We start from the raw sequence: 57,671 nt of genomic DNA, 5'->3' as shown, positions 1-57,671 counted from the left end.
TGAGAAGGAGGGTGACGGAAGATACCTCATCTTCCGCAAACGCTCCAAGCGTTACACCCTCCCCTTTTTCTGTCCCATCACTACATAATAAGACACTGCCAAAAGCACCGCTGCCCCCGTCCATGCAAGAATTTCCGCATAAAAAATCCCTTCCTGTCCCAAAAAATGCGGAAAAACCATAGCTGCCGTAACGCGCATCAGAAATTCCGCTAATCCTGAGAGCATGGGAATCACTGTATTTCCAAGTCCCTGCAGCCCAGAGCGGTAAACATACAATGCATAAAGTACAACCAGAAAATAACTCATAACATTCAGGTAATGGCGGGCGATTTGAAGTACCTGCTCTGTCTCCTTGGGACTTCCCGATATAAACAGAGAAAGAATCGACCTTCCAAAAACCAGCATAAGCAGAGAAATCGTAAGGGCTGTCACCGATGAAATAACAATTCCGCTTCGGATCCCCTTCCTGATCCGCTCATAATCTCCCGCTCCATAATTCTGGGCCACATAAGTTGTAATTGCATAGCCAAAGGAAGTAGCCGCCACCTCAAGAAGCCCGTATAACTTATTGGTAGCTGTAAATCCTGCCACAAAAAGAAAGCCGAATCCGTTCACCACCGACTGCACTACCATCCCGCCAATGCTAATGATTGTGTTTTGGAACATAACTGGCACACCCAAAAGCAATAAGCGCTTTAACATATCTCCTTCCGGCACAATATGCTTCCGGCCAATCTGCACACAGGCAAGTGACCTCATAGCCAAAAGACATGCAAAAAGCGCACATCCCTGGGCAAATAAAGTAGCCCCGGCCGCTCCGGCAATACCCCAATGGAACTCCATCACAAACAAAAGATCCAAACCAATATTTACCAGCGCCGCAACTACCATAGCCACCAAGGGCGTTTTGCTGTCTCCAAGCGCTCTTAAAAGCGCGGAGGCAAAATTATAAAGCAGGGTAATCGGAATCCCGGCCCACAAGATTCTTAAATACAGCTCCGATCCTGCAAAAATATTATCCGGCGTCTTTAAAAGCCTAAGGGCCGGCGCAATCATTAACTGCCCGCAAAAAACCATCAGACATACGGCTCCTGCTGAAAGCACCAGCGCATTTCCAATGGTCTTTTTTAAATCTTCAAATTTTCCGGCTCCATAATACTGGGAAAATAAAATCGAAAAGCCCTGGGTAAGGCCTGTTGCCAGTCCAAAAAATAACCAGCTAAGCCACTCAGCGGCCCCTAAGGAAGCGAGGGCCTCCACTCCCACCCCCTGTCCCACAATGATGGTATCTACCAGCGTATACATCTGCTGGAAAAGATTCCCCACCATCAATGGCAATGCAAAGAAAATAAGGAGCTTTGCCGGATTCCCCTCTGTAAAGTTTTTTGTTTTTTCCATAATTTATCTGAATTTTACCGCAGTGCCATATGCCATTACCTCTGCCGCTCCCTGCATAACAGCCGCAGATGCATAACGGACATTCACCACCGCATCGGCTCCCATCCTCTCCGCTTCTTCTACCATACGCTTCGTTGCAAGCGCCCTGGCATCGTTCATCATTTCCGTGTAGGCCTTTAATTCTCCTCCCACTAAAGTCTTAAATCCCTGGGTAATATCATGCCCCACATTTTTAGACTGAATTGTGCTGCCTTTTACAAGCCCAATCATCTCCAACTCTTTCCCACTGATATAATCAGTATTTACTAAGATCATCTTCCTCTCCTCCTTCGATCTCCTTAATTCTGCTTGCCAGAACACCCACCATCACAGCTCCTGAAAATAGCGGTACCGCCACCATCAAAGCCTTTACCTGTAAAGGAATACCTCTTATGACTATAAAAAGTACCGCCATTCCAATATAATATAGCAGTATAATGATTGTAATAATAATTGGCGCTATCATCTTTTTTCCATGTTTCATAGCTACTTCCTCATACCACCGCTCTGGGATGCATAAATTGGGGTGAAAATGCCCTATTCCTTTCTCCGGTCCATCACCTTATGTCTCCTGCTCATAGTATACCAGAAACTAAACTTGCTATCAATCCCATTTCATTGAAATCCCGAAAATTTTGGTAAACAGGTTACTTTTCACACGTTAGCCAATAAACAGCTTGGAAAAAACAAATATTCCAAAAGGAACCCTTGGAAAATCGTCACGCATTTATGCGTGTGTGCTTAGGTGAGGTCCTTTCGAATCTAGCGTCTGCTACGTTTTTACAGAGCGAAAGCGTGGTGACGCCTAAATATTTGTTTTTTCCAAGCGTCCTCTGGCCAACGTGTGAAAAGTAACGTAAACAGTTCGGCCTTCGGCTTCACTGTCACCAAATCTGCCCTTCCAGATCGCCTGCGGTGGAGCAGATTTCTAACGTGCCCCGGCGCAGTAAAAGCCTTTTCTTATACTCTTAATCATAGCATATCCAATCAAACCACACCAAAATAAGAAAGAAATTATCTCCGCTCCTCTCCAATACCAGGGTTCTGCAAAGAATGTTTTTATCGTGCCATGAAAGCCTGCCGGGAGCGCTATCCTTACCCGATTGTTTGTACCTGCAGATACCGGCAGGTCCTTTCCTTCACTTTGGGCCCGGTATCCTTTATAGTAGAGTATGGGCAAGTCCACATATGCATTATTTTTTGAATTATTTTCAACGGAAATGCAAATAGAAGTCCCCTTTCTCGCCTCCAGCGCCACATTAACAAACTCCGTATCAGATACTTGAATATCTGTTGTCATTGCCTGCCAGTCTGTTCCCCGAGGCAGATATGCTCCGTCATAAATGGCTCTTACCGTTAAATCACGAACATTATATTCATATTCAAATGGTATCATCAGGTTATTATACTGGAATAGATAGTCGGCGCCCTGATAGCAAAAAAGCATACAGATCACAGCACCTGCCACAATAGCGGTTTTTCCGGCAAACATTTCTTTTGCTTTCGTCATCAATATCACATACAGCAGCGTGATAAAGGTTGACGCCGCTCCTAAAAAACGCCAGGCAAATTCAAACTTTTTCAGACCGGCATACAAAAAAGGACAAAATTCTTCCAGCCACATATAGGGGAATAGATTGGTTGACATCCAAAGAGAAAGGATCGTCATAGCCAGCAGCTTAGGCAACAGACCATTTTCTTTTTTCTCTTTTGAGTGATTGACAATCAGGTAACAGATGGCCGCCAAAATGGCAAGCCCCGACATGGGCCCCACTGACATTGGCATATCCTGATACATTCCATATAAATCTTCCTTAACGTCCGCCACCGCATTAAAGACATTGGAAAAAAGCTGAGATAAAAAAGCCGAATTGTAATAAACAGGCATATTTCCTCTGTAGTCGTCTACAGCTAATGTCATGTTGCTATATGCATCCAAAAAAGGCACCGCAAAAAACAGGTTGGAAATAAGACAGCCGGCTGCCGCCCTCCCAAGGGCCATAAGTGTTTTTTTCCGCAGCGTACGCTTTAGGGAAATTACCATAAATATCCCCACAAATAAAATCGTCATAAGCGTCCCAAGCAGGTGCGATTGTATCATACCGGTCGCCCCAATTACAAGATAAATCCAGCTCTTTTTATTTTCCTTATCATCCCCGTAGTAAACGGCCCAAAGTCCCAACACAACCAACGGCAGAAAAGCCAGTGCCGTATAAGCGCCCAATGCCGCCCTTGTAAAAAGCGCTACCAATCTGTGTAAAAAAGATGCATAAATTACAGTTCCAAACAGACCAATATATTTATCTTTTGCTATCGTTTTGAAGCAAAGATATCCGTTTCCGATTGTTATTACATTGATTGCAAATACATAAGCTTTATAAGCCGTTCCCAGAGGAAATCCCAGCAAATATAAAAGAGCAGGAAAATAAAGAAAGATATCCCCATAAAAGATTCCGGTTGCATAACCATAGCCATTAAACCATTTCGGTTGTATTTTTACCGGAAAGCACCCATTCCTTAAGCCTTCCGCAATGGAATAAAGCCGATAATAATGAAATCTCAAATCATATCCTTTCGGAAGATAATTCATGAGCATAGGCAGTTCTACTATAAATAAAAGCGCTGCCAGCCCAATCACAATCAGACCATTTTTTTGCAGCCATATCCCTGCCACCTGTCTGCGATACAAATAGAAATACAATATTACGTCTACGATTCCAAACACCAGCAAAAGGCGTATCAAATCTGCAGCCGCTGAGCGTCCGTTCAGATAGGTAATTGTAACCTGATCAATCTGAACCGGGTCGAAAAAATCATTATCCATTATATTTTTAATGATGACTCTCGTATTATCTTTAAAAGAATAAACAAAATACTCAATATTTGTGTCATTGTTGGTTAACAAGACCGATTCAGAGCGTATCCAGGGATGCGTCCCATCATATACTGCCTTGGAGCGGCACCCCACCGAGCTGCCAGATGAGGTAATTGCGTGGTACTGTACCGTAACAGCATATACGCCGCGTCTTAAAGTAATATCAGGGGTGATAATCCTCCTGTTTTTACCCTGATCTATATTTTCTATTCTGTTACACCCCCTCCGTAAGTCAAGCCCGCTTTCAGTCTCCTGGGCAAACGAAAGCATATCCCCAGTATACTGGATTCTGTCATCCTCACTGCTTTTCATTCTTTCCATCCCTAAAAGGAGCAATAAAAACACCTGCAGAATCAAAATACCTTTCCAAACATATTTTTTTTTCATTTTCATCCTCATTTCTGCCAATCCCCACAGTTCAGAGCATCAGCACATTATTAGAAAGCATCCTGTTCAGGGCAGTTTACTTTGTATAACCTGCTCTTTTTATGGTTGCCCTGAATAGGACACTTCCCTTAAGGATTATACCACAACGCCTCCCTCCTACAAGGTTCATTCTAAATAATTGGGTTCATTTGCCAATCAGTTATCTACAAATTATTCCTATCCGTCCTTCTTTTTTGACTTTACTCATGCAAAGAAACTGTCCTTGCCTGCGCTCCTTCTATTCTTTCCGCTATATATTCGGGATCCATCTTCATTTTATACTCCGCAAGAGTCGTCTCCCGATAAGACCGGAAATAATTTCCCTCACAGGAAAAGTCGATTCGGTATCCGCTTTCATCATCCTTAATAAAATAGTACGCCAGATTATTCCTCCTGACCTTTCCATCTTCCACTACATAATAGCAATAAATCTCCTTATATGTATCATGGATTCCCAATTTTTCCAAAATACCTTCAGCTCCCCTGTAATTCTCCTCTATCTGCTTTGTAGCCTTAGCTTCCTCTACTCCTTCTTTATCCAAATCGGCTGCATAACTGCTATCCACCTCTACCAGACTGCCGTCTAATGCAGAGACAAAAAAGTAATAATAGCACTGGCTCCTAACACTGTAATTTACACAGTACCGCCCTGTGCCTTCCCCGCTGTCACCCAAATATGCATTCTGCTCCATTCCGTCAATCGGCACCCCATACAAGGTGTCCATCCACTGCTCTGCAATCTCTATTGCCTGCTGCTGGCTGATTCCTCCTTCTGCCCGCAAAAGTGCCTCCTGCTCTTTTTGCTCCTGCTCCCGTTGCTCTATAATCGCCTTTGTTTCAGGATTCTGTGTTAAGGCATAATCCCTCTTATAGTTAAAATCAATCACCTCCAAAAGCTCCTCATCCGTCAGCTCACGGTCGGGGAAGTAGAAACAGCTCGTCTCCTCCACATAGCAAAACATGTTTTCCTCCACCTGCTCCTGGCTATCTAAACGGAGAATTTCTCCCTCAGGGAAGGTACCATTTTGATAATCCCGATATAACTGCCCCATCCGCTCTTTCTCATTCTCAGAATAATCTCTTGAAAAACTGTCTGCCTGAACCTCCTGTGTATCTAACATTTCCGCAAGCGATTCTACCTCCTCCTTTGGCATATCCTCCATCCGCTGCCGTACAAAATATTGGATTGCCGCCTGCGTAGGTATACCAATTATCACAACCGTCAACAGCAGGGCTGCCGCTAATGTACCTGCTTTTTTAAACGAATTTCTTTTTCTTGGTCTGCGAAGATTGTTTATAATATCCTCCTGCATTTTATCCTGTATATGAATCTGTTCCATTGCTTTTATCAAATCCTTATGTTCCATTCTTACACCTCCTGATATAGAATTCGCAGCTGTTCCCTTCCCCTTTGTAACCTTTTCTTAACTGCATACTGCGTAATTCCTACAATCTCTGCTATTTCTTTTATCTGATATCCTTCTACATAGTGAAGGTAAATGACGGTCCTCTGCTTCAGCGGCAGCTCTAAAAGCTCTGTCAGCGTTTCCCTATACTCGGGTGCTACAAGATATGCCGACAGCTTTTCTATCCTTCCTGCAGATTCTGTAGAACCTATGGCTTCTATGGAGCCTATGGCCTCTATGGATACTTTCGGATGCCGTATTCTAAACCGCAGCATATCCTTGCAGATGTTGGTTGCCACATGAATTAACCATGCCTTTTTATGTTCCTCACTCTCAAACCTGGGCCTTTTTTCCATCAGCCTGCAAAAGGTCTCCTGAATTGCATCCTGTACATCCTGCTCATTGCAAAGCATAACAATGCAAATCTTATAAAGCATATTGCTATACTTCCTTACAATTTCTTCTATCTCCATTTCTCCTCCTTTCCGAAGCATTTCCAAATCTGACTTTCTCTCGTTGCCCATGGGAATTATAATTTCTTCTGTCCCTGCTTCCTTTACATCAAATACGCAAAAAATATTCTAAAGGTGACATTTGTATAAAAAATTTTAAAAAAATTAGGAAGATATACCTCAAACCACACTTTGCATAATGTCCTTATGATAAAGAAAAAGCCGGCAGCCTTATGGATATCACAGCTTGCCGACCCTTTTTTTACGCCTTTTCCTCCTCTGTCATCGTCTCTGCCGGATGGCGTCCCGGCAGCCCCATTTTCCTCCTGATCTCATACAATTTCTTTACATTTTCCGGACTGATTTCCTTAGGATTTCCAAGCTGCCTTGCCTTATAAAGCAGCTCTGCGTAAAATTCAACGGATTCCATCTTCATATAGGCCGCCAGAAGGTCTCCTGACCAGGTAAGAGCTCCGTGGTTTTCTAAAAGCACAGCATCAAAATGCTCCAAATAAGGCTCCACCGCATCCGGTATTTCCATAGTAGAAGGGGTTCCATAGGGTGCAATCGGCACATATCCAAGCGAAAGAACCGCCTCCGGCATAATTGGCTGTGTCAGGGGGATGCCCACAATTGCAAAGCTGGTGGCAAAGATAGGGTGCGCATGTACAACAGCCCCCACATCAGGCCTTTTTTCATAAATACGCATGTGCATTTTCATTTCAGAAGATGGCCTGAACCCTTCATTTGCCTGGAGCACATTCCCCTTTGCATCCACTTTACAGATATAGTCGGGGGTCATAAATCCTTTTGACACACCTGTTGGCGTGCACAAAAATTCATTGTCATTTAACTTAACAGAAATATTTCCATCGTTTGCTGCAACCATGTTGCGGTTATAAATTCTTTTGCCGATGTCACAAATTTGTTCTTTGATTTCGTATTCGCTCTGCATTCTTTTTTCTCCTATCCATCATTTGCTATTTGCTGTCCTTACAGACTTTTATCACCTTTTATAAAAATAAGGACGTAAGCTATGTATAATTAACTTGCGTCCATTGCCGCTATTTAACTGCTGTTACTTATTCACTTACAAGCGGCAGTTTTTGGTATCGTTTTCTTTCAATTTGCCGCCGTTCTATCGCGATCTATTTTAATACTTTTTCATCATCTGTTACGGCTTCTATGCGTTCTAATATAGACAGTTGATCAAACAAATGCCATTGTATTCCTTTTCATTTATCGGCATCCTATTTCACCTCCTGATTTAGAAAGAAAATTGTTTCCTGTTATGCCTATTGTAACACGTTTTTACTTTGTTTTCTATAGTATGTTAGATTACTTTGATTACCTGAAAAATACGAAAAGCCCAGAACACTTGACTTTACAAGGTTTCTGGGCTTCTTTTAAATAGCGAGAGGGGGATTTGAACCCTCGACACTACGGGTATGAACCGTATGCTCTAGCCAACTGAGCTATCTCGCCATAAATATAAACCGGATTTCCCGGAAAATGGGACCTATAGGGCTCGAACCTATGACCCTCTGCTTGTAAGGCAGATGCTCTCCCAGCTGAGCTAAGATCCCATTATGTAGGTCAGTTCCCTAACCTGCTTTGCTAGTATACTATTTTTTAGACATACTTGTCAAGACTTTTTCCAAAAAAATTCCATATCCAAAATTTTTCTATTCATATTAGGCTTGAAATCCTGCCAAAAAAGGCTGCCTTTTATGACAGCCTTTTCGTTTAAAATCAAAATAATTGATTATTTTGCCAATTCCACCCGGACTGTTTTAATCTCAAATACCCTGAACGGTAATTTCATCTTCCCGTCTGCAATGTCCACTTCTTCTAAGATGTTTTCCAGCATATCGCACAGGTAAGCTTTGCCCGCCTTAAATCCAAGACTTATCTCAGCATCCACGGCTGCCTTTTTTGCTTCATACAAACGCAAAATCACATCGCCGCTTCCATCCTCAGCAGGCTTCATTGTATCCAGAATAACGTTCTCACGGTCTATGCTGACTCCGCTAAAGGATTCCACAGCTCCTGGACTGACCTGCGGCTTCACATTAAGCTCATAGCCCTGGCGGACCACATCACTTTCCGCAAAGCTTCCTTCCCATGCTGTAAAAGCGTAGGTAAATGTATGCACACCATTATCCGCACGCATTTCCGGAGTTGACGCCGCACGAAGTAGAGTCAATTCAAGCGCATTTCCATTCATGCTGATGCCATATTTACAGTCATTAAGCACTGCTGCCCCGTGAGAGCCATCACAAAATGCACTGTAGCGATGGTTGCACACCTCAAAGCGGTCCTTATCATAGAGCTTGGAGCGATGGGCAGGACGCTCTACGTAGCCAAACTGCATCTCATTGATAGCATTTTCCGCATATACATTTACCGGGAAAGCGGTCTTTAACAAGCGGTGCAGCTCTTTCCAGTCAACCTCTGTCTCAAACACAAGCCGGTTACTGTCCGCTGCCAAGCGAATATACTGTACAAAGGAGGATTCACTGATCTTCCCACTTACCTTCAGCACAGCCTCTAGACCTTCGCCTGCTATCTCCACCTTCGCATCCCTCAGCGCTTCCACCTCCTGATCTATATAATTAGAGTCAATATCCCATGCATCAAACAGACGTGGAACATCCTTATATAAATGAAGGCTGTTTAAAGGAGCGGCTGCAAACTCTCTTCCGGATTCTTTTCGCACAAAAGAGATTACCTCACCTTTACCGTTAACCCTGGCCTTTACCTTACTGTTTTCCAGCACAAAATCTGCTCCATCTATTTTTACGGCTACCGCTTTTTCAGCTGCCTTTTCTTTAGACTCATTTCCGCTTAATGGCACCACAGAAACAGCGCCGCAGGAAGGAATGCGGACCAAAGCTTTTACCCCGTCTTCTGTCTGCTGTACCGGAAGATACTCCCCTTCTAAGGTCTGTGCACCTTCCTTAAAGCTTTCCGGCAGTTCCACCAGTGCTTCTCTTTCAAAGCTTAAAGAGTTCCACACCGTTACCGCACGCTCCTTCGTCTGGTCGGTTAACTTTTCAAAAGCCTTAGCCTTAAGCCCATCGGCCTTTTCCAAAATCTGTTCTTGCGCCTTTGCCGCTTCCTCATAAACACGCCCAATGCTGGAGCCTGGCAGAATATCATGGAATTGATGCAGCAGCACTTCTTTCCACAGCGCATCCGCCTCGGATAATTCATATTGGAGACCATGGCACAGTGCCAAGCTGCTCCACATTTCAAGCTCTCTCATAGCCAGCTCACATTGGCGATTATTCTTTTTCACAAGCGCCTGGGAGGTATAGGTGCCTCTGTGCGCGCTGAAATACAATTCTCCCACATAGGTATTGGCAGGACCGCCCTGCTTTTCCATATCCTCAAAAAATTCCATAGGGCCTGCCATCTTCATTTTTACGCTGCCCTCTAAATCTTCCTGGCGCTTTGCATATTCCACGTAATCCCTTGCAGGACCGCCGCCGCCATCTCCATAGCCGTAAGGCATCAGGAATGCATCCAGATCCTGCAGCTGCGTCCGCTCCTTCCAGACACGGTTCGCCTCTGTGGGGTCCGTACGATAAGTATAGCTAGTTGGAAGGAAGGAAACTACCTCAGAGCCATCCATCCCCTGCCAGGTAAAATAATGGTAAGGGAACTGATCTCCCTCATTGTATGACCAGAAAATCTTCTGTGTTACCAGATAATCCACTCCACAGCCTTTTAAAATCTGCGGCAGAGCTGCCGTATAGCCAAAAGTATCCGGCAGCCAAAGCACCTTGCTGTCCACATTAAATACTTCTTTGTAGTAACGTTTTCCATGTACCAGTTGACGGATAAGCGCCTCACCGCTTGCCATGTTGGTATCCGGTTCAACCCACATAGCGCCGTCCGCAATCCACTGTCCGCCTTTTACCGCTTCCTTGATTCTCTCAAAAAGCTCCGGATAATACTTTCTGCACATCTCATAGGAGGCCGGTTGACTCTGGATAAATTTATACTCCGGATATTCTTCTATCAACCGCAGCTGAGCGGCAAAGGTCCTCTCTGTCTTACGATGAGTTTCCTGCATAGGCCACAGCCACGCAAGATCTAAATGCGCGTTGCCGATTGCATAAAATACAGGTGCCGTAGAACCGTTTTTTGCTTCCATCACAGGGCGCAGTTCTTCCCGGGCTTTCAGGTAAGAAGCAATTCTCCCCTCCTTAGGCTGCTCGAAATCCACCGTCAGTGTAAACTGTTCCAATGCTTTGGCAATCTTTGCTGCCCGCAGGGATTTTTCATCCAAAGTGCCCAGCAGACGGTTTAAGGTATCCACATCCATATAAAGCTGGTAGGCTGCCTCATTCCAAATTCCAAAGGTAGATTTTCCAAGAGTTCTGCGAGCTCCTTCCGTAGCAGGGTCCATATATGCGCCGGGCAAAACCGGTCCTGTAGCGCAGCCGCCGGAAGCTGCATCCGGGAAATAATGCCCTGCATAGGTTTCCATCATTACCTCAAAGCATTCTCCTCCCTGGGCACAGGCGGTAAGCACATTATCCTCTATATAGTGATGTGGCTCCAGCACCCAGGACGCACGATAAGTACCAAAGGATTTTCCATTTACAAACAGGGTGGATTCTCCTTCGGGCTGCAAATCCATCACAATCCGCTGCCCTTTTGCTCTTTCCGGCAAACATACACTTCCCCTGAACCAGCAGTACTCCCAGATATTTCCCCATGTAAAGCCGGGGCTTACCGGTTCAAAAGCTTTGTTTTGCACTTCCTCCAAAAAAAGATGATCCATGGTCCGAAATGCTTCCCAGGAAATCTCTCCTAAGGGTTCATAAAAATCGTCCTTCAGGGTGCGGATCCAATGTTCCAGCCGCCCCTGCCATTCTGAATGCATCAGTTTCATTTTTTACTCCTTTCAACTTTTATTTTTATATGAAATCATAATTTTTATTTTGATGCGAAAAAATCTTCTTCCATCAACCGGTCAAGCAGTTCTGCAAAAAGTGTGTTTGCCCAGGCAAACCATGCTCTTGTATATTCTTCCGGTTTTGAGGGTTCAAAGGATTCATGCATATAATTGGTCCCCGCATGCGTCCTTGAAAGCATAGCCAGGCACGAAAGAATTTCCTCCCGACTGCCGGAGGTCAGCGCCTGCATCACAATACCAATATGCCACACATATCCTTCCGGCGTGTGCGGACTTCCCATTCCCTTGGCAAGGCTTCCCTCATAATAATATGGGTTGTCCATCGACAAAATAAATCTGCGGGTATTCTGGTAAAGCGCATCCTCCCTGTCACAGTACCCTAAATAAGGCATAGCCAACAGGCTAGGAGAGTTTGCGTCATCCATCAGCTTATAATTGCCAAAGCCGTCTGTCTCATAGGAATAGATTTTCCCGTATTTGGGATGCTCCACTATGGCATATTCCATAATACCGTCCTGAATTTCTTCCCCAAGCTGACTGCATCTGTCCGCAAGCGCTTTATCCTGATAACATTCCAGGCAAATTTCCTTCGCATATTCCATAGCCATCACCGCCATCATATTTGCCGGAACCAGATAGCCAAAGCTGCAGCTGTCATCGGAAGGGCGAAATCCCGACCAAGTCATACCCGTTACATTCACCGGGCGCCCTTTTCCCTTGCAGGGTAGCGTGTCTGTCTTAACACAATCATAACGCTGAAAACTGTAGTCTGACTTCCTGTGATCCTGCTCCACAGTAAAGGTGTCCACAATTGCAGTCACCATGGCGTGATAGGTTTGTGTAAAAATCCTGTTAATTCCTGTGGTTTTCCAATAAAGATATCCCAGATAAATCGGCGCGCACAGGGAATCTACTTCATATTTCCGCTCCCACACATGGTCGTTTAAAAGGGTATCATCCTTAGCACCTGCCCCGTTGGCGCTCTCATTAAAGGCATTGGCATAAGGATCAATGCATACCAGCTCTGCCTGCTTGGCAATAATGCCCTCTAAGATTTTCTGCAGCCCCAAATCCTCCTTTGCATACTTTACATAAGGTCGCACCTGTGCTGTGGAATCTCTTAACCACATGGCCGGAATATCCCCGGTGATGACAAAATAGGAACCATCCTCAAGTTCCTTTACCGTTGTCTCCATAGTGTTCAAAAAACACTGTGACACCAATGGCGCCAGCGCAGGATAATGGGCTTTATAGTAATCCTCCAATATTTGCGCTCTTTTTACCAGTATTTCGGGTACATTCATGTCTTACCTCCTTCTAACATCTTAAATTATAAGCAATTAGCAAATTACCGCTAAGTGATTTTATATATTACATATCATCTAATGATATATCAAACAATATTCCTTGCAATATGGCAAGACTTTATTTTTTTTCCGTACTTCTGACAATTTCATAGGGAACATAGTACTTCTTCGGAACTTCTTTTCCCTTCATTCTATCCCGCAGATATTTAACGGCCATGACACCAATCAAATATTCCCCCTGTACTACATGGCTGAACATGGGATTGGGGTCATAGCTTTCATCAATGCCATCAAAAAAAACAACCTCTTTCTCCTGCTCCAGCCCCATCCTGCAGAGAATTTTGTAAACAGTAATTCCCAGCGCTTCATCCACCGCAAAAAAACCAGTCACTTCAGGATGTTCCCTGATAAAATTCTCAATGCGGTTCCTATCATCGTATTCTCCTTCTTCATTCTCGTCCAGCCTGGGCAGTATGGAGCCTAAATTTCTCAGCCACATATCCTCGCCAGTCCTTAGGCCATGCTCTAAAAGGCTGTCCAAATAACCGGAAAAGCGCGCAGAAACAGAGGATGTCTGGGTAATCGGATGAGACAGGAAGCTGATATTCCTATGCCCTTTTTCAATCAAAAGGCTTATCAAGTCCTTAGCCGCCTGGAAATTATCGGTGGTCACGCAGGGAATCGGCAGTCCCGCCATCTCACGGTCTACCAGTACAATGGGGAAATTCTCCAAAGACAGTTTCAGTACATGCTCATTATAATGCTCTCCCTGCACACACATGAGAATAATTCCCTCTACGCCAAGGGCAATCAGTTCCTCAAAAGCCTTCGTCTCCTCCTCCATATTTCCATAGGTACATTTTAAAATCATATGAAAATTCTGTTTCCTGCATTCCCGTTCAATGCCGCCTACCACTTCACAGCCAAAGGCCGGGCCAAAGCTGTCAAAGACTACCCCTATCAGCCCTTTTCCGCCATAGTCCTTTCTCTCCGGCAATGGATTCACCGGTCTTTCATTCTCCAGCCTGGCAAAATCCAACACATAGGAACCCTTTCCGGGCTTTCGCGTGATTAAATTCCGGTCTGCCAGCATCTCCAGCGCTTTTTTGCTGGTGATGCGGCTTACATGATATTGTTCTGCAAGCTCTTTCTCGGAAGGGAGCCTGCTCCCCGGAGGAAATTTTTTTGTTTCAATGCCTTCTAAAAGGTCATTATAGATTTTCTGATATAATAGTTCTCTATCCATTCATCTCTTTCCGTTTAAATGATATATCAATTATATCATTCCATAAATGATATGTCAATTTATTTCTATAGATTAAATTTGAATACCTCTCAAACGCTCTAAACGCCGGTATAAAATGAAAGCAGCAAAGCCCCGTCTACCGCATCCTCCCGTCTGTGCGCAAAGCAAAGCCGTTCCGGATGCCACTGTACTCCCCAGACAGGAAGAAACCTGTGTCTTAGTCCCTCCACCACTCCATCTTCGGCAAACTGTACAAACTCTATTCCTTTTCCCGGACAGTCTACCCCCTGGTGATGCGCGCTGTTTACCACAAACTGCTCCCCATACAGTTTTTCCAAAAAGGAACCTTTTTTTGCAACAGACCTATGTATCTGGTCTTCCTTCACATATGCATGGTTTTCACTGGTTTTAAGATGCTGCACCATATCCCCGCCAAAGTAAATATTGATAAGCTGCATTCCCTTACATATCCCAAGAACCGGCTTACGGCTCAAAACAAAGGCCCTCAAAATAGCAAGCTGAAGTCTGTCTAACACCGGATCAAAAAAACCTGTTTCGCAGGGAAGCTGTCCGAAAAGCTTTGGGTCTATGTCCCCTCCTCCCGGCAAAATCAATCCATCGTAAGATATTATATCCGGCACATGCAGAGATGTCTCTGTGTGGACGCCCAATTCCTTCATTGCATTTTCATAATTTACCGTTTTATCCTTCTGTCCGGCAATCAACACTTTTTTCAAGTTTTTTCCCCTTAATGACACAATTACTTTAGTATATGTGCACCCGCAAAAAACTTGAATTTATAAGGACAGCGCGTCAAAAAAATCAGCTTTTTCCATCTCCTGGGATTTGTAGCGCATCAGATATCCTTTCATTTCCGGATAATTCTCCCCCATCTGCTGCAAAAGCACATCATAATTTTCTTCCGTAAGACAGCCTGATTTTGTGAAAACATCATAGTAAGCCTGCTCGTTGCCATGTTCCCCAAATACAACCTCCCAGGCTGCCTCCGAAGGGCATCCCTTAGTCTTTCCGGCAAGATAAGCAGAAAGTTCCCCGGCAAATTTTTCATCAAGGCCCACATGATTGATCAGCCTTAAAAAGCAAAGCCTTGCCTTTTCCCGCCGCCTTTCCGCCAAATAATATTCCACGTTTGCCACAATATCTTCCTCACCGCAGTAAACCATTTTGGTGAACCCATCCTCATCTGGCAGGGCAAGAAATTCCTTGAGCTTATCATCAAATCTTTTAAGCCACTGCTCATCTCCTGCCTGGGCAGGGGTAAAAAGATAATCGGCTTCTAACCTTACAGGCACAACGCCGAGAAGCCTTCCAACCTGTTCTTCCATAAGGCCATCAGCGCCAAGGCGGCAGATACGTGAAAGCTGATTACAATCCTTAAAAATATCCTTTCCTATCGTAAATTCCTCTCCCGGAACCCAAACGCTCTCTAAAGCGCTGCAATAGGCAAAAGCCCAATCGCCAATCTCCTTAAGCCCCTTTGGAAGCCATACTTCTTTTAATAATTTGCTGCTCAAAAACGCCTTCTTATGCAGCTTTGTCACAGACAAATCCTCTATTTTGTCCGGCAGCTTTACTTTGCTGTTATGTACCTGGCAGGATTTAACCGTAATTTCATCTCCGCACACCTGATAGCACAACTTGCCGCCTTCTATTTCCAGCTCCTTTTCCATATCAATCCCCATTTCTGTCACCAACACACGCAAATACCCACGCCTCCCGCAGGTCAGCTCATGGCATCAAAACTTCTCTCGCAGCTTCCTTTCTGCGCTTTTCATAAATCAAGCGCCGCAATCTCCTGCTGCAAACCACTTTGCCGCTCCGAAAGCATCATTTCCTTGTTATGTCTGTCATAAGCCGCGCATCCAAACTGACTGATAAAACGTGCACTGTCATTGTTCACCGTAAGCTCTGTTACCAAAATCAGCATTTCATTCCCCTCCGCAAAGGCTTCCTCCACAAAGGCAAACAAATTTGAAAGTCTCTCCCCTGTTCTTTTGGTCTTCTCCCTTAACCCCAAAGTCTCAGCATCAAAGGCCGTCTTAAGATACGCAAATTCTTTCTTTCCATCTGCTGCGCCTTCCAAAAAAAGCCGCTTTTTTTCTTCCTCCAAAAAGCGCAGAATACGTCTGTCCTTCCGTCTTTCCCTGTCAGACAAACTTCCCGCCATCCTGGCGGATTCCATTTGCTTTTTCCGTCCCTGTATCTGATTTTCCAGCATCTGCGTCACCGTGATTTGGCCTTCGCCTTTCCCGGCGGCGCCTTTCTCTACTGCCATCTTCACAGCCTTCAAATTTTTGAATAGTTCTACCAGATAATCACTAACCTCCATCACATCACGGATTTCACTAATTACCTTATCCGCCAGCATACCCAGAAGGGAGAGCCTCTCGTCAAAGGCTGCAATCCTGGCCCGCTCTGCACCCTGGGCCTTTACCGTGCCGTTTAAAATTTCCTCTGTCTGGTACTCCTTTTTATATTTATTGAACAAATCATAATAAGCAGTAAATTCCTTGACCACCCGCTCATTCCGAATATACTGTTCCACAAGGGTCTCATCCACCCTCATACCTTCTTCCTCATATAAGCTTATGATTTCCGACAAGTCCTCCCAGCCTCTGGCTGTCACATAGCTTCTGCCATTTACCGTGGTTTCAATCCTGTAAAAATACTCCTTTTTCAACTCCAAAAAGCTTACAATGGCCGCATGAAGCCCTTTATACTGTGCATATTCCCGCCACGCCTTATAATCCGCCTCCACCTCAAGCACTTTAAGACGATCCATTGTAACCACATCAAACTCCCGCACCGACTTGTTATATTCCGGCGGATTTCCGGCAGTGACAATCACCCATCCCTCCGGTACTCTGTGACGCCCGAACACCTTATACTGTAAAAACTGGAGCATGGAGGGAGCCAATGTTTCCGACACGCAGTTAATCTCGTCCAGGAAAAGAATCCCTTCCTTGATACCACTCCCCGCCATCACCTCATAGATAGATGCAATGATCTCGCTCATGGTATATTCCGATACATCAATTTCCATACCCTCGTATTCCTTGTGAGCGATAAAAGGAAGGCCTAAAGCTGACTGCCTGGTATGATGGGTCATGGAGTAAGAAACCAGCGCAATATTTAACTCCTGTGCAATCTGCTCCATGACGGCAGTCTTTCCGATTCCCGGCGCTCCAAGCAAAAAGATGGGCCTCTGGCGCACCACCGGTATTCTGTATTCTCCGAATTCATCCTTTTTAAGATATAACCGAACCGTATTTTCAATATAATCCTTTGCCTGCTTTATATTCATTCTAAACCTCCGTACTATCTTTCATACTTTTGCTTTTTGCAGCCCTTAAATGGAACCTGTTTGATTTTTCTCGCCTATCGCCTATCAAGCTATGAGAAAACGCTTTATATTTCTTCATCATCCAAAAGTACCTTTACCGCCCAGGGCGGCACCTCCGGCCCCATATCGCCATTATCTATAAATACAAACATTACATCATAAGGCGGCATTGCCTTAGGGTACACTCCATAGCCATCCGTAAAATACAAAAGCCCTTTTAAATTTTCAAACTCTCCTTCCTGCAAAAGCTCATTCACATAAGCAAAGACCGGCCTGAAATCCGTAGAGCCGAATCCGGTGAGCTTCTCATGCGAAAGAAAGTACTCCAAATCATCCCTGCTGGTAATTTTCGTATCCTTTTGCACCTCATGGTCACACTGGATAATGTGTACATTCATTTTACGGAAAAAATTATCTTCCCCGCAAAGCATCCCATAGGTTTTCCGAAGGAAAGCCTGCACCAGTATTCCCCGGCAGGAAGCGGAAGTATCTATGGCTATGACAAATTCCCTGACCTTTTTGTTGTCTTTATACTCCAGAGGCTCTACAAGAGGCATATTTCCATAGGTAGAAAGCCCATAGGTGTAATAAATATAGTCGAATTCCTCATCGTTGATACGCATATCCTCATTCATAACCATGAACTTTCGAAGCAGCTCCTTATAACTGTATTTATCTTTTACCGCCTCCAGCAGACTTTTTTCCATACTTTCAGATTTACTTTTTTTGGCGGAAAAGGATTTTAAATCGGCCCGAACCCTTTCGCTTAACTTTTTCCACTGTTGCTGTGTGATTACCAGATCCTGTGTCGGTTTCCAAAGTCTGTGGGAATCCATAAAAAAGAGGCGTGAAAGTTCTCCCCGCTCCCTATCGCTTACCTCAAAATTTTTCAAATATTTATAGACCTTTTCCGCAGTAAGGGCGCCAATATCCTCACGCAAAACGCGCAGCTTCCTTTTGGCTTCTTCATCCCGGAACAGTGACATACCCGGCATTTCCAGCTCCAAAATAGCCGCCTCCACAGCAATATCCGCAGCTAAACTCCAACTTTCCCCGTCCAGCTTATCGAACCGGAAGCTGTGATAAAATATCATGTGAAACAGAATATGCAAATACATGCGCAGCACAAACGCCGGTTCCTCCTTATACCTCTTTAAGAGAAAAACCGGATCATAATAAATCTTTGTGCCATTGCAGGCAAAGCAGCCGCTCTCCTTTTCCGGTTCCACCGCAAGCGCTGACAACGCCACATCCAAAAAACGCATATTAACTAAAATATTGTCTCTTGCAAAGCTCATGACCTTACCCGCAAGAGGCTTTGCCTTTTCATATAAATCACTCATATTTTACAACGAATCCACATCCAAAAAAACTCTTGAACCGGTTGCTCCTTTTTGTCTTTGATACTTTCCGTTATAAGGGTTTAAAGCATCCTCATCTAACTGGGCAAACACCAGCTGGCCAACTCTGCGCCCAGCCTGCAGCTCAATCGCATAACGGTTTGCATTATATAGCTCCAAGGTAATCTCCCCCTCAAACCCCGGGTCCACCCAGCCTGCATTCTGAATAAAAAGTCCCAGCCTGCCAAGAGAGCTTCTTCCCTCCACAAATGCAGTCATATTGTTGGGAAGTGCAAAATATTCCATAGTCGTAGCCAGCACAAACTGACCAGGCAGCAATAGATATTTATCCGTCTCAATTGTTCTATAATGAATTTCATTGTCCAGCGATATTATTCCCACCGCCATATCCTCTATAATACTAAAGGTAGTTCCCAGCCTGATATCCACACTGGCCGACTGAATCTGTCCTTCCTCAATCGGTGTAATTGTAAGACTTTTCTCCTTCAGCATCCTGAAAATTGTTTTATCTGATAAAATCATATCCTCTCTCCTATTCCTTCCCCCTTATGCAGATAACCGCAGCCTTCGTAAAGCTCTAAAATTCGGGTAAAATCTATCAGCAAAAGATTCCCACACTTTACCTATGCTTGACCATATATTCTATATTAATAAAAGATATACTACCGCCATTGAAACTACAATCTGTATGATTGCATAACGAAAAACCGTCTGGGTGTTAGACCACCCCAGGGTTTTGCGCACATGGTCGTGGAGCGGTGTCCTTATGTTTTTCAATATATAAATTTTAAAAACACGAATCAGCCCCACCTTCAAAAGTCCCAATCCGCCGTCCAATACAAACACAATCGCCGCCGGAATATAAAGCAACGGACTCCCGCTTTTAAGGGCCACAATACTGATAAAAACTCCCATGGCCCGACTCCCTGCATCTCCCATCAGCAGCCGGCTGGGCGCCGCATTATACCACAGATACCCCAGTATGCAGATAATAAACAGCAGAATCAAAAAGGTAAATTCATCATGATTCCCCTTTATATGGTCAATTAGATAAAAAGTTCCCAGCGTTACAATCGCCAGAGTGCCTGAGAGCCCATCCACACCGTCTGAACAGTTTGTCACATTGATGGAGCCCCATACCAACATAATTGTTAAAATCCCAAACAAAACCTCCGGCAGCTTCACACTGATTCCCAATGTCACAATCTCAATGGTACTGGTATTAAAATTCAAAAAAGTAAAGGCAAGGGTGATTGCCACTATCAAATCCAGCAGCCCTTTTTTCAGCTCTCCCCATGGATGCTCCGATGCATCATCCATGTAGCCGGTCAACATCTCCGCCACAGTCAAAATTAAATAAATCACAATTTCCAGATTAAGCGGAGCAAATAAAAGCGCCGAACCCACAAAAACTAAAATAAAAATGAGCCCTGCCCCTCTGGGCTTTCCAGCTGAAAGCCTGCCATCATGCGCAAACTCCCTCCCTGCATCCCTTGGCAGCAGATTAATACATTTTGCCGTAAAAAAACAGGTCCCTGCAAATGCCAAAAGCAATCCGATTGATGCGATTACAGGATAGTTTCCTAATAAAAAGTAGTGAAGCACTCTTCCTTCCTCCCTATATCCGTCAGACAACTCCCATTGATAAATAAGGAGTCTTCCGGTATCCTTATTTCAAATTTCTTAATATAAATTCCCTGTATCATTTTCTTACAGAATTTTTTCAAAGTATTCCCAAAGCTTCCTTCGCCAATTCATCTACCATGTCATTATATTTATCTCCGGAGTGCCCTGCCACCTTTTCGAACCGGATGTCCACCTGCTTACTTGCCATATTGTAAAATTCCTTGTAGGCGATGGTTCCTTCTTTGTTAGCTTTCCATTCCCCCAGAGGCCACCTGGCAATTCCTTCATAATCATAATAAATTGTAATCGCCCGGATCTTATGGTCCAAAGCATACTGCATAGCCGCCTGGGCGCCCTTTATTTCCCCTGCCACATTCCGCATGGATGCAAGAGCCTCATCCTTGAACTTGCTGCTGTACTTTTCTTCTTCCTCTCCTCTAAGCACTACCATCCCATAGGAAAATTCCTTTGTAGCCTTATGATAGCTCCCATCTACATAGATTTTAACACGGGCCTGTCCATCTAAGCTGCCCTCCGACTCAGTGCCAGCGCTTTCCTTCACATTTCCCATATAAGCAAGGGCATCTTCTTTTGTTTGAAAACTTTTATAAACCGCACCCGAATAGCCACTTACGCTGTTTTTGCATTCTTCCCATGTTCTGAATATCCCTGTTTTGGCTCCAACCCTCACTGCATAATATTTCCCCGCCATAAAAATCCCCCATTCTTGCCAGCAGCCTGCAAATTTGGGCATAAGCACAAATTTGCGACTGATAAAATCAGCCGTTGGGCTGATTTTTCAATCTAATCCCCCATGCTGTCAATCATACCATATCCTTCCACTCTTTCCCATAGAATTTTACAAAATAATTTTATCGGTTATTTTCAGCAAAATATGCGGTATATGCAATATAAAAGGAATTTCCGCGGTAACTGACGCTTTACAGTTTTCAATTTATTCGGTATAGTATAAATGTAAAAGGGGTTTACGGTGGCGGTCTTCATGGCTGCTGCCGTTTTCGGTTATGTCCTGCTTTTTCGTGGAAATCATTAAGTTTCTGTTTAAGCATATTCATTTATCTCATTGCTCGTGAAAACAAACAGGCTGCCATAAATGTACACTAGATACAAGATACTCTGATGCCTATGTAGTCTAAAAGCTGCATCTTGTATATAGCGGCCATTTTGTGACAGCCTGTTTTATTATAAATAAGCCAAAATTCCTTTCGTTAAAGTTACATTTTACCTTGCCAAACCTTTACCAGTTTTTTAAGACTTTAGCTGGAAACGGCTGGTCTGATCCTGTAAAAGCCGTACCTGCTCAAACAGTTCCGTACTCACCGTTGCCGATTCCTGGCTGCTTGCAGAGTTTGTCTCTACCACTGCCGAAATCTGTCCAAGCCCTTCTGTCACCTGTGAAATAGCGATAGCCTCCGCATGCACTGCGTCTGTAATTACACCAATTGATTCGTTGGACTCCTGTACCAATTCAAGCGTTTTTTGCAATGTTTCAGAAACCCTCTCTACAATCTGATTCCCTTTTTCGGCCGCACGCACTGCATTTCCAATTAATTCTCTGGTCGCCTGCGCCGCTTCATTGGAACGTGCCGCCAGATTACGTACCTCGCTGGAAACCACCGTAAAGCCTCTTCCTGCCTCGCCTGCCCTGGTTGCCTCCACCGCTGCATTCAGCGAGAGAATATTCGTCTTAAACGCTATATCCTCAATCGTAGAAATAATTCTTCCTATTTCTTTGGAGGAATCACTGATATCTGCCATAGCCGAAACCAACTGCTCCATCTCCCGACCGCTTAAGCTAACCTGCTCTCTGGTAAGCTGCGCACTTTCTTTCACGCTGGCTGCCATTTCAATATTCTGCTTTGCACTATTGGAAAGCTCATCTAAGGTAGCATACAACTCTTCCACAGCCGCAGCCTGGTCAATTGCTCCCTGGGCAAGCAGCTGGGCGCCGCCGGAAAGATGCTCCGCATGCCCAAATACGCTGTCCTCAGCCCGATTAATATTGGAAATCGCCTCCGAGAGAGAAGCCGTAAAACTTTCCATAGATTTCTCAATAGAGTAAAAATCTCCTATAAAAGGAACGGAACAAGCCACATTAAAGTCGCCGGTTGAGACCTGATACATCATGCGGTTTATTTCCTCCACATACTGACGTATCTGCTCCATAGATTCCTTAAGGGTTCTGGTCAAATCACCAATCTCATCATCTACGTCATAATCCAAATCCAGCTTTAGATGTCCTTCCTTTAAAGGAAGCGTCTTTTCCGTGAGCATAAGAATCGGTTTCACCACCTGCTTTAACACATACAGCACAAGACTGATAAGGCAAACCAGTGCTAAAGTAAGGCCCACAATTGATGTAGTGTGCATAAACACCAGTGTGACCTGCATACTTTTCTGGCTTTTCTCCCTAAGCACGCCTCCCCGTTCCACCACTTCGTCCAAAAGCCCTACCAAAACCCCAAGGTTGCTCTGAATCGTTTCCTGATAATAATTTTGCGCCTGCTCTTTATCCGTTTCAAGCAATTCCAATACATCGACAGCCGATTGATGAAGTTCCTCATGAAGGGGCTTAAGTTGTTCACGCAGATTTAGAATTTCTTCATCATCCGTTCCCTCCTCGCCATAAATCCATTGCCCAAGCACACAGCCCGTGGGATCCGTACTGCCGGTGAACTCCGTTCCTACATATAATGCATTACTCAAATTAGTCGCCCATTTGTAATGTGCCACTTCCGCTTTCTGGGCCCTGTCAAGCAAAGCATTTACTTGCGAGTTCAGCTTTTCCGAACGCTCAATACTAAGAATGTTTATCGTCATCACCACGCTAAACAGTAGCACAGAGGCAAACGCCGCCGCTACCCGAAACCCAACCATTTTGTTTACACTTTTTCTCATAAACATATTCCTTTCTTTTTTGTTTTCGTTACCTCTTACAGTATTCCTCAGCCCAATCTTTCGTGTTACAATTTAGCAATATTTCAAATTCAATGAAAGGGGCCGTAAACCAGACTTTCCTGTTCCGCCCATAATGCAATTTCGGCTTTACTTTCGCAGAAAATCACTATCACAGTTGTGGTTATCCTGCATAAAAGCAAAGCCGGAATGTTAACAAAAGTCTTTTATTTTTCATTTTTATCTGCAAATTAAAATCATAATACTGCACTTGAAAAAATTGTAGCATACACCAAATACCTTTGCAACTATAATTATCAACTTGAGTTTCCGCAGTTTTATCCAGAAGCCCCTGATTTTATGAGTATCGTGGTGAACAACTTTCAAAAAATGCCCAAAATATAAGGAATCTCATTCCCTTTTGATGTAAAATTAAGCTATCATACAAAAATCTTACTAAACAAAAAAAGAAAGGATTCCTTATGGCTTATTTTATATCAAATACTTACACTTTAAAACGAAAAATTTTAACTTTTACAAATAAGATTTCAAAACACCTTTCTAAACCGAAAAGAAATTTACCGCTGACATCACCTATGGCATTCTGGCTTCTGGAAGCTGCCTGCTGACGGATATTGCTGACCAGCTTCACGAACCTTCCAAAAAAATCAATGTCGTTGACCGCTTATCCAGACACCTTGATAAAGGAACCCCGGCGCTTGCCGCTGCTTCCTATCTCCAGCAGGTAAAAAAGATGGTGCCTGCTGAACCTGTGATTCACATTGATGACAGTGATGTTGTAAAACCTGACGGTTATAAATTCGAATCTCTGGGCATTGTCAGGAATGGTTCTGAAAGTACTGCCACAAAAAATGTTTATAAAAAGGGCTATCATGTTACAGAAGCCTGTGTCCTTACAGCCAGTAATCATCCTGTCAGCATCTTCTCCCACATCCATTCTTCACTGGAAAAAGACTATAAGTCTGCAAATACAATTACCTTCCATGCCATAGAACAGGGCGCTGCTCTTTTTGGTAAAGCAACTTTTGCCATGGACAGAGAATACGATGACAATAAGATGTTTCTGAAACTGGATGAACTTGACCAGGATTATGTCATTCGTCTGAGCGCCAAGCGTAAGCTGCTGTATCATAACAAATGGACAATGGCTACAGAGCTTCGCAACCGCAGAAAAGGCAAAGTCAAAACCAGTGTGTTTTACAAAGGGAAAGAACATGAAGCATATCTCTCCCATGTAAAAGTGCAGATTACTGCATCCAAAAAAGATATTTATCTGGTGCTTGCTTATGGCATTACCGGGCATCCGATGATGCTTGCCACCAACAAAGAAATCAAATCCAAAGATGATGTAATCCGGGTGGCAAGAACCTACTTCTCGCGCTGGAAAGTCGAAGAATATTTCCGCTGCAAAAAGCAGATGTTCCAGTTTGAAAAATTTCGTGTGCGCAAGCTTAAAGCAGTCAACGCACTTAACTTTTATATCTCCTTATGCATGGCGTTTCCTGCAGTGATTTCCATGGAATCAGAAACCAATGCCCTTAAGGTTTCCATCATAAAGACAGCCAATCCCGTAAAGGAAAAAGTTTTCTTCTGCTAATACCGGCTGGCAAAAGGCATCTACGGCATACTTTCCTATGCAAAAGAGGGCGTCAGACTCTGGTTTCGGACGAAACGTCCGAAGTACCGTTACCTCTGCCTTAAGCTGGTTGTTTGAATAGATAATAGAATATATCTCCCAGGGTCCGGTTCCGGCGGGGCTTATTAAAGTGCTTCTATTCACAGAACTGCCATTCCCCAAATCTTAAAAAATCGGCAGATTGGTGCTATGTAAAACTGTATTCTTTTTGGAGTTACATTTTGCGGAAACTCAAGTAATTATCAAAGATTCGCAGGTAATATTTTACACCTTTAAATCTGCTTCTCCAAAACCGGGTAGGTATGCAGTAAACGCCACAAAATATGCCCGCAACAACCTCATCCTGGTTTCTCATACACTGTCCTCATACAACATCTGAATTTCTTTGCAGACCTTTAAAATACGCTCTTTTACTTTTTGCGGTTTCATTATCTTGACTTTATTTCCAAAAGAAAGAACTACCCCGTACCAATATGTCTCATGCTCCGGCGCCGAAAAGCAAAACTCAAAATCTCCATTCTCAAATTCTCTTGTAACCTGTCCGTTCAAATATTCCCTGCACTTTGACTTCACAGCTTTTTTCCCATAAAGTTTAATCTCAACAATAGGACCACTATCCTCCTTCAGGTTTATATCTGCAAGGTCATGGTTCCTTCTGTTTTTTATGTCCGTTACTTCCAAACGCTCCATGCGGACTAATTTAAACATACAATAGTCCTGATACTTTTCATAATATCCTATCAGATACCAGCTATACCATTTGTATTGCAGCCGTACCGGCTCAACTTCCATTTCCTTTTCCTCATCGCGACTATTTGTGTAGAGAAAGCGAACAACATTCTTTTCCTTGATTGCCCCTTCCAATCGCAGTAACTCATCTTTTATCTTCCCATCCTCGCCCGCCACACTAAAGTCTATGGAAACAGCGCTTTCCTTTGCATGATTTAAACTTTTTATATTCAAGCTATTCATTTTAGCCAAAACCTGCTCTATTTCCTTGTTTGCATAAGCGCTTGCCATTCCTTTCAGTGCTGCTACAATCCAATCATATTCATACCTTGCAGCCGCCTGCTTTTCCAAAACAAAGCCTTCCATAATCTGATATCCGCCCTCCATTCCACAAAAAGATTGGATTGGAATACCTGCCTGGTCTAAGGATTCAAGATCCCGCATAATCGTTCTGGATGAAACTTCAAATTCTGCCGCAAGCTTCTGCGCAGATGTGCGTCCATGATTCAATAAATAAACAACTATCCCCATAAGCCGGTCAATTTTCATTTTTCTTATACCCCTGCATACCGCAAGCTTTGCTTGCAGTACTGCCATCTATGTGCAAGCACAAATTAACATCCAGCAACTATGATATAATTATGTCTCATTTTAATCAGAGAATCAATTCTCTTTCATTAAAATATTTGATAAAATCCTCGTATTTATTTGAAGACCTGACATGCATATGGTATAATTTTCAAGGAAAGTATCAGATTCAGAGCAGCAGCCAAAAGAACAACTTATACAAAAGATAAACTGCCCCTGAATTTGATTCTTTCCATAAATTTTATAAATGAAAGGACAAGGAGCATAACAACATGAAAAAATTCTTAGTAACAGCCTTAATGGTTACAGCCATACTTGGCACTTCTGTTACAGTCTCTGCCGCCCCTAAAACTATGTCTGATGGCACTATATTTGACGCTGAATACTATGCCGCAACTTATCCTGATGTGGCACAGGCCCTAGGCACGGATGAAGCTGCCCTTTATCAGCATTATGTTTCATTTGGCAAGGCAGAAGGAAGAAAGCCCTGCGCCGACAACTACGTAAGCCAGGACACAATAGATGCTGCTAACGCCAAGCATAACTATTACAAAAATCTCACAGCTGAACAGGCCGCTGCCGCTGATGCGGTCGCAAAACAAATTGCTGATTCCATTATGGCAAACAAGGCATACACAACAGATCTTCAGCGGGTCAATGCTGCTGCCGTAACCGTTGCAACACAATGCAGCCAGCTCCCCTATGGTTCTGATTCCGCCAAATGGTATCGTTCTCCTTACGGAGTATTCGTAGGCGGCGTTTATACCTGCGCAGGCTCTACAAGGGCACTAGGCAGAGTTCTTGATTACATGGGCTATTCATGGGAACACGTTAATGAAAACAAAAATTCACACCAATGGTGTATTGTTACAATGGATGGACAAAAAGGATTTGCTGATGGAATGGGCGGCTTCGCCGGATATGGAGATATGGTAAGTGGTATGACAATTAACGGAATGACCATTTACTTCCCTTCATAAATCATATTAATATATATCATAACCCGTTCTGATAAGTGAAGTGAAAAGCAATCAAAGTATAAAAAATACAATAAGAGGCAAAAAAAGTATTGACTTATCGCCTTACAAATGATATCATACCTTTTGTGGCGTGAGTCAAGCGGAAGTGTCGGAACTGGCAGACGAGCAAGACTAAGGATCTTGTGAGCATTGCGCTCGTGTGGGTTCAAGTCCCATCTTCCGCAGCTTAGTTAGAGGGCTGAAATCCTTGATTTTTCAAGGTTTTTGGCTCTTTTTATTTTTGAGAATGATACTATGTTTTGGTCACTTTGGTCACTTTTTGTATAATTTTGAGGGTCTAATGCATTTAATACCTTTTTATCTGTTTCTGCACTATTCTCAATATTATAGATATAATGCCTCAAAGTTGTAGATTCATCTGCATGACCTAACATATCCTTTACAATGCTGAGATTAACGCCATTATGTAACAAAGTTGATGCATATGTCTTCCTAATCTTGTGCATTGTTTTCACTGGAATTCCTATGTATTCACACCCTCTTTTTATTTGTGTGTCTACAGCATCCGGTGTAAGGCACCTGCCATCCTTCACAAACAGGAAGTCTTTATACTGATGACCGTATTCCTCGTTAATCGCCTCAATTCTTTTGATAATCCTTTTCGCCTGTTCAGTCAAAGGCAGCCATCTGTCACCATCTTCGGACTTTGTATAATCCACAACATGAAATCCCATACTTTTCATATTATTCAGGTCGCTTGTGTCAAATTCTTCTACAAGCTGCCTATGTATATGGATCCTATTATCAATGATATCCGATTTGCAGATTGCAAGGATTTCTCCTTTTCTTGTTCCCATCTCAAAATCAAGCATAACAGCCAAAGGAGCGGTATTAGATGGATTATTTTTCAACCTACGTTCCATTTCATTAATAAGCAGTTCTTTCTCATTAGCTTGAAAAACTTCCTTTTCACTTGGCTTTTTACTACTGCTGGCAAATTTTTTCTTATTGACTTTAATGCGGTATGGGTTTTTCTCTATGTATTCGGCATCAACAGCATATTCCAATGTCTGTTTTAAGATTCCGCACATATTATAAAATCCTTTCTTTTTCAGATTATGTTTCCCCAATACTGCATTGAAGAAATCATCAATATTAATTTTAGTAAGATTTTTTACCGGAATAGAAATAAATTCTTTTTCAGGTTCATAAAATCTTGTCCAATCTGCCATCATGCGCTTAATTGTGCCGCTATTGACCACATTTGTTTTATGACGCATAAATTCATAAAACATGCTTTCTATCGATAAATTCGGGGTTTCTTCTTTATCTATAGGATCACTTAAATTTGACAGGTAATAGTCACATATAATATCTTCTAAATCTCTTTTCCTTTTTCTCTTTATTTTCTTCCTGCCGTTTGCTTTTGACTGGTCAGGAAGATAACTATACCATACATCTTCTTTCTCATTGTGCCATATAGAATAGTTATGCCTTTTTAATGTCTCCTCTCTTTTCTTCATCTTGATTTGCTCTTGCACATATGCCAAATCAATCATATCGTTTTCTGCTATATATTTCAATAATTCATTTACATTATTTTCTTTTATAAAACTTCACACTCCAATTCATATAAAATCTATTTTAAAAAGGCACTGTTATAATCAAACCCATAACAGTACCTTAAAATCAAAAACCCATATTCAGTTTTTAAATTATTTATCTTATTCTATCTATACTAGTTAGAACATAGCCCACCTGGATAGGCAAACTATGTTCTTTGTGCTTTGTTTATAATGACTTTCACTTTAATTAATATATCCCATACTTCCTGGTCATCTCAAAATCATGCCAGCTTTTCTTGACTGCATCATCTGCTACTTTCTTCATGCCATTCAGGAAATGATTTGTGTCATTTACATCCCCGTTAACCGTAATCAAGCTGTCATAATGTACGCTCACACTATTATTCGTTGCGTTTGTTTTTGCTATTTCAGGTTGTCTTGTCAGAGAGCCAAGATTCCATAAGGATTGGTCTAAAGCCCCTGGATTGATTGCATCAATAGCTGTCTGCTGTATATCCGGCATGTCACTATTGCTTTTTATAAACTTAGGTTTCTCTCCTTTCTTCCAGCTGAAAACAATTTTTCCGTTTTCATCAAGCCCGCCGCCAACGCTTTCTGCGAATTTTATAAGGGCTTCTCTTTGTTCCTTAGTCCAAGCTGTACGGCCTTCCTTTTTGGCATATTCCTCTGGGTTTGTCTTTGCCCATTCATAAACATTATCTGTTTCATCTTTGGTAAGGATCTGGTCGCCTTCATTGCCGATTGCATAATTTCCGGACTGTAGTTTGGAGAGTGTAAGCTCCTGGCCTTCCTCATTGATGACCCTCAAACCGCCTTTTGCATTACGTGTGCCCTTTGCATAAGCGTATTTATGCCACTTGCCGTCTTTCTCTTTCTGCATTACTTCACGGATTTCGCCGCTATTCTGCCTTACAATCTTGAAATCAGCTGAATTAGAAGTGTTAGAAGTGTCAGAATGTTTTCCTGAATAGTTTCCATAGTTCCTGTTAACACTATCCTGAGCCGCACCCATAGCTGCCATAGCACTAGCCGCATTATTGGCAGCCGAAGCAACGCCGTTTAATCCATTGGCTATGCCGTCCAAAGCACTTTGAATACTGCTGATGTTGTAGCCGCCCTCAAGGGTATTTATCAGACTGTCATGAAGTGCCTGTGTCATGTAGTTCAAATTTTCTTCACTGTAATAAGATGATGCAAGCTCGCTTACAAGATTGTCTGCACGGGTGGCAAACATCCACGCAAGGGAATCTGCCGTCTCATTTGCCTTATACTGTAAAGCATACACTTCATTTTCGACACCCATTATATTACTGATGAATGCGCTTGCCCCTGCTGATAACACCTGCCCATAGCTGGCTATCGCATGTTCGCCATTCTGCCATGATGTGATAATGGCATCTGATATGGTGATCCCATGCTGTGTAGCAATATAAGCGATTTCCTGTCCTACAATATCGGCATTGGCCTTGACCGTTTCAAAGGATGCAGCGACAAGCCCCTCGCGTTCATCTAAAGATGCTTTCAATGCTTCTATTTCGGCATCACGCGCTTTTTTGTAATCCTCGTACTGCTTGTTTAAGGCGTTTTCCTGTTCTTCAATTGAATGCTCATATTGAGCATTTTCCAGGTCTTTCCTTGCTTCTGCAAGCTGTTCTTCTAACTGTTTGCGTTTTGCGACTGTAGCAGCTGTATTATCATTCTCCATTGCCGCTATCTGGCGTTCAAGGTCAGTGACGGATTTTGTCTTTTCAGCAATGGACTGCTGGTAATCGTGTAGATCTTTCGCTGCTTTCAAAGCATCAATCTGTGCGTCTATCAATTCCTTATAAACGGATATTTCCTTTTCAATCGCATCTATTTCTTCGTCAATACGTGTCTCATTAAGGTCAATGATGGCATCCTTTATCGCCTCGGAACTGTTTACAGCGTCCCACTGCCCTGACGATAATTCAGCAAGCTTGTCCACATATTCCGTAGCGGAATATTTACCGGCACTATAAGCAGCATTCAAATCATCAATAGCGGCATTGTACTGCTGTACCTGGTACTGCGCAAGCTCATACTGCTGGGTAAGGAGTCCTAATTGTGCAAGCCCTTCTTTTGACCAGTTAAAGTTGCCGTCTGTTACTTTGAAATCATCAAACAGCCCACGGAGATTGGATAATTCGGAATCAAGGTCTTTAAACTGCCCCTGTATCCTGTCAAATACATCCCAATGGAGCTGTAATAATTCATTGTCAAATTCTTCTATGGCTTTCTTGCAGTCAAGGATATTCCCTTCTACATCGGAGAGGGCATTGACCATAGAGAGCCATTCATCTGTTCCTTTCTGTACCCTTCCAGAACTAACGGCAGAGGTCATCTGCTCTACTAATTTTGTCTTTTCTTCTTCAAGAAGCGCAAGCTGTTTCTTTGACTGGTCAATCTGTGATGTAAAGAATGACTCGCCAATCAGTTCCCCAGCTTCTTTGAGTAACGCTATCTGTTTCTCTATCAGGCCTTTTCCGTCCTCATGAAGGTCAAACTGGTTAGTAAATTCCTCCATGATGTTGTTGAATTTCTCTAATTCCAACTGTCTGATAGCTGTCCGTAATTCTGCTAATTCCTGTTTACAGTCAGCTATCTTGTCAGCCCATTGCTCATAGTCCTTTATTGCTTCTACAACTTCCTCGTTACCATCACCAATAAATGTGGTAAGGTCAACTGCGCCGTCTTTTATTTTAGCGGCTATATCGGAAGGAAGTTTGGATAATGCTTCATTGGCTTTCTGGGTGTACATGTTGAGGGCATCGGAATAATTCTTGAACTTTTCTTCTGTAATGCCTAATTCTGCATCTATCAGTTTGTTCTTTGCAAATGAGCCTGTCACATTATCAAGGTTTGTTTTCAGGAGGGAGAGGGCATTGTCTAAAACTTTTACTCTGCGCTCAAAGAAGTCAAATAATTCCTCAAATTCATCTTTTGTTTCCTTTGTGGAACCTTTCTTTGCATCGTCAAGGGCACTGTTTATCTTATCCTTCTCTTTTTCAAGGTCTTTGATCTTATCAGCGTAGTTATGACCACCAATACCGCCATTGGCTGAATTTGCAGTATTATTGAAGGTCGCCTGTAGATTTTTTAATATATCTATCTGGGAGTTGATGTTGGAGATGGCATTTTCATATGAGGATATGTCAACTTCCAGACCGCTTTTGAATTCATCAAGGCTGAGTTTTCCGCTCAGATAATCATTGGTTACGGATGAAAACTTAGCCGGACTGCTTACCTTTTTGATACCGCCTTTGTTTGTGCCGCCCCTGCCCGGGTATATTGCGGACGGATCGCTGATCGTCTTTCCTGTTACAATCCCAAGCACTGCATTTGCCACATCGGTTGCTTTCTGGGCAAGTCCGCTTAGTGAATGCTGTGAAGCTACGGCGTTGACTGCCATACCGTCAGCCATGGAAGCAGTGGCAGTGTTCATATTTACAGCCATGTTGTCAGCAACTTCTGCATTGTAATTGCCAAGCTGTTCCGTATTCTGCGCCATGTTTTCTGCTGTATTTGCAAAGGACTGGCTTATCTGGTTATTCTTGGCGATCTCATTTTCAAGCTCCTGGTTCATTGCTTCCACACGGAGCCTTAATTCCTCCTCGGTGATCTGTCCTTTCGCTGTCCCAATCTGGTTAGCAATTTCAAGTTCTGCAATAGCGGTTTCTTTACGTGCTTCTAATTCTGCCTTATCAGCTTCAAGCTTTGTGATCTGTGCATTGATGATAGACTCATCGCCAGCAAGGATGCTCTTTACAACTTCCTCATTTAACTGGATCTGACCATTGCCAGCGTATACAGCATTGGTAAGAATTTCGGGGTACATCTTTGCAAGTTCAGCGGCAGCGGTAGTTGATATGGTAAGACCATCCGCAACGGCCTCCTGAACCTTTGCAAGGTTTTCAAACTGGTCTGTAACACTCTGGATTACATTTGCCGTATCACTCCATGTAGAACCGATAGAAGTAGCATATGCCTCCATGCCGGTATCTCCATAGGAGCTTAGGGACTGTAAGGAATTGATAAGAGCGTCTACCTGGGCACGTTCTTCCTCTGTATTAAGGGATTCTTTTAAGGCTTCGAGGCTTTGGATTAGTGATTCAGGTTGTTGTGCAATCAGAGTGCTTAACCCTTCTGACAGGTTCCCGAATCCATCTGCGGCTAAATCTATGTAGGGGATAAGAGCTGGAAATTGCTGCATGAGGTCAATGACTGCTGACTCATCTAAGGTGCCTTGGTTGAAGGAATCTAAAGCTGAGCGGAGAGTAGAGATAGCTGACTGGATATCATCTATGGATTCTTCGTATTCGGAGATGGTGAAGGTAACGGGGGTATCGTTCAGGCTTTCAATATCACCTTTTGTCTCCGCTATTCTCTTTTGAAGTTCATCAAAGCCAATCTCGTTATCCGGAGAAAACGAAAGTGCAATGCGCTTATCATCGTCTGAAAGCGATACTAAATCATCGCGTGAAATACCGCTGAACATCCCTTCTAACAGGTCATTGGTATTATCATATGTGCCGTTCATCTTCTGGATTTCTGTTACAATGTTAAAAGAATTCTGATAAAGCTGGTTCCAGTATTCAGCCATGGATTTAGCTTTTTCTAAGTCATTGTCTGTCAAAAGCCCACTATCAACTGCCTCTTGCGCTGTCTGATAATTCTTCAAATACTCGCCGCTATTAATTATTAGCTGTTCTTCAATGTACTGCTGTTCTTTTAGAAGTTCATTTCTCTTTTCGGTCAGCTTTGCAATATCGTTTTCAACCACAAACTTATCATGGCCAGCTAACGATCCGCTGTTAAGCCTATTCTGTAAAGAAGATAATTCTGCTTCAACTTCTGCCAGTGAGGATTTATCCGTTTCAAACCTTACAGAAAGATACTTATATCCCTCTTTGTTATAACGGTCATATTCGGATTGCTGTTTGACAATAAGGCTGTCCTTATCAAAGTAGTCAGAAAAACTTGTACCGATCTGGTTTTGATATAACCGTTTCTGTTCAACTTCGAGAATCTTTTGTTGTAACTCTAATTCCTTTTCAAGCTGTGAAATCTTTTGGTTGTCAAAATCAGACTTGTATTCAAGGTTATTCAGTTCTTCTATCTGGGATTTGAGGTCAGAAATCTTGGAATTGATATCATCTACCTTTTCTTTGGATTCCACGACTGTTTCATTAAATTTATCAAACGCATTGGCAAATCCCGTTATAATTGCTTGTACTGCAATACCGCCTAAGAATGTCAATGCAGTATTTAATAAAATAGTTTTCAGGCGTAAGTCTTCGGTGGACTGACCTGTTTCTTGGAGATATTGGCGATAGCCTTTTAGGGATGCAGGAGCATCTTTAGAGGTTGTCTGTAAGTATGCTTTAAATTGTGCATTATTTTTTACAAGACTACCACTAAAAGAGTCTAAATCAGCTTTACCACTGTGTAATTCCTTATTCCAATATTTTATTTCTTCACTAGCTTGTGAATAATGTTTCTTTAAATTCTTGATTTTGCTTATGTCTATGCCAAAGAGATTCCCCTCAAAATCAATCTTCTTAGTATCTTTGTCCCAAATCTTGGTTAGCCCATAATCCTTATTCATTGCTACCATGGAACTATTAACTGCGGTCAAGATGGTTGGAATTACACCAAATTTCTCAATCAATCCTTCGATTCCTTGGATCATCTTATCCCCGAAAGTAAGGCCACCTAATACAGCATCTTTGCTTACAATGGAATTGACTAGACTGTCCCAGGAATTCTGAATCTGATTGAGTTTCCCACTCCAATTGTTGGCAGACTTCATGGCTTCTTCCATTGCAGAACCAGAACCTTCGGAATAATCAACAAGCATTTTGTCAAACATTTCCATGTTCTGAAGCAAGGCAGCTAATTTTGCGGCCTGATGTTTGCCACCAATATTAGTCAGGATTTCGGCTCTTAAAGTGTCATTTTCGTCAAGTTGATTAAATGTAGCTGATAAATCCCATAATATCTCAATTGGATTACGTAGACGTTCTGTACCATTTACAAATTCTGTCATAGATGCATTTGCCTGATTCAGTGTACTTACTATTTTATCAGAAGTAATATTCTGCAAATTAATCAAAATAGATTTGATAGAGTTTCCGATTTCGCTACCGCCAGCCTTAGTTACTGCTTCCATAGTACCAATCATAGCTGATAAGTCTTCGATTGAAACACGATAACTGGAAGCTACTGTACCAGCTTCACTCATAGCAATAGCCATATCTTCAAGTCCTACGCTGTTCCTGTTTGTGATGCTGTTTTGTCCGTCAAGTACAGCATTTAACTTTTCCGCTTCACCGTTGTATTTATAGGCAGCGTTGGTTGCCAAAATATATTTATTTGCAACATCTGCTGTCATGTCTCCAGCAGCCTGTGCAAGTAAAGACTGTTCAGCCATTGCAGAACCTTTTTCACCATAGAAACCGGAGCGAGACATTTCCTGAATACCAAGTAAATAATCACTTGCAGTCTTACCATACTTGCTTGCCGCTTTGAATGAGGTATTGCCAAGTTTTTCTAATTGTTGAGTAGTTAGATCAGAAGTCTTACTGATTTCTGTAAGAATATCATCAATTTCTTTCAGTGTCCCTAATGACTTAGTAAAATTATTGACCGCTAATGAGGTCACACTAAATATACTTCCCAATTTTGTAATATGACCAAACATGGATTTGATACGGTCAGCAGTGCTCTTACTAGCGAATCCGGTAGCACTGATCTCAGACTTAAAAAGCTGAAATGCATCTGTTGCATCCCTCAAAGATTTTTTATCACTAACTACATCAATAAGATTCCTGACTTTGTTTGCTTCATTCAGAAGCACACTTGACTCGTTTATTTTAGTATACCGATTTAAGTATGTGGTAAGGTCATTTCCTAATTTATTTTTCTTAGACTCTATATTAATTCCAAAGGAAATAGGATTTTTCTCTACATACGCTTTCGCATCTGCAATTACTTTCTTAACTTTTAATTTGGTTTTGTTTTCATCAATATTTAAGGCATCAATATCTTTGAAAGATACATTATTTAATGCTTTATTAACTTCATCCTTTATATTCTTACTGTCAATTTGAGCTTTCAGCTTTATTGTTGATAGCTGGTTGGAAAGATTCTTGATATAAGTATTTATTTCCTTTTTGCTACTTCCCTGTGCCAATGTTGCAGTAAGGCGTAACATATTTAATGTTTTCTCAAGCGTCTTTATATCAGCATTAACTTGCTTCTTGCTTTTACTTTGATCAATAGCACTGACGAGATCTAAAATGTAATTATCGTTCAAATATTTATCCTCCTTATTTTGAACATAATAAAAGAGAGACTATGTAAATAATCTCTCCTAAAATTTGTTATTTGATATTTAGTTTTTATTAAAATCTCTTCTGACATCTTACACAAACACGATCTATCCTGTTAGTTGCAAATCCTGTCAAAAGGCTAAATTTTCTAGGAACCATCTGTATCTGTGTACTTCTACAGCGTGGACACCGGACTATATCAGGTGAATTATCATTTACAAGTGGGCTGTTAGGTAAAACTTCTTTTAATTGTTTTTCTGCATCTTTCATATCTATTGCATCGAATATATATAATGGTTCTTCGTCATCATATAATGTAGTTGTCAAGATTCCTCCTGCACCATTATAATAATACCACTTAGTTGTTACTTTTCTAGGCTCAGCAGAACTCTCTACATCCCCAAGCAAAGAACCTCCACATACCAGACACACATTTTCACTATTTCTTTGCTTTAATATATCCTCATTCAGTGCTGATTTACAATGTGGACACAAAATAGTTCTATCCATACCCAAATCCCCTTAATTCATTAATCCATTAACTTTCTTTCAGTTCATTATATCATGTCTGTATGATTATCACAAGAAATTTTCAAGCAATAATCGAACATATTTTCTTGTCTTTCATTCTTATTCTTACACCTCCCCCACATCCCCTTTCACTTCAACCGCCTTGCTAAAACTATCCATAATCTTAAGACAGGCATCCTCATAAAATTTCTTCCTGTTCAACAAATCCTCGCATACCTTTTGTTTCGATTCTTCCGGCAAAGCATCATATAATATCCCCACACCTTTAACGATATGATTTTTCTCGTCTTTGCTTTCTATAGTCACTCCATTATAAAGCTCTATCAAAGCATTTATTGCCAGGATATTTGTATTTGCCCCATCAAGCAATCCTTGCAAATATTGATTTAATTCCTCTTGATTATTCATCCAATTATGCAAATCAGATAACTTGTAATTAACCGAAATTATATTCTGATGCTCTGTTTTCAGATTTGGTAATGTCCTATAGATAACGTCCATTCCAATCTCTTTTCTATTTGTTTGGTTTCTCTCCGTATTAACTACCTCCATACTTCTTATTTCTCTATTCAGTTTTTCTATTTTATTCAGTTGTCTTGTTTTAATTTGATTGTTGCGGCTTAGATTTTATGCCGCTTTGAATGATATTAGATTTTAATTTGAATTTTAAATATGTGTTTAATTGGTTGATGGGTTACTTTACAAATAATTAAATGCTAATACGCTTATTTTGCATAAACCTCATTTAGAAATGTTTCGATTCTATCACAGATATCTTTTGAAAATTCTACTTCTCCATGTATCCACCTATAATAATAAGTGTTGCTAATATTAATTTTCTTGCAGAATGCCATGACTGTAGCACCTGTATCATCTAAAAATGATTTTACTCTTTTCTTTAAATCCATATATTTTGTACCCTTTCTTTTTTTAAAAATTGTTTTGTTGAATTGTCAATAAAAAAATAATAATATCGGAACCTCTATATAGGATCAGATGTTGCTATTCACCTAATCCCATATTTCAATCCCATTGCCTAGATTGTATTTATAATAATCTGCCTTGCTATAGCAGTTATTATCTTTTTGTACATAACCGCATGGTAACTGTGCGAACGAATCACCATGCGGACTGTAGGTTTTGTATCATATAACCTTCTTCCAAAAAGTTGTATGATGCATGCGTTGTTATTGTGGTACATCCAGATTGTGGAAGTCCTGGACGAATGCCGATATAAGTTTTGAGGCTTATACCGGCTGAAAAACTGAATATTTGAAGAAATATATTTGAACTGTAATTACAGTTATTGGCGTGGCACTGACAGCTTTCTATGATCCGGATTTTCCACAATACCAGATACTGCCAATGCCGATAGTACGATATTTCACAACATTTTAGAGAGACCCTACTCAGCTTACGTTCTTTTCTCGCCTCTCTTCATAGTCAATCATAAAAACTCCCGTAAAATCAATACTCTCAGCCCCTTTTTGTGAACTTTTTTCAGTTTTTTTGAAACAGTTCAAGAACGCTTTTTTATCTTTATCATATAAAACAGTTAACATGCTATCCCTCAAATCTTCATTTCCAGACTTAAACGCATATGCAATCAAAGTATACATAGTATCGCCTTTAATAGTAAGATTTTTCAATTTTTCCATGCAGATCTCAAACTCATTAAGTCGCTCATTATGATAAGTATTTCCTTCCCTGTTCAAAATACTTATCTGCATGTCATATTCCTTTACTATATCAATCACCTTTTTATATTGCTTTCGGTCTACCTTAACCTTGTCCGCTTTATATTCAAAGATAGGTTTTACACCATATTCACCTTCCCTATAGGTCTTGGTATTTAGTTCTTTATGCTTTCGGAGGTCAATAATCCCATCTTCAATAATCTGATAAAGCAAATCCATAGGGCAATTAAAGAATCCAACATCACTCTTTTTGATTTCCAGCTTATTACCTTTTTTCTTCTTATTATTGTATTCCTGCACATCAGCATAAAAAACAGGATATCTTGGATCATGTTCCATGCACTGCATTTTCTCAATCCTTGCTAATTCACTTCCTACTTTTATTTCAAAACTCCTTTTACATGAATCAATTGCCACTTGCGCTAATACGCTACATATTATAAAAACATCCTCCAATTCCTTATCTTCACACCCACTATCAAACCAATAACTCAAAGCCAATTGTGCTATATTGCTTGCAGAGCCGATATTATATTGTGCTGAAGAAATATTGGCATCCATTTTAGAATATGACTTCATACTTTTGTCATATTCATTTGTCCCATACTTTATGTTATTAATGATCGTAGGGTATTCCACATACGCTTTCTTTGCAAGCTCAACAATATCCTTCTGGTTAGTTGTATAGATTGAATCTGTATCTAAATCCTGCCCATTCAAGCGACTTTGAACATCAGTTCCAATCCCATTAATGATAATGACATTATCACCCAAATCAGGAAAATACTTTCTAACTGCATCTGGGAATACATTCTCTAAATATACAATATTATTCGGCGAATTATGCGGACTTCTGAAACCTGCAAGCCTTTCACCTTCCCCAAATCTGCTTGTACAACATTGGATTCTATCCTCTGCTTGTATAAAACAATTTTCATCAAGATAACTTTGTCTTGTAACTGCCATCAGCATAGCTACCGGATTTCCGCATATAACTAAATTATCGGCATACTGAAACAGCTTCCCAAGTTTAAGCCTCTGATCTTTAAACTCATTGATTTTTGCTTTCTTCTTATTTTTAAACCATTCCATATACCTAAATTCATCATTCCATCTATACAGAGCAATCAAAACATTATTGATACTATACCTTGCAGAACCGGTAATCTCCAGATATTTCAGGAAAGCTTCATCATCCGTCTTTAGTTTATTACAGTATTCAATGCTTGGAGCTGCAATTTCCCCTAACACACTCTTATCAGTGGTAAGCAGTGTATTATTCATCTGAAAAGAGCTTCTTTGCAATTCATCATATTTGCTACTATGGGCAGTCTTAACAATTGCAAACATTTCACCATCTTTTTTCATCACTCTACTGTAATATTTAAAACCGTCTTCTATCGTTCCGCTTTTACTCATTAATTCCAGGAACTTTATCCACTTCAGGGAGTTTTCTGTAACGATCACTTTTATATCTGTTACTTTCATCCTTCTCCCTGTCATATCCGTTTCATATGCTGTATCATAATCATCACCATAATAGTCCTTGAAATACCTTTGCATATTCCCCCGGAATAAACATGACTTAAAGAAATGGCTTCTGCAATATATGAACCCTTCCATATTTTCAGGAAAAATCGAATCATCAATTATGCCCATTCCATCCCATAGGGTATTTGCAATTTCAGATTTTTCCTGTTCCCTATCACAGCAACATCCCTTTTTATAATATGTAACATCTTTTTCAGGACACAGAGCCGCATCAATTCCATATCCAGCTAAAGCCTTTTTGCTTCTCTCAACATATTTTAATTGCGGATTTTCATCAGCGGTTTTCTTATAGAATGTCAACCCATATTGATTGATATATTCCTCAAACGCTGGATAGTCCTTTGCTTTTCTAGTATGCTCGACTTCTTTGGCTTTTACAATAATAGCCTTTTTATAACAGGAACTTTTTTGGTCTTCCAGTACGAAAATGTTCTCCATGGGAATCTGTATGTAATCTATTGCAGTTGCAGTGATCAGCGGCGCATATGCAGACATTTCAACAATCTTAGCACCTTTTACATTCGGCATTCTCTCCCATAGTCCCATTGTAAGATAATTGAAAACCTTATTGTGTAATTCTTTTTTGATAAAGAGGCAATGCCCTTCTTTTGCCTTTCCTGGAGTCCTTAAAAGCATTTGATATGTTATGGTCTTTTCTTTTGCCTTTATTTCTTTGCCAGTTTTTGAATCATATGTCTTCCATATCACTGTAGCATCATTCTCATAATAGTAATCTCTTAACTCTTGCGTTGTCATAGCTGGCTTTATATCTTCCTTATTGGAATCATCTTCATCTACTCCCCAATCAAATTTCATCATCAGGAAGTCATAACTTCCTTTAAATTTATTGACAATAACACCATGCTTACGGACATATTTTGCAAACAAGCTATTATTAATAACTGCATTCCCAAAATCAAGAAAAGGCTTTTTATATTCTTTTAAACCATTATAGCTTCCATCTTCATTTTTCTTTTTTATTACAAACTTGTAATTATTAGTGACTCTGTATAAACTTGCCGCCTGAATACCCTTAATTTTTATTGCACTGCTTTCCTGCTCATTTGTAATCGCTACATTGTTTTTACTCAATATCCATTACCTCCACATCAAAATCCACAACAACAGATTAATCATTCCACTTATAGTTCCACTAATACATTCTCCAATTCATTCATAAATTTTTCTCTCTATCTTATACTTCTCTATATCAATCTCTCATTTTTTCAAAATTACAAAAAACTCAAAAATTCCATGGAAAATTTCAATTTTTCTTCAAAAATCAGAAAAAAAATTCAAAAAATCCGTAACAAAAATAAAGCCTAAAGCAATCCCAATTCTGGAACTGCTCTAAATCAATCCTACTTTCTCAATCACTATTAAATTTTACATAATGGAATCTTTGAATCTGTGTGTTTGTATGTATCAAATATTATTTTCGGATGTCACTTTCTTTGACATCTCAGTTTTGCAATCACCGTACTGCCAATACGATGAATTGCTTTTGTCAATTTTCGAACATCAGTTCTATATCTGTAATTATATCGAATGTATGTTCGCATGTCAAGAGTAAAAAATACCAGCCACCTTGTTTTATTTTGATGGCTGGTAAGTATCATAGAAATGTTAACAATCCAAAAAATATCGTTAAAGCAGTTCCTACTATTGCTAAAACAATTCCTAATACAAATTTTCTTTTTTCTATAATTCCTTCTCTTAAAATGTTCTCCATTAATGCATTATAATAAGTCCTCATTCTAATAATTTCTAAGCTCATAAATATTTCATTATAATCAACTCCATATTCTGGTTCTAAGCTACTCCACTCACGCCTTCCCTCATAATCTATTCTTATCGCTTCAGATTTGGGTACTTTTTCAATGAGTTCAAAATATTTTTTGTTTACAGTATCCAAATACTTCTCATTTTCTTTTGAAAATTTATTTAACACGAAATCTTTCACTTTTTTTAGTGCTTTATCATCCTGATCTTTGACACATGATAATAAAGCTGTTTTATAATAATTTATATATGGTCAAATATCAGAAGAATATATTGGGAAATCCTTATGCATTATATTCTCTGTATAATAATTTATTAAATAGCAATAGAACCTATATGTAGTATATAATTCAGCATCTTTAACTTCACATATATCAATATAAAGTTCTGCCATGCCATCGTCTTTATCTCCATACCTTAAATTTGATTTAGTATATTTGTTCATATAAACACCTTCTCCAAATACTATTAATCAAAAATCAATTATTTAATCCTACAGTTGCTTCGATTCTTCTATACAATCTATTTTCCAAGTCCTCTTCATCCTTCCAAACAATTGAAGATTTCTGCGCAATATCAAAATGAGGTTTCTTGTCACTATTAAACACATCCTCTCGGCAACATATGATCACTTCTTTTCCTAACGCCTCCGCATATCCAGCTTCATAATAAGCTCCATAATTAGGATATGTAACATCTACTACAACAAACTTACTTCTGGATATTTCAAATAGTATTTCCGGTACAATCTGATTGTTATGTTCCTTTTCGTCTATTCTTCTAGGAATATAACCACATCTGCTAATCGCATTTTTGAAAGATTCACTAATTGTCTTTGTCTCATCCCTAAACGACATAGCAATGAAACCTTGATTGTTGGATTCTGTTTGCTCCATCTCTGATACTTTTTCCCAGCCTTTAGCAGAAATACGATAATTAGATAGATCATGGTCTAAATATCCTAACTCACATAATATATCTAATGTTCCGCTTACCTGTGTTGCATACTCCGTATACTCCACTCCCTCACAGTAAAGCAAATGCGTCATTTCAAAATTTCCCCCAAAAATATATCCATAAATAGGATAAGCTTTGCTAAGATTATATAAAGCCTTTTCCATCTTATCCATAAAAGATTGTGGATAATTCTTCATCAACTCCGCAACATTTACTTTCTGAAAATTATCTCGAATATCACCAACTGATTTTTCTTCATAAAAAAAGAAATATTTATTTTTCTTTACAAAAGGTGCTTTATTTAACAATAAATATATTTGATGAAACCTTTTTATTACTTCTTTTGTATCTCCTTTCCAAACACTTGGGTGTATTGTACATTGAAAACCTTTTTCACACTGTAGATAAATACTATCTGTTCCTATCCACTCGCCTTCTGTTATAGGACTTCTTTTACAATCTTTTCCTCCACAAAAAGGACATTTATCAGTTAATTCCATGATATACCTCCATAGCTTAATAGGTTTATTTTATCATAGAATTTCTGATTATCAAACTGCAATACATGTTTTCTTAGAAAATCCCATTCCCTACCAATCCCAACACCCCCACTCCTAAAATCTCAAATCAACCCCAAAATCCTTTACACACTAAATAATCAGATGCAAAAGTTTTTGTGATTTCACCAGTATCTAATAATTCCTTCATTGAATCCGTGAGATTACGTTCAATACGTAATGCTCTCTGAAGATTACGCTTTGACATATTTAGCTCTTTTGCAATTTCATCAAGAGTAGAAGTGCCATTTTGGCACGTCTTCTTTCTGCCATTTCCCATTTCTCCATGTTTATATCCTCTTAATTCGACATATGTTTCTAATGCCTTACGGTCTTTAGCTGGATCATTCTTACGTCTTCCAAAAATCTTGTCTCCAAACCTCAATTATAGTATAATACAAATATCTATTAACGTAAAACAAACGGAGGTAACTCAATGAATACCTTACCAATAGAAGATATGAGTAAAACTTACCTTGAACATTCAATGGTAATCCACAATTTTATCATTAAAATAGGCAGCCAGATTAAAGACAGCTTATGCCGTGTTTTTGGTGACAGTGTACAATATCAATGGCGCGAAAATGATGATAAAATAGTCATACCGGACGTATCCATTATCTGTAATATGCGTGACAGGAAAAATGTGTCATTTACTGGTATTCCCCGTTTCGTCATGGAAGTCCTGTCTGATTCCACTGAGGAATATGACCGGAATGAAAAAATGCAGATATATTGTAAAGTCGGCGTTTCTGAATACTGGATTGTTGACTGGCGCAAAAAACAAGTCGAAATTTATATGTTTGACTGGAAAGATGATGATACTGCTTATCCATATCTCTATAAGACCGTAACAGAACAAAACAAAGACGATTTACAGCTTGTCATGTTCCCTAACTTCAAGATTACATTTGACGAACTCTTTGACATTGAGTAAATAAATTTAGCCCTTCTGATTATTACCAGAGGGCTATTATTATACCTGTTTCACTTCAAATCACCCAACTATTGAAAGAGGGATTTTATTGACATAATATTTACAAGATAAACATATGCATAAACATAGCTGTCACTATAGAGGTTAATACAATACATACACCCCAAAGTGTACTTTGACGCCCTCTCAGAATGCTGATTTCTTCTTTAAGATTTTTGATTTGATATTCCATTTTTTCATATTCTTTTTCCATAGTTCTTATCACTTCCTCTATCTTTTATCCACTCCGCAAAATCAACAATCGCTCCCATCCTACCATCATTACACAGCCTAACCCTAAATTCCCCAAACTCTTCAACCGGAAACACTTCACTCCCAGGAACATCACTAATAGATAAATCCGTTTCACTTGCTTCTATGGTCAGATTGCAAAAGTCAATATCTGTGACCTTATAGATTTTTGTGTTTGCTACTGATAGGTATTGAATCTTTGTATCGTTAATTGCTTGTGTCCTCCTTAATAATTTACTTTTGCATAACAATCTTATAGGCAAGTAAGGGATATCATATCCCCCACAATTCTTTCATTTTGTTCAAAAACTGCATTGCTTCATTGTCACCCGTTTTTATATTATCTGGATGATAAATTTTCATCAAATCTTTATAGAACTTTCTCACATAATATTCTGCTTTATCCAATTTGGCAAAATTATAGAATTCTTGAATATCACTTAGAGCTTCATTTAATTTCGCAGTATCTTTTTTTGCCTTTGCATCATATTTATTATTTTCATTGACTACTTCTTTATGTGCCATATCCCAAGCCATTTCAAAATCTTTTTGATATTTTTCAGGTATATTTTTCAAATCAAACGTATCAGGGCTTTCATTAAAAAAACAGTTCCCCTTATATAGAATTTCTTCTTTGCCATCAAACTCTATATAAAATTGGCACTCCCAAACAAATGGGCTTCCATTTCTTTGATCAAATCTGTATTTAACTGTAAATGGAATATCCAATGATTCAAACAAAGATCTACGCCTGCACATCAGCGTTTCTTTTTCAGAACTCAAAGAAGAGATTTCCCTGTCAATCTCATTCATACGGTTGTCAAACTCAATAATCTTCTGTTCTGGTGTAATTGATTCTTTTTCTTTAGGCGTTGGATTCTTTATTTCCTGATATGCTTTGTCAATGGATATTTCCTTTTCTCGTAGCTTTTGCTTTACTTCTTCATTGCCAGACTGCATAACCTTATCCAACTTACTATATGTACCTTCTGATACACCTGTAGCTTTTGCCATTTCTTTTCTCGTATCAACTTTCGGCAAATTTGCCGAACCTTTTCCGCCTAAAGATTGATTCTCTTTTGCTTTTTTCTGAAATACACTCTTAAACTTTTGTACTATCTCATATCTTTCTGTTTCAGTTAAATTTCTACGTCCTAATTGCTGCTCAAGCATCCACTGTTTAACATCTTCCCTTGTCTCTAAATCATCCATGATTTTGTAATCCTGCCAAGAGTGCCATTCAATATCATGTTTCTTCAAAATATTGTAGCGATTATGACCGTCTATAATAATCAATTCACCTGTATCTGGTTCTTGCCATATCTTTATAGGGTCTAGCATCCCATACTGTAAAATACTGTTTTCAAGATTTTCTAATTCTTCTGGTGTTAAAACTGGTAGTAATTCTTCAAATTCTTTATCAATCGTTAAATCTTTTATATTATACGCCATATATACTTTTTCTCCTTTACTCAATCAAGTCATAAGCGGTGAGCAATCTTTGATTGCGAACCAATCAGTCACCGCCGCTTTTTGCGGTGGCTGCCTACTGTCAGAGACTACACAAACTCATAGTCATTCTTATCAATCAAGCCAATCACTTCTAATACTTCTTTTTGTGTTGATTTATCCTTACAACTCTTAGTCATTTGGATAATCATTTTCATAGAATATACAGGTAACAATAATGAACGTAACTTCTCCCTATACCTCATCCATTCCAAACGCTCATATTCATAGCATCCATTGTATGATTGTCCACAATTTGCCCATTTCTTTTCAAGATAAGCATTCTTACTTATCACTGGTTCACATGCAGCTAAACATGATACTAATAATGAATCTGTAAATTTCTTATTCTGTAAATTCTCTTTATCCTGTTTTGTCATAAATAATTTGTCTCCTTTTATGTAGTCTCTGACAGTAGGCACAGCCTAAATTCCTCAAAGTCCAGCAGAGCTGTCCTTTTCTGAATTTAGTCCGTGATTATTATTGGAGCATCTTGTCACATTGTTTCGCCGCAAAAAGCGCGGCTTCACAATATGCCAATCTGTCCAATAATGATATGTTTTTGTAAGCAGATAATTTTCTTTGGGGGAGAATCCACAAATATGATATATAATACATCTGTGTGAATCTTACCCCACGTTCAAAAAAGGTTGTCAAAATCTGCAATTTCTCTATATAGTAAGGATTTGCACATTTTAACAACCACTTATTTATGGCGGTCTAATAAGCACCTGATTTTTTGTATCATCAATCCTTTTAATAATCCAATATCTTACATATCTTTTCTTCTCTTTATACTGCTTGCTTACTACAGTAAATCCATAATTAACTTCCAGATATTTTTTAATCTGTCCTATGGATGTTTGTTGCCTATTGAACCTATCTTTAATATCACAGATATTTGCAAATTGCCCTTGCTCTTCTTTAGACAATTTTTTATTTACATTGTTCTTCAGATAGATTTCAATAATATCTTGGACTCTTTCTTGCGTAACATCTGACATATCAATACTTTTATCTGCAACAGTTTCGCCTAAATATTTAAGGATTTCTTCTCTATAACTTGTACGCTTTTCTTTCATATCTAATATTATCGCTTCATCTGATAATAATTTCTCAAAGCGCAATTCATTGATTTTCCAATCATGCGTATAATCAAAATCAAAAAATATCGTATAGTCCTTATATTCTCTATCTTTTCCATATCTACTGATCCACTCTGTCCTATTATCCTTTAGCAGCAACACAGGTTCTAATTGTTCAACAACCTTTTTATGAAATAGATTTAATTCATAGCTCTGATAATCTCTTATATAAAATATACAAGTATCATTTTCATCTATGATACGTTTTCTTCCCAAACATTGAATTGCACTTTCCAAATCAAAAATATCACAGATAATATGTTTAACTTTTCCGTCTTTAAAATCTACTCCATTGTCCAAAACTTTTGTTGTTATCAGCAGTCTATTATTGAATGAATATCCACCTGTATTCTTATTTCTATAAATAATATCCTTTGAACAATACTTCTTTACAAAATTTACACCTTTGTTATCGGATGTATCGCTACAATAGAAATTCATATACTGGATTTTTGTTTCATGTATTACATTTTCGTCTTCATCACAATTATGTCCCTTTGTTGGCGAATAATGATTATATAGCTTTCTCATTTTGGTGATACTATTGCAAAAATACATGATTTTATCATCTGTATTCTTCAACAAATCGTCTATGATTCCGTATAAATCTCCATTTCTAAACCAACATATTTTATCTACATAACCATAATCAGTAGGCAGAAAATATTTAATTGCTTCCTGTCTTGACTGATCCTTTATATCTCGCTCTATTTTATTAAAAATATTTCTGTATGTAGCTGTCATAAACAACAAAGTTTTATCGTGACTTCTATTGATTAAATACTCATAAATAATATCTGTATACAAATTAAACTCTGAATCAGAAAGAAAATAATGTGCTTCATCACATATATACACATCAAATTCAGGTATAACGTCACCACTTATAAGCATCTGAGTAAACTTTTGATACGATATACAGGTAATATCTTTTATTCCATACCTATTAATGTCATATCGTATCTGTTCTTTTAAAGTCGTTCGATTACACAAATAAATAACAGATTTTCCTTCTGAAAGAAGGAACTTACAGTATGTTCCTAATGCGAAAGTTGTTTTCCCTTTGCCTGTTCCACATGCCAGTAAAATAATTCTTCCAAGCCAGCTTTCATAATCGTTTCCTATTAGTTCCGATACCCATAGTTTCTTTTTGCTGCCGTTGGTCAATTAGGCTACACCTCCTTTTGTAAGAGGAACTTTGCAACACTATTTCTAATCTGCTTTGTATCTTCAAAAAGAAATATCTTATATTTGGGATTCTTTTCAGAATCTTCCACCTTTAAAATCTTGTAACCTTGACCACATAGCCAGTTTGTCAGTTCTAATGACCTGATAATATACATCTTCGTTTTACTATCTCTTGTAATAATTTATTCCTCCTCCAAAAATAATAATGTTCTCTCTATATCTTCTCTATCCACACCATCAGCAACACGCAAATATGCAGTTACAACATTTTCTGAATATGGATTCATTGCACCTGAATCAACTTTGTATTCATCTTTTGTAGATATATTCTTCTCATAATGCCAATCCACAAAATCAGCAAATACACCAGCTTCATAAAGGAAATCCAAATTCTCTTTAAATTTATCTGCATCTAGGATTTCTGTCTTTCTGGAAGTCTTATAATATATTTCTGATTTTGTGATCTGTAGCAGATTATTTGTGATTGCATTTTGTAATTGTTTTGTTGTTGTCTGTTTTCTCATGATTTCCTCCGCTTACAAATAATACTTCTTTACAAATCCTTTCAATTCTCTTATCATTTCATCCTTAACAGTTGGATCAATGTGTCCTACAAAATCAAGTCTTACTCTCATTGTTGCATTAAGTTTGGTTTCGTCCCTAATCTTTGCTACACCTTGGATATTTCCGCTTTTATTTGAACATGGTATTTCTACTTCTTGTCCTACTAAATCCCATATAGATTTACCCATATTATGATATTCTCCTTCTTATAGGCGGTATAAGAAATACACCGCCTTGTGATTGTTGCAATTCTGTTCAAACATCCGTATAATGCTTATGTAGCCTTTTCACATACTCATGTTTCAATGCTTCTTTTACGGAAATTTTCAATTTCTTGCAGTATTCATCTACTTTCTGTTTGAATTTACTATTGAACATGTAATCGTTGTAGATTATTGTAATCACCGTCCTTTATTATCCATTCTCTTTTTCTCCATTGACTCTGACTATATTGATCTTGATATCACCATGAACGATGCAAACAATCACAAATACAGTACACGCTATCATGAAAATAAATCCAAATATTACGCTTAATTTCAACATGAAATTGAATAGTGCTTGCAGCATAGCTAATAACATATGAATTCTCCCTTCTGTTTTGTTGGTGGGTGAGACGGGATATCCCACCCAATGTTTATTTTTAGTTAGCTTTTTATCAATCCAGTTCACGCAATAAATCAAAACTTATCTCCCTCTTTGGCGATAATTCTCTTGTTACACTATTCCATTGCGGAATAACCACAGCATTCAAATATTCAGATAACACTTCTATATCTGATTGTTTCAAGCATTCCATTCCACCTTTAAACCTGGATAAATCATTTACATCTATGCCAACATTTAAAGCAATTGCTTTTAGCATCAAGCCTTTATCTGTAATCTCAATCAGCTTGTTTCGTACTGAATCATTATTGTGTGACATCATTTACCTCCAAAATCATTTTATTTATTGGGCAGGATATTTACATCCCACCCATATATACTTGAAATTGCATATACATCTCATAGACATTACTTTGATATTGCTTTGACATTTCCCTGACGTTTACTTGTCATTTCTTCATACGCATACGCAATAAGTCTAATTTTGAAGAAGTTTTCTTTTCAGGCGTTACCTTTGGTGCTTTTTCTTCCATAAAATCCAAATCAGATAACTTTTCAGCACTCTTTCTATTCCTGTTGCGTTCATTAAAAGCCTGTTGTGCCAGTTCTCCCAACTGTTTAATATGTGTCACTGGATAATCAAGACCGTTTACACATATCAGCGTAGAGTTTCCGTTGTTATACCCTTCAAAGATATTAAATGGCTTTCCAAATTCAGTTATAACATCCTCTACAGTTATATCAGAACTATCCGAGCCACTATGAACAACTGCAATGTCACCACAAATTTTGTTGATCTCTATTGGTGCAAAGATACCATTTTTTGTCAATCGCTCCAACATGAAAGCCTTATCATGTTCTTTCCCAAACAGTCCTAAAACCGTTGCCCCTGATTGCCGTAACATTTCGATTTTCTCTGATTCATCAAAGTTATTCAGCTTTCCATATGAAGCATTGGTGAGAAAACTGTCTAACATTTTTGCAAAATTACTATTGATACGGTCATAATCTTTAGCAGCGTTGTTATTGATGAAGAAAGTTGCACCCAATAAATCCTTCATTTCTTGTATATCCAACATAGCCTTATATGCACTTCTCTTTTTTCCAATCGGTTCATCAAAAGATGGAAGTGTAGGAACTGGACATACTATCTTTTCTGTATTGCCATCTTCATCTTTATTTTCTGTCAATACTTCTTCGCCGTATGGTGCAATTCCTGATCCAGTTGAGCCACCTGTTGAATGAAGCACAAATACGATTTTTTCTTTTATACCTTGTAACGCTTCTACAAATTCTTCATTTTCCGCAAGACAATCCAATGCTCGCTCCCTATGTCCACCAAATCCATCAAAATTTTTTAATCGATAAATATTAGGAACATCACCCAATATTTTTAAATCCTGCTCGCTTCCATTCGCAAACATAGCTTTATATCCCATTTCATAGAACACTTTCGCCTGTTTACATCCACAATTCCCTAACCCCAAAAACATTACATCACTCTTTAAACTCATGCTTCTCGTCCTCCTTCAACTGTTTTTATTCCTTTTTCGAGCAAATAATAAGTATCACTATGGTCATCAATGATTCCTTTACCGATATACTCTGCTTTTACTAACTTTTGTAACTTCTTATACACTGTCATTCTTTTAAGAGCACCATTATTTAATTCCAACATTTCCGCAATAGTTATTGCATGGTAATAATCTTTAAAACCGCCATCATATAACGTATCTAAAATTATGTAATCCAAGCGGTTTAATTCATATGTTTGTGTCACATATCCATTGCCTTTTCTACGTTTCATTTCATACACATATATCACACCTTTCATTGACATTATCTTTATATTATCTTGGCATTGTCAGGACATTTCATTAAGATATATCTGACGTTTCTCTTAAAACCTAAAAAATAATTAGCTTTTAGCCTGTATCATGTACTTCTTTCTCTTTTACTTCTGTTTCCCTTTGCTTTTGGTACGGATAGATGCTACAAACACTCATCCGACACTCTGGATTGTAAGATTTACAACCGTCACACTCTTTACGTTTCCAACTCTTCTTACTCAATAAAACACACCTCCCACTATCTACTTCTCCAAAATCCATGTCACTTTCTCTGAAAACAACAAATAACATTGCATTGATGAACTTTTCCATAGCAAAAAAGAAGATCCTTATAATCTCTTTCTACATTTAGAAATAATAAAGTCCATCAAAATATCTCTATACAATTACATGATTCTCTAAAAGCACATCCAAAATACTAATAATTACTAATGGGAAACACAGCGAAACGCTTGAAAAAGAACAAAGAATATGATTTAATAATTTCAAGCGCATTCTGCGTTTCAAATTCTTAGCCGTTTCGGCATTTGAATTTGTGTGTGTATGTATGAGAAAGCCTGTCAGTTATTCAAGGTGTTGCCAGCACCGTTTGAGGATAATTTGATAGGTTTTCTTGTGTTACTGATGATAAGTATAGAACATATGTTTGTGCATGTCAATAGCATTTTCGAACATTTGTTTGTATTTTATGTTCCGATTTTTACCACTATTTAATTTTTATCTTTGTAAAAGATATAATACCAGCTAAGAAGTACAATAAACCGGACATATAAAAAACTACCCTTATACAGATATTCTCTGCATGCAGGTAGTTTTATCTTGATTTATTTTGTTGCTATAAAATTGGGATTTTACCATGAAATCCCGTTTTCAAGTCCTGTGGATTTATGGCGTAAAATAAGCCAGTCCGTTTATCAGGCTGGCTTTTATTTATATGGTTACTTGATTATTGTAAATAGCGTATTTTCAGTATGATTTTTGCAAAGAATCCAGTAAAATCAATACTTCCCATATGGTCCATATCAAGAAATACCTATTTTTCAATGTTTTTAGCACATATGAGGGTGAAAAAATGGCTTATTTTCGTTGTGTTTGGTCACACTACATTTATTCTACTTTTCTTTCTATCATAGGTTTTTGCGGTTTAAATTCAATCAGTTTGTCTTTTCCTCCTGTCCTTTTGATCAACTCATCTTGTCCGATTATTTTAACCAAATTTGCAATCTGTTTTCCCATTGTATCTTTATCATGGTAAAAAATCGTTGTATGGACGTTATCATTTAAAATCAAGTCTCTCAAAATATCTTTATCTGTAACATCTAAGGAATGACCGAAAAAATATACATTATGCTTATTCAAATATTGCTTCTTTAATTTATTAACTGTTGCTTTTAAATTCACTATGTTTTTTTCTGTTTTACTTTTCTCTAATTCAATTTGATAATCCGCAAAATCTCCTTTAATAGTATCTGTCCATTCCTTATATTTACAACCAGTCTCTTTGTGTATCCTCTGATAAAATTTCTTGAAAGCAATAAACTCCACATACTTATTTCGTTTTTTCTTTCCCAAATATTCATCTATTCCAAGCACCATATTATTTGTATCTATTGTGTTATTAGCATTAGCTTTCCCATGAATGTAATCTACATAATCGTTACAATCAATATCATGCTTGCGTAAATAAATCTGCTCGTATATATTGGTATAATTAAAACTAATTACTTTACTAAACAAAATACCTTTTTGTCCACAATCATCATATATAGTTGCAGCTATTTCTTCTATATCTTGAGAAATAATCTCAATATCAATTTTTTCTACATATTCCGTTAAATAAATCTCAAATGCTCTTATCAATCGGTTTAAATCTTTTAACAATTTATCTCTAATTTCTTTAAATGAAATCCCTTCTGAAAAACCATTATCCACTGGATTAATTGGCTGTACTGCGTCAATATAATCAGAATACATCTCTCTAAGAAAATCATTTGATAAATCATTCACAATATCTTCTATATTATATATCTGACTTAATCCATGCATATCATCATCTAATGATTGAATAACTTCTGAGATTTCACTTTCAAAATCTATCCATCCGTCTTTACCATTCTTTTTTCTATCCGCATATATGGGTAAAAAATATTCAATCCAAACATTATTATTAATATACTTCCAAACTTCTTCTTGATGTTCTACACGTTGAGAAATTTCAATTCCATTTACTTTTTCTGGTACTTTTAAAGATATATTATTTATTGGCTTCGTTATTTGTGCATCTTGCTTTTTTAAAAAATAAAAAAATTTATACTGTCCTACTGTCCATTTTAAAAAATCTATATAGCCTGTAGGCAATCCATGTGCAAGATCAAATCCATTTCCAATTACTAATATGTTCATATACATTAGTCCTCTTTAGTTTAAATATTTAAAATAATCTTAGCATTATATATTTTTAGAATCAACTATACTATATAAAATAAATGCTTTGATTGTCAAACTATTATTTCATAATCTTTCCGAACACTGACAAAACTTTAACAATATCCCTAAATTCCCCCAATAATTCAATACTTTTCACACTTCTCCACATTCCATCTCCACCAAAATCCCACCATTAAAAATCCCCACATCCACCCTATTTTTCAACATAATCTCGAATATCTATCATAAATTCAAAAATTCAATCCTATTTCCCATAAATATCCACATTCCAACTCCAATCCAAATCCCAAAATCCCTTGAAAAACAAAGCATTTCCACATCCCATACCCAAAATAAACCTCACCGCACCGAACTATACTTTTTAAGCATATTTATATATTTATCATTCTCAAACAGCATATCTCAATTTTCCCTTTCAATTCCCACTAAAATAGTATGTTTTATATCCAGAATTTTTTCTTTCCCTATTCTCCCGAATATTCAGCCGAACTTTTTTCACCCTACAATCCCACACAAAAAAAGAAAAAGCCATATCCATTTCTGAATACAGCTTTCCAAATTGTTCATTAATCCTATATTAAATCCTTATTAATCCCCTTTCTTTTCCTTCAGCATGACCCCTTTAAATACTTTCCCCACAATATCATCAAAAGTCTTATCAAACCTCTCCAACTGTTCTTCTGATAATATATCCCTCATTGCTGCTTTGGCTTCATTGCACTTCTCTTTCTTTAGCTGGCTGCTCTTTCTGATTTCTTCTATATTAACAATACTCATAATACCTTTTCCTCCATCTACTTATTTTCCAAACAATAAATAGTCTGCACTTACATTCAGTTCCTTACAAAGTTTTGCTAAGTTAGTAAGGGAAATATTACAATCTCCGTTTAATAATTTTCTTTCAAATCCGCATCTCTCCGCTATTCCTGCTTTTGTTTTATTCTGTTTCCAGATTTCATCATTAATCCTTTCCCATAATCCATTTACCCATAAATGACTTGGCATTGCCATATTTACACGCTTCTCCTTTCTTCTCCAAACAATAAGTAATCAGCACTGACCTTTAGTTCAACACAAAGTCTTGCAAGATAGACAACACGTATGTAACGATTATTTTGTTTAGGCCTATATAATGTCTTCCTGTTAAATCTGCACTTCCTGGCTATCTCTAATTTACTTTTATTCTGCCTACGGATTTCTTCATCCAGCCTGTCCCAGAATCCATCTAATGGGGCATTAACTTGTTGCATCATTACTCTAATGCCTCTCTCTATTTCTGTTCAAACTTTCTTTCTACAACTACTTTCCCAATCACAAAAGATTCATGAATACCAAGTAAAACAATTGTTACAAATATCTTTATTACCTCTGATCCATTGTAAAATTCTATAAAAATAAATTCACATATCCATACAGCCAAGGCAATACAGAAACCATGTTTAAAGAATTCTGCTAATTTATAGATTTTAGGAATGTTTTCAAAAGTGTAATATCTTTTATCATTTTTATCTTTTTTTCCAATACTCATATTATCAATACCTCTCTTCCTTCCGAATCTTCTCCAACTTTTCTTTCTTCTGATTCTTATATCTTACCCTTGCCCTCGGCTTATATTTATTACAATGCTGGCAGTAATGAGCATGATCCGCTTTTCTTCCCTTCTTACATAGTCCGGCGCATACATAATATAAGCATGGTGTTTGTCTATCCGTTGCCATTAATCAAATCCTCCCTTATGCTGAATTTCTATTTCCAATCTCACTATAATGTCTCTTATTCCACCTATAAGCCATATATTCAATAGTCAGTTTATCAGGTATTCTTTCAGGCGTTCCAAAATGTGAAGCAGAGAAACAATGTTTACTACAAACAACTTTTATAGTTTTAATTCCCTCCGGATCTCTTTTCCCATCCCTTTTTGTTCCGCTATTTTGTTTTATTAGTCCTGCTTTTGCTCCACAAAACGGACAACATTTCAAGCCATTTGCATATGTAATTTGTGGAAATGTATTAGGCTCACACTCTGGAAGTTCTTCAGGTAAAGTATCATCATCAAGCCACATATCATCATTCCTTATACGGTGATTCCACTTTTCAACAAGTGCGTCAATCACTTCCGTAAATGAATTGATATAAAGCCTGTCCTCCTGATTTAATCCGCTTGATTCAATCACATCTTTACTCATAACATGAAAACAATCGTCACATTCAATCGTTACAATTAAATTAAACCAGAATGTTTTCATATAAATGTGGGGTTCTTTGCCACAAAATGGACATGGAAGCAAATCATCATGCGGAAACATTTCAGTAACATCCAACTTTTTATGCCCCATTACATACTTTTTCATAATATCCACTATTAGAAAATCAAAAAATTTTACTTGTTTTCGTTTGGCTTCTGAATATTTAAAAAAGGATATAACAGCGTCAAATATAACCCTCTTTTGTATATGATATTTTTTACCACGTCCCCATAGACACTTATATACACTATGATACATTTCAAAAACATCAAACATATTTACATCATTTACATTTAGGTTATCAATCATTTTACAAAATTTTTTGATATTTTGATTCTTTTTGATATTCTCAAAAAATGAAAGGCTCTCGCCTGTATATTCTGATTCATAATCCATACTCCTACATGAAATTGTCTTGTATTCATTAGATATAAAATCATAAAAACTATTACATTTAGAATATTCCTTATTTAAAAAATCTTTAGTAACAACATATGTATCCCAATAATGGCATTTACATTTATAAAGATATTTATAGATTTCTTTGGTTACTCTATATTTATAACATCTATTGTTTTGAGTAAATATTGACAGTTCAATAATATCATCTCTTTCGCTTTCTGGTTGAAAACTATTACTTATTGCCATAGATAATTCGTCAAATGAAATACTTCTCTCTTTAAAGTCCGACATAAAATCACAAAATTGTCTGAAATTATCTTTATCTTTGTAATTAAATTCCAGAAAATCAGAAAGTCTGTTTAATAATTGCTTATTCTCTATAACCATACTTTTTACCCCATTTCTATTCTGTTCGCAGCTAATGTAAATATACTGCCGTGTACACTCTCATAATCTTTTGTTGTCCTTCCGCATAACTCTTACAAGTCTCAATAATCTCCTGTACATCTTTCCTATGCAGAATACAAAAATCATCAGCCAGAATTTTTAAGTCTTTTCTATCCTGCTTACTGATTGTTTTTTTAACTGGTTCCTTCTTTGATCCTATTGGCAGTTTTCCTCTTCCCATCATGCCGATTCCTCCATCTTCACTTACATATTTCCTCTAAAACCTCTTGCAGACGTTCCCGTCCATCCTGCACATAATATAAACTGTCCCCTATTACTAATGGCTTCCTACACTTATGCGCCGTAATTACTTTTTGCTGATATAAATGTACTCCTACATTCATGCCAGTGCAAAATGCCTCATTTTCCATTAGTTCCTTCAATACTCATTCCTCCAATCATATTAAATTTTCACTTACACTTTTGTATTTCTCTACTTTTCCGCAAATTATCCTTAAAACATTAAAGCATTTCAACTTTCCGCCTTATTTCTTCCAAATTCGGATTCATATACCGCATTGTTGTTTTAATGCTGGAATGTCCCATCTGGTTAGCAATCTCAGGAATAGTGAATATCCCACTTGATACAGCATTGATTGCATAAAAATGTCTTAATGTATGTGGAGTGATATCATATCCTTTCGGACAACATAGCTTAAATACTCTATTTATTGTTGTCTGGTTTAATCTTTCCCCTCGACTATTATGAAAAAGCCATTCAGATT

General features: G+C 38.8%; 54 protein-coding genes and 3 tRNA genes. 4 read left to right on the top strand and 53 right to left on the bottom strand.

Annotated features, from left to right (window positions below):
* Window positions 1–51 precede the first annotated feature (51 nt).
* From D5281_RS14905 to D5281_RS14810, 20 genes are all read right to left on the bottom strand, one after another.
* Window positions 52–1,398: an MATE family efflux transporter gene (locus D5281_RS14905; RefSeq protein ID WP_160560925.1), complete on the bottom strand. Its 1,347-nt coding sequence runs from the start codon at window positions 1,396–1,398 to the stop codon at window positions 52–54.
* A gap of 3 nt (window positions 1,399–1,401) precedes the next feature.
* Window positions 1,402–1,713 carry a YbjQ family protein gene (locus tag D5281_RS14900; RefSeq protein ID WP_160560924.1) on the bottom strand — a complete coding sequence of 104 codons (312 nt, stop codon included), beginning with the start codon at window positions 1,711–1,713 and terminating at the stop codon, window positions 1,402–1,404.
* Window positions 1,694–1,921 (bottom strand): hypothetical protein, encoded by a 228-nt coding sequence (locus D5281_RS14895; RefSeq protein ID WP_160560923.1) that lies wholly within the window; start codon window positions 1,919–1,921, stop codon window positions 1,694–1,696. The genes D5281_RS14900 and D5281_RS14895 overlap by 20 nt, the downstream gene beginning before the upstream one ends.
* 444 nt (window positions 1,922–2,365) lie before the next feature.
* Window positions 2,366–4,699 (bottom strand): hypothetical protein, encoded by a 2,334-nt coding sequence (locus D5281_RS14890; RefSeq protein ID WP_160560922.1) that lies wholly within the window; start codon window positions 4,697–4,699, stop codon window positions 2,366–2,368.
* Window positions 4,700–4,938: 239 nt separating this feature from the next.
* Window positions 4,939–6,105: a hypothetical protein gene (locus D5281_RS14885; protein ID WP_160560921.1), complete on the bottom strand. Its 1,167-nt coding sequence runs from the start codon at window positions 6,103–6,105 to the stop codon at window positions 4,939–4,941.
* Window positions 6,106–6,107: 2 nt separating this feature from the next.
* Complete coding sequence (locus D5281_RS14880; protein ID WP_160560920.1) at window positions 6,108–6,617, bottom strand: RNA polymerase sigma factor; 510 nt, start codon at window positions 6,615–6,617, stop codon at window positions 6,108–6,110.
* Between the two features lie 241 nt (window positions 6,618–6,858).
* Window positions 6,859–7,551 carry a class II aldolase/adducin family protein gene (locus D5281_RS14875; RefSeq protein ID WP_160560919.1) on the bottom strand — a complete coding sequence of 231 codons (693 nt, stop codon included), beginning with the start codon at window positions 7,549–7,551 and terminating at the stop codon, window positions 6,859–6,861.
* A 456-nt stretch (window positions 7,552–8,007) separates the two neighbouring features.
* Window positions 8,008–8,081, bottom strand: a tRNA-Met gene (locus D5281_RS14870).
* Window positions 8,082–8,109: 28 nt separating this feature from the next.
* A tRNA-Val gene (locus D5281_RS14865) sits at window positions 8,110–8,182 on the bottom strand.
* 179 nt (window positions 8,183–8,361) lie between these two features.
* The gene (locus D5281_RS14860; RefSeq protein WP_160560918.1) at window positions 8,362–11,502 is read right to left on the bottom strand and encodes an alpha-mannosidase; all 3,141 of its coding nucleotides are present in this window, start codon (window positions 11,500–11,502) and stop codon (window positions 8,362–8,364) included.
* A gap of 44 nt (window positions 11,503–11,546) precedes the next feature.
* Window positions 11,547–12,830, bottom strand: a complete 1,284-nt coding sequence (locus D5281_RS14855) for a glycoside hydrolase family 125 protein (RefSeq protein ID WP_160560917.1) — start codon at window positions 12,828–12,830, stop codon at window positions 11,547–11,549.
* Between the two features lie 121 nt (window positions 12,831–12,951).
* Window positions 12,952–14,079: a GntR family transcriptional regulator gene (locus D5281_RS14850; protein WP_160560916.1), complete on the bottom strand. Its 1,128-nt coding sequence runs from the start codon at window positions 14,077–14,079 to the stop codon at window positions 12,952–12,954.
* A gap of 98 nt (window positions 14,080–14,177) precedes the next feature.
* Entirely contained in the window at window positions 14,178–14,807 is a 630-nt protein-coding gene (locus D5281_RS14845) for a gamma-glutamyl-gamma-aminobutyrate hydrolase family protein (protein WP_330585046.1), read from the bottom strand.
* 69 nt (window positions 14,808–14,876) lie between these two features.
* Window positions 14,877–15,797 carry a leucine-rich repeat domain-containing protein gene (locus D5281_RS14840; RefSeq protein WP_330585045.1) on the bottom strand — a complete coding sequence of 307 codons (921 nt, stop codon included), beginning with the start codon at window positions 15,795–15,797 and terminating at the stop codon, window positions 14,877–14,879.
* 74 nt (window positions 15,798–15,871) lie between these two features.
* The gene (locus D5281_RS14835; protein ID WP_160560913.1) at window positions 15,872–17,404 is read right to left on the bottom strand and encodes an ATP-binding protein; all 1,533 of its coding nucleotides are present in this window, start codon (window positions 17,402–17,404) and stop codon (window positions 15,872–15,874) included.
* A gap of 104 nt (window positions 17,405–17,508) precedes the next feature.
* Window positions 17,509–18,786 carry a vWA domain-containing protein gene (locus D5281_RS14830; protein ID WP_160560912.1) on the bottom strand — a complete coding sequence of 426 codons (1,278 nt, stop codon included), beginning with the start codon at window positions 18,784–18,786 and terminating at the stop codon, window positions 17,509–17,511.
* Between the two features lie 3 nt (window positions 18,787–18,789).
* Window positions 18,790–19,326, bottom strand: coding sequence for a dCTP deaminase (dcd, locus tag D5281_RS14825; RefSeq protein WP_160560911.1), 537 nt, complete (start codon window positions 19,324–19,326; stop codon window positions 18,790–18,792).
* A 120-nt stretch (window positions 19,327–19,446) separates the two neighbouring features.
* On the bottom strand, window positions 19,447–20,409 hold the full coding sequence (locus D5281_RS14820; RefSeq protein WP_330585044.1) for an MraY family glycosyltransferase: 963 nt from the start codon (window positions 20,407–20,409) through the stop codon (window positions 19,447–19,449).
* A 118-nt stretch (window positions 20,410–20,527) separates the two neighbouring features.
* Window positions 20,528–21,142 carry a ribonuclease H1 domain-containing protein gene (locus D5281_RS14815; RefSeq protein WP_160560909.1) on the bottom strand — a complete coding sequence of 205 codons (615 nt, stop codon included), beginning with the start codon at window positions 21,140–21,142 and terminating at the stop codon, window positions 20,528–20,530.
* Window positions 21,143–21,699: 557 nt separating this feature from the next.
* A complete protein-coding gene (locus tag D5281_RS14810) occupies window positions 21,700–23,349 on the bottom strand; it encodes a methyl-accepting chemotaxis protein (RefSeq protein WP_160560908.1) in 1,650 nt (549 codons plus the stop codon).
* A gap of 751 nt (window positions 23,350–24,100) precedes the next feature.
* Here D5281_RS14810 and D5281_RS14805 point away from each other — a divergent pair.
* Entirely contained in the window at window positions 24,101–24,964 is an 864-nt protein-coding gene (locus tag D5281_RS14805) for a transposase (protein ID WP_277935378.1), read from the top strand.
* A 390-nt stretch (window positions 24,965–25,354) separates the two neighbouring features.
* Here the strand turns inward: D5281_RS14805 and D5281_RS14800 are convergent, their stop codons facing one another.
* Complete coding sequence (locus D5281_RS14800) at window positions 25,355–26,281, bottom strand: helix-turn-helix transcriptional regulator (protein WP_160560907.1); 927 nt, start codon at window positions 26,279–26,281, stop codon at window positions 25,355–25,357.
* A 311-nt stretch (window positions 26,282–26,592) separates the two neighbouring features.
* On the opposite strand from D5281_RS14800, the gene D5281_RS14795 reads away from it, so the two are divergent.
* Window positions 26,593–27,300, top strand: a complete 708-nt coding sequence (locus tag D5281_RS14795; RefSeq protein WP_160560906.1) for a hypothetical protein — start codon at window positions 26,593–26,595, stop codon at window positions 27,298–27,300.
* Window positions 27,301–27,439: 139 nt separating this feature from the next.
* Window positions 27,440–27,524: transfer RNA gene (locus D5281_RS14790), tRNA-Leu, on the top strand.
* A gap of 6 nt (window positions 27,525–27,530) precedes the next feature.
* Here the strand turns inward: D5281_RS14790 and D5281_RS14785 are convergent.
* The 10 genes from D5281_RS14785 to D5281_RS14740 all read right to left on the bottom strand — a co-directional run bounded on the left by D5281_RS14785 (window position 27,531) and on the right by D5281_RS14740 (window position 43,593).
* Window positions 27,531–28,859, bottom strand: coding sequence for a tyrosine-type recombinase/integrase (locus tag D5281_RS14785; protein WP_160560905.1), 1,329 nt, complete (start codon window positions 28,857–28,859; stop codon window positions 27,531–27,533).
* Between the two features lie 253 nt (window positions 28,860–29,112).
* On the bottom strand, window positions 29,113–36,222 hold the full coding sequence (locus tag D5281_RS14780; RefSeq protein WP_160560904.1) for a phage tail tape measure protein: 7,110 nt from the start codon (window positions 36,220–36,222) through the stop codon (window positions 29,113–29,115).
* Window positions 36,223–36,310: 88 nt separating this feature from the next.
* Window positions 36,311–36,748, bottom strand: coding sequence for a hypothetical protein (locus D5281_RS14775; protein ID WP_160560903.1), 438 nt, complete (start codon window positions 36,746–36,748; stop codon window positions 36,311–36,313).
* Between the two features lie 126 nt (window positions 36,749–36,874).
* Window positions 36,875–37,321 carry a hypothetical protein gene (locus D5281_RS14770; RefSeq protein WP_160560902.1) on the bottom strand — a complete coding sequence of 149 codons (447 nt, stop codon included), beginning with the start codon at window positions 37,319–37,321 and terminating at the stop codon, window positions 36,875–36,877.
* A 173-nt stretch (window positions 37,322–37,494) separates the two neighbouring features.
* A complete protein-coding gene (locus D5281_RS14765; RefSeq protein ID WP_160560901.1) occupies window positions 37,495–37,677 on the bottom strand; it encodes a helix-turn-helix domain-containing protein in 183 nt (60 codons plus the stop codon).
* A gap of 501 nt (window positions 37,678–38,178) precedes the next feature.
* Window positions 38,179–41,109 carry a hypothetical protein gene (locus D5281_RS14760; RefSeq protein WP_160560900.1) on the bottom strand — a complete coding sequence of 977 codons (2,931 nt, stop codon included), beginning with the start codon at window positions 41,107–41,109 and terminating at the stop codon, window positions 38,179–38,181.
* Between the two features lie 523 nt (window positions 41,110–41,632).
* Window positions 41,633–41,968 carry a hypothetical protein gene (locus D5281_RS14755; protein WP_160560899.1) on the bottom strand — a complete coding sequence of 112 codons (336 nt, stop codon included), beginning with the start codon at window positions 41,966–41,968 and terminating at the stop codon, window positions 41,633–41,635.
* 84 nt (window positions 41,969–42,052) lie between these two features.
* Complete coding sequence (locus D5281_RS14750) at window positions 42,053–42,244, bottom strand: hypothetical protein (RefSeq protein ID WP_160560898.1); 192 nt, start codon at window positions 42,242–42,244, stop codon at window positions 42,053–42,055.
* Window positions 42,245–42,278: 34 nt separating this feature from the next.
* Window positions 42,279–43,256, bottom strand: coding sequence for a hypothetical protein (locus D5281_RS14745; protein WP_160560897.1), 978 nt, complete (start codon window positions 43,254–43,256; stop codon window positions 42,279–42,281).
* 127 nt (window positions 43,257–43,383) lie between these two features.
* The gene (locus D5281_RS14740; RefSeq protein ID WP_160560896.1) at window positions 43,384–43,593 is read right to left on the bottom strand and encodes a helix-turn-helix transcriptional regulator; all 210 of its coding nucleotides are present in this window, start codon (window positions 43,591–43,593) and stop codon (window positions 43,384–43,386) included.
* Between the two features lie 156 nt (window positions 43,594–43,749).
* Here D5281_RS14740 and D5281_RS14735 point away from each other — a divergent pair, with 156 nt between their 5' ends.
* Window positions 43,750–44,250: a Uma2 family endonuclease gene (locus tag D5281_RS14735; RefSeq protein ID WP_160560895.1), complete on the top strand. Its 501-nt coding sequence runs from the start codon at window positions 43,750–43,752 to the stop codon at window positions 44,248–44,250.
* Between the two features lie 100 nt (window positions 44,251–44,350).
* Here the strand turns inward: D5281_RS14735 and D5281_RS14730 are convergent, their stop codons facing one another.
* From D5281_RS14730 to D5281_RS14630, 22 genes are all read right to left on the bottom strand, one after another.
* Window positions 44,351–44,503, bottom strand: a complete 153-nt coding sequence (locus D5281_RS14730; RefSeq protein ID WP_160560894.1) for a hypothetical protein — start codon at window positions 44,501–44,503, stop codon at window positions 44,351–44,353.
* Window positions 44,487–44,804, bottom strand: a complete 318-nt coding sequence (locus tag D5281_RS14725) for a hypothetical protein (RefSeq protein WP_160560893.1) — start codon at window positions 44,802–44,804, stop codon at window positions 44,487–44,489. Before D5281_RS14725 ends, D5281_RS14730 begins: the two co-directional genes overlap by 17 nt.
* A 10-nt stretch (window positions 44,805–44,814) precedes the next feature.
* Window positions 44,815–45,993: a ParB/RepB/Spo0J family partition protein gene (locus D5281_RS14720; protein ID WP_160560892.1), complete on the bottom strand. Its 1,179-nt coding sequence runs from the start codon at window positions 45,991–45,993 to the stop codon at window positions 44,815–44,817.
* A gap of 107 nt (window positions 45,994–46,100) precedes the next feature.
* On the bottom strand, window positions 46,101–46,430 hold the full coding sequence (locus tag D5281_RS14715; protein ID WP_160560891.1) for a hypothetical protein: 330 nt from the start codon (window positions 46,428–46,430) through the stop codon (window positions 46,101–46,103).
* Between the two features lie 330 nt (window positions 46,431–46,760).
* Entirely contained in the window at window positions 46,761–48,362 is a 1,602-nt protein-coding gene (locus D5281_RS14710) for a DEAD/DEAH box helicase (protein WP_160560890.1), read from the bottom strand.
* 5 nt (window positions 48,363–48,367) lie between these two features.
* Window positions 48,368–48,538, bottom strand: coding sequence for a DUF5659 domain-containing protein (locus D5281_RS27200; protein WP_408637283.1), 171 nt, complete (start codon window positions 48,536–48,538; stop codon window positions 48,368–48,370).
* Window positions 48,539–48,565: 27 nt separating this feature from the next.
* Entirely contained in the window at window positions 48,566–48,907 is a 342-nt protein-coding gene (locus D5281_RS14705) for a hypothetical protein (RefSeq protein ID WP_160560889.1), read from the bottom strand.
* A 12-nt stretch (window positions 48,908–48,919) separates the two neighbouring features.
* Window positions 48,920–49,135, bottom strand: coding sequence for a hypothetical protein (locus D5281_RS14700; RefSeq protein ID WP_160560888.1), 216 nt, complete (start codon window positions 49,133–49,135; stop codon window positions 48,920–48,922).
* Between the two features lie 470 nt (window positions 49,136–49,605).
* Window positions 49,606–49,875, bottom strand: a complete 270-nt coding sequence (locus D5281_RS14695; RefSeq protein WP_160560887.1) for a hypothetical protein — start codon at window positions 49,873–49,875, stop codon at window positions 49,606–49,608.
* A gap of 127 nt (window positions 49,876–50,002) precedes the next feature.
* The gene (locus D5281_RS14690; RefSeq protein ID WP_160560886.1) at window positions 50,003–51,067 is read right to left on the bottom strand and encodes an FtsZ/tubulin family protein; all 1,065 of its coding nucleotides are present in this window, start codon (window positions 51,065–51,067) and stop codon (window positions 50,003–50,005) included.
* The gene (locus tag D5281_RS14685; protein ID WP_160560885.1) at window positions 51,064–51,387 is read right to left on the bottom strand and encodes a hypothetical protein; all 324 of its coding nucleotides are present in this window, start codon (window positions 51,385–51,387) and stop codon (window positions 51,064–51,066) included. Before D5281_RS14685 ends, D5281_RS14690 begins: the two co-directional genes overlap by 4 nt.
* 91 nt (window positions 51,388–51,478) lie before the next feature.
* Window positions 51,479–51,625, bottom strand: a complete 147-nt coding sequence (locus D5281_RS14680; RefSeq protein ID WP_160560884.1) for a hypothetical protein — start codon at window positions 51,623–51,625, stop codon at window positions 51,479–51,481.
* Window positions 51,626–52,510: 885 nt separating this feature from the next.
* Entirely contained in the window at window positions 52,511–53,806 is a 1,296-nt protein-coding gene (locus tag D5281_RS14675; RefSeq protein ID WP_160560883.1) for an AbiH family protein, read from the bottom strand.
* A 633-nt stretch (window positions 53,807–54,439) separates the two neighbouring features.
* Window positions 54,440–54,628, bottom strand: a complete 189-nt coding sequence (locus D5281_RS14670; protein ID WP_160560882.1) for a hypothetical protein — start codon at window positions 54,626–54,628, stop codon at window positions 54,440–54,442.
* A 21-nt stretch (window positions 54,629–54,649) separates the two neighbouring features.
* A complete protein-coding gene (locus D5281_RS14665; protein WP_120472103.1) occupies window positions 54,650–54,862 on the bottom strand; it encodes a helix-turn-helix domain-containing protein in 213 nt (70 codons plus the stop codon).
* A gap of 2 nt (window positions 54,863–54,864) precedes the next feature.
* Window positions 54,865–55,104 (bottom strand): hypothetical protein, encoded by a 240-nt coding sequence (locus D5281_RS14660; RefSeq protein ID WP_160560881.1) that lies wholly within the window; start codon window positions 55,102–55,104, stop codon window positions 54,865–54,867.
* Between the two features lie 17 nt (window positions 55,105–55,121).
* Entirely contained in the window at window positions 55,122–55,379 is a 258-nt protein-coding gene (locus tag D5281_RS14655) for a hypothetical protein (protein ID WP_160560880.1), read from the bottom strand.
* A 4-nt stretch (window positions 55,380–55,383) separates the two neighbouring features.
* The gene (locus D5281_RS14650; protein ID WP_160560879.1) at window positions 55,384–55,569 is read right to left on the bottom strand and encodes a hypothetical protein; all 186 of its coding nucleotides are present in this window, start codon (window positions 55,567–55,569) and stop codon (window positions 55,384–55,386) included.
* A gap of 15 nt (window positions 55,570–55,584) precedes the next feature.
* A complete protein-coding gene (locus D5281_RS14645; protein WP_160560878.1) occupies window positions 55,585–56,886 on the bottom strand; it encodes a Lar family restriction alleviation protein in 1,302 nt (433 codons plus the stop codon).
* A 31-nt stretch (window positions 56,887–56,917) separates the two neighbouring features.
* Window positions 56,918–57,130 carry a hypothetical protein gene (locus D5281_RS14640; protein ID WP_160560877.1) on the bottom strand — a complete coding sequence of 71 codons (213 nt, stop codon included), beginning with the start codon at window positions 57,128–57,130 and terminating at the stop codon, window positions 56,918–56,920.
* 16 nt (window positions 57,131–57,146) lie between these two features.
* Window positions 57,147–57,329: a hypothetical protein gene (locus D5281_RS14635; RefSeq protein ID WP_160560876.1), complete on the bottom strand. Its 183-nt coding sequence runs from the start codon at window positions 57,327–57,329 to the stop codon at window positions 57,147–57,149.
* A gap of 79 nt (window positions 57,330–57,408) precedes the next feature.
* Window positions 57,409–57,671: tyrosine-type recombinase/integrase (locus tag D5281_RS14630; RefSeq protein WP_160560875.1), on the bottom strand; the 263-nt coding region annotated here is incomplete at its 5' end.

The organism is Parablautia muri, assembly GCF_009917485.1.
In the GTDB taxonomy this organism is placed as follows: Bacteria; Bacillota; Clostridia; order Lachnospirales; family Lachnospiraceae; genus Suilimivivens; species Suilimivivens muri.
This window is presented reverse-complemented; position numbering and strand designations above follow the sequence as displayed.

Excerpts from the sequence above, each read along its gene's own strand:
- D5281_RS14905 (WP_160560925.1), bottom strand. The coding sequence starts at position 1,398 with ATGGAAAAAACAAAAAACTTTACAGAGGGGAATCCGGCAAAGCTCCTT.
- D5281_RS14900 (WP_160560924.1), bottom strand. The coding sequence starts at position 1,713 with ATGATCTTAGTAAATACTGATTATATCAGTGGGAAAGAGTTGGAGATG.
- D5281_RS14895 (WP_160560923.1), bottom strand. The coding sequence starts at position 1,921 with ATGAAACATGGAAAAAAGATGATAGCGCCAATTATTATTACAATCATT.
- D5281_RS14890 (WP_160560922.1), bottom strand. The coding sequence starts at position 4,699 with ATGAAAAAAAAATATGTTTGGAAAGGTATTTTGATTCTGCAGGTGTTT.
- D5281_RS14885 (WP_160560921.1), bottom strand. The coding sequence starts at position 6,105 with ATGGAACATAAGGATTTGATAAAAGCAATGGAACAGATTCATATACAG.
- D5281_RS14880 (WP_160560920.1), bottom strand. The coding sequence starts at position 6,617 with ATGGAGATAGAAGAAATTGTAAGGAAGTATAGCAATATGCTTTATAAG.
- D5281_RS14875 (WP_160560919.1), bottom strand. The coding sequence starts at position 7,551 with ATGCAGAGCGAATACGAAATCAAAGAACAAATTTGTGACATCGGCAAA.
- D5281_RS14860 (WP_160560918.1), bottom strand. The coding sequence starts at position 11,502 with ATGAAACTGATGCATTCAGAATGGCAGGGGCGGCTGGAACATTGGATC.
- D5281_RS14855 (WP_160560917.1), bottom strand. The coding sequence starts at position 12,830 with ATGAATGTACCCGAAATACTGGTAAAAAGAGCGCAAATATTGGAGGAT.
- D5281_RS14850 (WP_160560916.1), bottom strand. The coding sequence starts at position 14,079 with ATGGATAGAGAACTATTATATCAGAAAATCTATAATGACCTTTTAGAA.
- D5281_RS14835 (WP_160560913.1), bottom strand. The coding sequence starts at position 17,404 with ATGAATATAAAGCAGGCAAAGGATTATATTGAAAATACGGTTCGGTTA.
- D5281_RS14830 (WP_160560912.1), bottom strand. The coding sequence starts at position 18,786 with ATGAGTGATTTATATGAAAAGGCAAAGCCTCTTGCGGGTAAGGTCATG.
- dcd (WP_160560911.1), bottom strand. The coding sequence starts at position 19,326 with ATGATTTTATCAGATAAAACAATTTTCAGGATGCTGAAGGAGAAAAGT.
- D5281_RS14815 (WP_160560909.1), bottom strand. The coding sequence starts at position 21,142 with ATGGCGGGGAAATATTATGCAGTGAGGGTTGGAGCCAAAACAGGGATA.
- D5281_RS14810 (WP_160560908.1), bottom strand. The coding sequence starts at position 23,349 with ATGAGAAAAAGTGTAAACAAAATGGTTGGGTTTCGGGTAGCGGCGGCG.
- D5281_RS14805 (WP_277935378.1), top strand. The coding sequence starts at position 24,101 with ATGGTGCCTGCTGAACCTGTGATTCACATTGATGACAGTGATGTTGTA.
- D5281_RS14800 (WP_160560907.1), bottom strand. The coding sequence starts at position 26,281 with ATGAAAATTGACCGGCTTATGGGGATAGTTGTTTATTTATTGAATCAT.
- D5281_RS14795 (WP_160560906.1), top strand. The coding sequence starts at position 26,593 with ATGAAAAAATTCTTAGTAACAGCCTTAATGGTTACAGCCATACTTGGC.
- D5281_RS14785 (WP_160560905.1), bottom strand. The coding sequence starts at position 28,859 with ATGATTGATTTGGCATATGTGCAAGAGCAAATCAAGATGAAGAAAAGA.
- D5281_RS14775 (WP_160560903.1), bottom strand. The coding sequence starts at position 36,748 with ATGGATAGAACTATTTTGTGTCCACATTGTAAATCAGCACTGAATGAG.
- D5281_RS14770 (WP_160560902.1), bottom strand. The coding sequence starts at position 37,321 with ATGGAGGTAGTTAATACGGAGAGAAACCAAACAAATAGAAAAGAGATT.
- D5281_RS14765 (WP_160560901.1), bottom strand. The coding sequence starts at position 37,677 with ATGGATTTAAAGAAAAGAGTAAAATCATTTTTAGATGATACAGGTGCT.
- D5281_RS14750 (WP_160560898.1), bottom strand. The coding sequence starts at position 42,244 with ATGAACAAATATACTAAATCAAATTTAAGGTATGGAGATAAAGACGAT.
- D5281_RS14745 (WP_160560897.1), bottom strand. The coding sequence starts at position 43,256 with ATGGAATTAACTGATAAATGTCCTTTTTGTGGAGGAAAAGATTGTAAA.
- D5281_RS14740 (WP_160560896.1), bottom strand. The coding sequence starts at position 43,593 with ATGGGAAATGGCAGAAAGAAGACGTGCCAAAATGGCACTTCTACTCTT.
- D5281_RS14735 (WP_160560895.1), top strand. The coding sequence starts at position 43,750 with ATGAATACCTTACCAATAGAAGATATGAGTAAAACTTACCTTGAACAT.
- D5281_RS14730 (WP_160560894.1), bottom strand. The coding sequence starts at position 44,503 with ATGGAAAAAGAATATGAAAAAATGGAATATCAAATCAAAAATCTTAAA.
- D5281_RS14720 (WP_160560892.1), bottom strand. The coding sequence starts at position 45,993 with ATGGCGTATAATATAAAAGATTTAACGATTGATAAAGAATTTGAAGAA.
- D5281_RS14715 (WP_160560891.1), bottom strand. The coding sequence starts at position 46,430 with ATGACAAAACAGGATAAAGAGAATTTACAGAATAAGAAATTTACAGAT.
- D5281_RS27200 (WP_408637283.1), bottom strand. The coding sequence starts at position 48,538 with ATGTATATTATCAGGTCATTAGAACTGACAAACTGGCTATGTGGTCAA.
- D5281_RS14705 (WP_160560889.1), bottom strand. The coding sequence starts at position 48,907 with ATGAGAAAACAGACAACAACAAAACAATTACAAAATGCAATCACAAAT.
- D5281_RS14700 (WP_160560888.1), bottom strand. The coding sequence starts at position 49,135 with ATGGGTAAATCTATATGGGATTTAGTAGGACAAGAAGTAGAAATACCA.
- D5281_RS14695 (WP_160560887.1), bottom strand. The coding sequence starts at position 49,875 with ATGATGTCACACAATAATGATTCAGTACGAAACAAGCTGATTGAGATT.
- D5281_RS14690 (WP_160560886.1), bottom strand. The coding sequence starts at position 51,067 with ATGAGTTTAAAGAGTGATGTAATGTTTTTGGGGTTAGGGAATTGTGGA.
- D5281_RS14685 (WP_160560885.1), bottom strand. The coding sequence starts at position 51,387 with ATGAAAGGTGTGATATATGTGTATGAAATGAAACGTAGAAAAGGCAAT.
- D5281_RS14675 (WP_160560883.1), bottom strand. The coding sequence starts at position 53,806 with ATGAACATATTAGTAATTGGAAATGGATTTGATCTTGCACATGGATTG.
- D5281_RS14670 (WP_160560882.1), bottom strand. The coding sequence starts at position 54,628 with ATGAGTATTGTTAATATAGAAGAAATCAGAAAGAGCAGCCAGCTAAAG.
- D5281_RS14665 (WP_120472103.1), bottom strand. The coding sequence starts at position 54,862 with ATGGCAATGCCAAGTCATTTATGGGTAAATGGATTATGGGAAAGGATT.
- D5281_RS14660 (WP_160560881.1), bottom strand. The coding sequence starts at position 55,104 with ATGATGCAACAAGTTAATGCCCCATTAGATGGATTCTGGGACAGGCTG.
- D5281_RS14655 (WP_160560880.1), bottom strand. The coding sequence starts at position 55,379 with ATGAGTATTGGAAAAAAAGATAAAAATGATAAAAGATATTACACTTTT.
- D5281_RS14650 (WP_160560879.1), bottom strand. The coding sequence starts at position 55,569 with ATGGCAACGGATAGACAAACACCATGCTTATATTATGTATGCGCCGGA.
- D5281_RS14645 (WP_160560878.1), bottom strand. The coding sequence starts at position 56,886 with ATGGTTATAGAGAATAAGCAATTATTAAACAGACTTTCTGATTTTCTG.
- D5281_RS14640 (WP_160560877.1), bottom strand. The coding sequence starts at position 57,130 with ATGATGGGAAGAGGAAAACTGCCAATAGGATCAAAGAAGGAACCAGTT.